General features: G+C 62.1%; 47 protein-coding genes (2 of these 47 running past the window's edge). 26 read left to right on the top strand and 21 right to left on the bottom strand.

All coding sequences use genetic code 11. The features are described 5' to 3' along the window. From nirB to ACSQ26_RS07120, 5 genes are all read left to right on the top strand, one after another. Positions 1 to 61, top strand: the end of a protein-coding gene (gene nirB / locus ACSQ26_RS07140) for a nitrite reductase large subunit NirB (RefSeq protein ID WP_436007645.1). The gene continues 2390 nt to the left of window position 1, outside the view; the window shows 61 of its 2451 coding nt (coding positions 2391-2451); its start codon lies beyond the left edge, outside the window; the stop codon is at positions 59 to 61. Between the two features lie 11 nt (positions 62 to 72). Next, on the top strand, positions 73 to 402 hold the full coding sequence (gene nirD, locus ACSQ26_RS07135; RefSeq protein WP_258157207.1) for a nitrite reductase small subunit NirD: 330 nt from the start codon (positions 73 to 75) through the stop codon (positions 400 to 402). Between the two features lie 2 nt (positions 403 to 404). Further along, positions 405 to 3059, top strand: coding sequence for a nitrate reductase (locus ACSQ26_RS07130; RefSeq protein ID WP_436007643.1), 2655 nt, complete (start codon positions 405 to 407; stop codon positions 3057 to 3059). Further along, positions 3031 to 4122 carry an NAD(P)-dependent oxidoreductase gene (locus ACSQ26_RS07125; protein ID WP_436007641.1) on the top strand — a complete coding sequence of 364 codons (1092 nt, stop codon included), beginning with the start codon at positions 3031 to 3033 and terminating at the stop codon, positions 4120 to 4122. Before ACSQ26_RS07130 ends, ACSQ26_RS07125 begins: the two co-directional genes overlap by 29 nt. A gap of 233 nt (positions 4123 to 4355) precedes the next feature. After that, positions 4356 to 5144, top strand: coding sequence for a L,D-transpeptidase (locus ACSQ26_RS07120; RefSeq protein WP_436007639.1), 789 nt, complete (start codon positions 4356 to 4358; stop codon positions 5142 to 5144). Here the strand turns inward: ACSQ26_RS07120 and ACSQ26_RS07115 are convergent. The 6 genes from ACSQ26_RS07115 to ACSQ26_RS07090 form a co-directional block, all read right to left on the bottom strand. Beyond that, the gene (locus ACSQ26_RS07115) at positions 5138 to 6874 is read right to left on the bottom strand and encodes a hydantoinase B/oxoprolinase family protein (RefSeq protein ID WP_436007637.1); all 1737 of its coding nucleotides are present in this window, start codon (positions 6872 to 6874) and stop codon (positions 5138 to 5140) included. The two genes, ACSQ26_RS07120 and ACSQ26_RS07115, sit on opposite strands and share 7 nt — an antisense overlap. After that, positions 6871 to 8943 carry a hydantoinase/oxoprolinase family protein gene (locus tag ACSQ26_RS07110; protein ID WP_436007635.1) on the bottom strand — a complete coding sequence of 691 codons (2073 nt, stop codon included), beginning with the start codon at positions 8941 to 8943 and terminating at the stop codon, positions 6871 to 6873. The genes ACSQ26_RS07115 and ACSQ26_RS07110 overlap by 4 nt, the downstream gene beginning before the upstream one ends. 66 nt (positions 8944 to 9009) lie before the next feature. Next, positions 9010 to 9594 (bottom strand): amino acid synthesis family protein, encoded by a 585-nt coding sequence (locus ACSQ26_RS07105; RefSeq protein ID WP_436007633.1) that lies wholly within the window; start codon positions 9592 to 9594, stop codon positions 9010 to 9012. Beyond that, entirely contained in the window at positions 9591 to 10175 is a 585-nt protein-coding gene (locus ACSQ26_RS07100) for an amino acid synthesis family protein (RefSeq protein WP_436007631.1), read from the bottom strand. The genes ACSQ26_RS07105 and ACSQ26_RS07100 overlap by 4 nt, the downstream gene beginning before the upstream one ends. Further along, entirely contained in the window at positions 10168 to 11079 is a 912-nt protein-coding gene (locus ACSQ26_RS07095) for a UPF0280 family protein (protein ID WP_436007629.1), read from the bottom strand. The genes ACSQ26_RS07100 and ACSQ26_RS07095 overlap by 8 nt, the downstream gene beginning before the upstream one ends. Continuing rightward, complete coding sequence (locus tag ACSQ26_RS07090; RefSeq protein WP_436007627.1) at positions 11079 to 12572, bottom strand: 6-hydroxynicotinate reductase; 1494 nt, start codon at positions 12570 to 12572, stop codon at positions 11079 to 11081. Before ACSQ26_RS07090 ends, ACSQ26_RS07095 begins: the two co-directional genes overlap by 1 nt. Before the next feature lie 188 nt (positions 12573 to 12760). On the opposite strand from ACSQ26_RS07090, the gene ACSQ26_RS07085 reads away from it, so the two are divergent. The 4 genes from ACSQ26_RS07085 (at position 12761) to ACSQ26_RS07070 (ending at position 18982) form a co-directional block, all read left to right on the top strand. Further along, positions 12761 to 13204: a MarR family winged helix-turn-helix transcriptional regulator gene (locus ACSQ26_RS07085; protein WP_436007625.1), complete on the top strand. Its 444-nt coding sequence runs from the start codon at positions 12761 to 12763 to the stop codon at positions 13202 to 13204. Between the two features lie 176 nt (positions 13205 to 13380). After that, positions 13381 to 13860, top strand: a complete 480-nt coding sequence (locus ACSQ26_RS07080) for a (2Fe-2S)-binding protein (RefSeq protein ID WP_436007622.1) — start codon at positions 13381 to 13383, stop codon at positions 13858 to 13860. Next, complete coding sequence (locus ACSQ26_RS07075) at positions 13857 to 17381, top strand: molybdopterin cofactor-binding domain-containing protein (protein WP_436007620.1); 3525 nt, start codon at positions 13857 to 13859, stop codon at positions 17379 to 17381. Before ACSQ26_RS07080 ends, ACSQ26_RS07075 begins: the two co-directional genes overlap by 4 nt. Before the next feature lie 173 nt (positions 17382 to 17554). Beyond that, the gene (locus tag ACSQ26_RS07070) at positions 17555 to 18982 is read left to right on the top strand and encodes a hypothetical protein (RefSeq protein WP_436007618.1); all 1428 of its coding nucleotides are present in this window, start codon (positions 17555 to 17557) and stop codon (positions 18980 to 18982) included. On the opposite strand, the gene ACSQ26_RS07065 is transcribed toward ACSQ26_RS07070, so the two are convergent. The 5 genes from ACSQ26_RS07065 to ACSQ26_RS07045 all read right to left on the bottom strand — a co-directional run bounded on the left by ACSQ26_RS07065 (position 18983) and on the right by ACSQ26_RS07045 (position 23639). Continuing rightward, positions 18983 to 19690: an ABC transporter ATP-binding protein gene (locus ACSQ26_RS07065; protein ID WP_436007616.1), complete on the bottom strand. Its 708-nt coding sequence runs from the start codon at positions 19688 to 19690 to the stop codon at positions 18983 to 18985. It lies immediately after the preceding gene. Next, positions 19687 to 20439, bottom strand: a complete 753-nt coding sequence (locus tag ACSQ26_RS07060; RefSeq protein ID WP_436007614.1) for an ABC transporter ATP-binding protein — start codon at positions 20437 to 20439, stop codon at positions 19687 to 19689. The genes ACSQ26_RS07065 and ACSQ26_RS07060 overlap by 4 nt, the downstream gene beginning before the upstream one ends. Beyond that, entirely contained in the window at positions 20427 to 21389 is a 963-nt protein-coding gene (locus ACSQ26_RS07055) for a branched-chain amino acid ABC transporter permease (RefSeq protein ID WP_436007612.1), read from the bottom strand. The genes ACSQ26_RS07060 and ACSQ26_RS07055 overlap by 13 nt, the downstream gene beginning before the upstream one ends. Then, entirely contained in the window at positions 21386 to 22267 is an 882-nt protein-coding gene (locus tag ACSQ26_RS07050; RefSeq protein ID WP_436007610.1) for a branched-chain amino acid ABC transporter permease, read from the bottom strand. The genes ACSQ26_RS07055 and ACSQ26_RS07050 overlap by 4 nt, the downstream gene beginning before the upstream one ends. Positions 22268 to 22352: 85 nt before the next feature. Then, a complete protein-coding gene (locus ACSQ26_RS07045; RefSeq protein ID WP_436007608.1) occupies positions 22353 to 23639 on the bottom strand; it encodes an ABC transporter substrate-binding protein in 1287 nt (428 codons plus the stop codon). 394 nt (positions 23640 to 24033) lie between these two features. On the opposite strand from ACSQ26_RS07045, the gene ACSQ26_RS07040 reads away from it, so the two are divergent. From ACSQ26_RS07040 to ACSQ26_RS07025, 4 genes are all read left to right on the top strand, one after another. Further along, positions 24034 to 25638, top strand: a complete 1605-nt coding sequence (locus ACSQ26_RS07040) for a peptide ABC transporter substrate-binding protein (RefSeq protein ID WP_436015141.1) — start codon at positions 24034 to 24036, stop codon at positions 25636 to 25638. Positions 25639 to 25742: 104 nt separating this feature from the next. Next, positions 25743 to 26666 carry an ABC transporter permease gene (locus ACSQ26_RS07035; protein WP_436007606.1) on the top strand — a complete coding sequence of 308 codons (924 nt, stop codon included), beginning with the start codon at positions 25743 to 25745 and terminating at the stop codon, positions 26664 to 26666. Continuing rightward, on the top strand, positions 26659 to 27804 hold the full coding sequence (locus ACSQ26_RS07030) for an ABC transporter permease subunit (protein WP_436007604.1): 1146 nt from the start codon (positions 26659 to 26661) through the stop codon (positions 27802 to 27804). The genes ACSQ26_RS07035 and ACSQ26_RS07030 overlap by 8 nt, the downstream gene beginning before the upstream one ends. 1 nt (position 27805) lies before the next feature. Beyond that, entirely contained in the window at positions 27806 to 29398 is a 1593-nt protein-coding gene (locus ACSQ26_RS07025; RefSeq protein WP_436007602.1) for an ABC transporter ATP-binding protein, read from the top strand. Between the two features lie 230 nt (positions 29399 to 29628). Here ACSQ26_RS07025 and ACSQ26_RS07020 read toward each other — a convergent pair whose 3' ends face one another. The 8 genes from ACSQ26_RS07020 to ACSQ26_RS06985 all read right to left on the bottom strand — a co-directional run bounded on the left by ACSQ26_RS07020 (position 29629) and on the right by ACSQ26_RS06985 (position 38677). Next, a complete protein-coding gene (locus ACSQ26_RS07020) occupies positions 29629 to 30807 on the bottom strand; it encodes an aldose 1-epimerase family protein (RefSeq protein ID WP_436007600.1) in 1179 nt (392 codons plus the stop codon). 248 nt (positions 30808 to 31055) lie between these two features. Further along, the gene (locus ACSQ26_RS07015; protein ID WP_436007598.1) at positions 31056 to 31970 is read right to left on the bottom strand and encodes a sugar phosphate isomerase/epimerase family protein; all 915 of its coding nucleotides are present in this window, start codon (positions 31968 to 31970) and stop codon (positions 31056 to 31058) included. 32 nt (positions 31971 to 32002) lie between these two features. After that, positions 32003 to 33091 carry a Gfo/Idh/MocA family protein gene (locus tag ACSQ26_RS07010; RefSeq protein WP_436007596.1) on the bottom strand — a complete coding sequence of 363 codons (1089 nt, stop codon included), beginning with the start codon at positions 33089 to 33091 and terminating at the stop codon, positions 32003 to 32005. Between the two features lie 12 nt (positions 33092 to 33103). Then, positions 33104 to 34171, bottom strand: coding sequence for an ABC transporter ATP-binding protein (locus ACSQ26_RS07005; protein WP_436007594.1), 1068 nt, complete (start codon positions 34169 to 34171; stop codon positions 33104 to 33106). Positions 34172 to 34173: 2 nt separating this feature from the next. After that, positions 34174 to 35262: an ABC transporter ATP-binding protein gene (locus tag ACSQ26_RS07000; protein ID WP_436007592.1), complete on the bottom strand. Its 1089-nt coding sequence runs from the start codon at positions 35260 to 35262 to the stop codon at positions 34174 to 34176. After that, a complete protein-coding gene (locus ACSQ26_RS06995) occupies positions 35259 to 36200 on the bottom strand; it encodes a carbohydrate ABC transporter permease (protein ID WP_436007590.1) in 942 nt (313 codons plus the stop codon). Before ACSQ26_RS06995 ends, ACSQ26_RS07000 begins: the two co-directional genes overlap by 4 nt. Continuing rightward, complete coding sequence (locus ACSQ26_RS06990; protein WP_436007588.1) at positions 36197 to 37057, bottom strand: carbohydrate ABC transporter permease; 861 nt, start codon at positions 37055 to 37057, stop codon at positions 36197 to 36199. The genes ACSQ26_RS06995 and ACSQ26_RS06990 overlap by 4 nt, the downstream gene beginning before the upstream one ends. 75 nt (positions 37058 to 37132) lie before the next feature. After that, positions 37133 to 38677 carry an extracellular solute-binding protein gene (locus ACSQ26_RS06985; protein WP_436015139.1) on the bottom strand — a complete coding sequence of 515 codons (1545 nt, stop codon included), beginning with the start codon at positions 38675 to 38677 and terminating at the stop codon, positions 37133 to 37135. Between the two features lie 344 nt (positions 38678 to 39021). On the opposite strand from ACSQ26_RS06985, the gene ACSQ26_RS06980 reads away from it, so the two are divergent. The 6 genes from ACSQ26_RS06980 to atzF all read left to right on the top strand — a co-directional run bounded on the left by ACSQ26_RS06980 (position 39022) and on the right by atzF (position 45801). After that, positions 39022 to 40026 (top strand): LacI family DNA-binding transcriptional regulator, encoded by a 1005-nt coding sequence (locus ACSQ26_RS06980; protein WP_436007586.1) that lies wholly within the window; start codon positions 39022 to 39024, stop codon positions 40024 to 40026. Positions 40027 to 40253: 227 nt separating this feature from the next. After that, positions 40254 to 41363 (top strand): fatty acid desaturase family protein, encoded by a 1110-nt coding sequence (locus tag ACSQ26_RS06975; protein WP_436007584.1) that lies wholly within the window; start codon positions 40254 to 40256, stop codon positions 41361 to 41363. 60 nt (positions 41364 to 41423) lie between these two features. Next, on the top strand, positions 41424 to 41735 hold the full coding sequence (locus tag ACSQ26_RS06970) for a MocE family 2Fe-2S type ferredoxin (RefSeq protein ID WP_436007582.1): 312 nt from the start codon (positions 41424 to 41426) through the stop codon (positions 41733 to 41735). A 19-nt stretch (positions 41736 to 41754) separates the two neighbouring features. Further along, a complete protein-coding gene (locus tag ACSQ26_RS06965) occupies positions 41755 to 42999 on the top strand; it encodes an NAD(P)/FAD-dependent oxidoreductase (protein WP_436007580.1) in 1245 nt (414 codons plus the stop codon). 24 nt (positions 43000 to 43023) lie between these two features. Further along, positions 43024 to 43824 carry a 3-methyl-2-oxobutanoate hydroxymethyltransferase gene (locus tag ACSQ26_RS06960; RefSeq protein ID WP_436007578.1) on the top strand — a complete coding sequence of 267 codons (801 nt, stop codon included), beginning with the start codon at positions 43024 to 43026 and terminating at the stop codon, positions 43822 to 43824. Positions 43825 to 43995: 171 nt separating this feature from the next. Continuing rightward, positions 43996 to 45801 (top strand): allophanate hydrolase, encoded by a 1806-nt coding sequence (gene atzF, locus ACSQ26_RS06955; RefSeq protein ID WP_436007576.1) that lies wholly within the window; start codon positions 43996 to 43998, stop codon positions 45799 to 45801. Here the strand turns inward: atzF and ACSQ26_RS06950 are convergent. Together ACSQ26_RS06950 and putA are read right to left on the bottom strand one after the other, a co-directional pair. Continuing rightward, positions 45779 to 46963: a winged helix-turn-helix domain-containing protein gene (locus tag ACSQ26_RS06950; protein ID WP_436007574.1), complete on the bottom strand. Its 1185-nt coding sequence runs from the start codon at positions 46961 to 46963 to the stop codon at positions 45779 to 45781. The genes atzF and ACSQ26_RS06950 overlap by 23 nt on opposite strands. Positions 46964 to 47095: 132 nt before the next feature. Then, positions 47096 to 50779 (bottom strand): trifunctional transcriptional regulator/proline dehydrogenase/L-glutamate gamma-semialdehyde dehydrogenase, encoded by a 3684-nt coding sequence (gene putA, locus ACSQ26_RS06945; RefSeq protein WP_436007572.1) that lies wholly within the window; start codon positions 50777 to 50779, stop codon positions 47096 to 47098. A gap of 212 nt (positions 50780 to 50991) precedes the next feature. On the opposite strand from putA, the gene ACSQ26_RS06940 reads away from it, so the two are divergent. From ACSQ26_RS06940 to ACSQ26_RS06910, 7 genes are all read left to right on the top strand, one after another. Continuing rightward, a complete protein-coding gene (locus ACSQ26_RS06940) occupies positions 50992 to 51465 on the top strand; it encodes an Lrp/AsnC family transcriptional regulator (protein ID WP_436007570.1) in 474 nt (157 codons plus the stop codon). Between the two features lie 91 nt (positions 51466 to 51556). Further along, a complete protein-coding gene (locus ACSQ26_RS06935) occupies positions 51557 to 53005 on the top strand; it encodes an MFS transporter (protein WP_436007568.1) in 1449 nt (482 codons plus the stop codon). Positions 53006 to 53487: 482 nt separating this feature from the next. Then, positions 53488 to 54651, top strand: coding sequence for an ABC transporter substrate-binding protein (locus tag ACSQ26_RS06930; RefSeq protein WP_436007566.1), 1164 nt, complete (start codon positions 53488 to 53490; stop codon positions 54649 to 54651). A 63-nt stretch (positions 54652 to 54714) separates the two neighbouring features. Continuing rightward, on the top strand, positions 54715 to 55575 hold the full coding sequence (locus ACSQ26_RS06925; RefSeq protein WP_436007564.1) for a branched-chain amino acid ABC transporter permease: 861 nt from the start codon (positions 54715 to 54717) through the stop codon (positions 55573 to 55575). Next, positions 55572 to 56618, top strand: a complete 1047-nt coding sequence (locus ACSQ26_RS06920; protein WP_436007562.1) for a branched-chain amino acid ABC transporter permease — start codon at positions 55572 to 55574, stop codon at positions 56616 to 56618. The genes ACSQ26_RS06925 and ACSQ26_RS06920 overlap by 4 nt, the downstream gene beginning before the upstream one ends. Next, positions 56615 to 57361 (top strand): ABC transporter ATP-binding protein, encoded by a 747-nt coding sequence (locus ACSQ26_RS06915; RefSeq protein WP_436007560.1) that lies wholly within the window; start codon positions 56615 to 56617, stop codon positions 57359 to 57361. The genes ACSQ26_RS06920 and ACSQ26_RS06915 overlap by 4 nt, the downstream gene beginning before the upstream one ends. Next, a protein-coding gene (locus tag ACSQ26_RS06910; RefSeq protein ID WP_436007558.1) for an ABC transporter ATP-binding protein crosses the window boundary here: on the top strand, positions 57361 to 57671 show its start. It continues 388 nt past the right edge of the window; the window shows 311 of its 699 coding nt (coding positions 1-311); its start codon is at positions 57361 to 57363; its stop codon lies beyond the right edge, outside the window. Before ACSQ26_RS06915 ends, ACSQ26_RS06910 begins: the two co-directional genes overlap by 1 nt.

Raw genomic sequence — 57671 nt, 5'->3', positions numbered from 1 at the left:
CAAGGACAAGCATGAATTCCGGCCGATGGCGACGGTCGGCTATTCCCAGGCAGCGGAGTGAAGATGATTGACATGAACTGGATTGCCATAGGCGACATCAACGAGATCCCGCTGCGCGGCGCACGCTGCGTGAAGACCCCGCAGGGCAAGATTGCGGTATTCCGCACGGCCGACAACGAGGTCTTCGCCATAGAAGACCATTGCCCGCACAAAGGCGGGCCGCTCAGCCAGGGCATCGTTCACGCTGCTTCGGTGACCTGCCCGCTGCACAATTGGGTCATCTCGCTGGAAACCGGCAAGGCGCTCGGCGCGGACGAAGGCGCGGTGCGAACCATCCCCGTCCGCAACGAGAACGGCGCCCTGTTCATCGCGCTTGAGGAACAACTGATGGCGGCGGAATAGGAATGCTGGAGGTCAAGACCACCTGCCCCTATTGCGGAGTCGGATGCGGAGTCATCGCCACGACAGACGACGCGGGCACGGTCTCGGTCCAGGGTGATCCGGATCATCCCGCCAATCTGGGCCGGCTCTGCTCCAAGGGCTCGGCGCTCGCCGAAACCATCGACATGGACGGCAGGCTGTTGCATCCTGAGATATCCGGCGAGCGGGCCGACTGGAGCGCGGCGCTTGACCTCGTCGCCTCAAAATTCTCGGACGCGATCCGCGAACACGGCCCGGACTCCGTCGCCTTCTATGTGTCGGGACAGTTGCTCACCGAGGACTATTACGTCGCCAACAAGCTGATGAAGGGCTTCATCGGCTCAGCGAACATCGACACCAATTCGCGGCTCTGCATGTCGTCCTCCGTCGCCGGCCATCGCCGTGCATTCGGTTCGGACACCGTGCCCGGCATCTACGAGGATCTGGAACTCGCCGATCTCGTGATCCTCACCGGCTCCAACTTGGCCTGGTGCCATCCGGTGCTGTACCAGCGCCTTGCCGCCGCCAAGGCCGTCCGGCCGGGCCTGAAAGTGGTCGTCATCGATCCGCGCCGGACCATGACATCAGACATTGCCGACCTGCATCTGGCGATCAGGCCGGACGGCGACGTGGCATTGTTCATGGGCCTGCTCGCCCACCTCGCCAAGACGCCGGCGATCGACGAAAACTTCGTCGCCGAACATACGACCGGCTTCGGCGAAGCGTTCGCCGCAGCGGCGAGCCTTTCCTTCGAAGAATTGATGGATCGCACCGGGCTCCCGGCCATGCATCTGCGCCGCTTCTTCCAGATGTTCGAGGCCACCGAACGCGTCGTGACTTGCTACAGCCAGGGCGTCAACCAGTCCTCGTCGGGCACCGACAAGGTCAATGCGATCATCAACTGTCATCTCGCGACGGGGCGCATCGGCCGGCCCGGCATGGGTCCGTTCTCATTGACCGGACAGCCCAACGCGATGGGAGGCCGCGAGGTCGGCGGCCTTGCCAACATGCTCGCCGCTCATATGGCAATCGAGAATCCAGACCATCGCGATCGGGTGCAGCGCTTCTGGCAGTCACCCACCATTGCTGAAAAGCCCGGCCTCAAGGCCGTGGATATGTTCCGTGCCGTTGCCGATGGCCGCATCAAGGCGCTGTGGATCATGGCGACCAATCCGGTCGTATCGATGCCGGATGCCGATGTGGTCGAGGCCGCAATCAAAGCCTGTCCGTTCGTTGTCGTCTCCGACGTCCTCAAGACCACCGACACCGCCCGGCACGCCGACGTACTGCTACCTTCGCTCGGCTGGGGCGAGAAGGACGGCACGGTTACCAATTCAGAGCGGCGGATATCCCGCCAGAGACGTTTCCTGGACTTGCCGGAGGAGGCAAGGCCGGACTGGTGGCAGATGGCCGAGGTTGGGCGCCGCATGGGGTATGCGGCAGCCTTCGACTACCGGTCATCTGCCGACATATTCGCCGAACACGCAGCGCTCTCGGCCTTCGAGAACGAGGGCAGCCGCGACTTCGACATCGGCGCCCATGCCATGATCGAAGAGGATGCCTATGACAGGCTTCCACCGTTCCAATGGCCGCAGCCGCTGGGATCACCGCCAACCGTCAGCCGTTTTTTCGCGGACGGCCGCTTTTACCACCCAGACGGCAAAGCACGCTTCATCGCGGCCGATCTGCCGGAGACCGATCGAACGAGCGCGGACTATCCGCTCACCCTCAATACCGGCCGCATCCGCGACCAGTGGCATACCATGACGCGAACCGGCCGCAGCGCTCGCCTGTCGGCCCACATCGCCGAACCTTTCGCTGAAATCCATCCACAGGATGCTGCGGAACTCGGCATCAGAAGCGCCTCGCTCGTCGAGATCAACAGCCCCCACGGCAGTGCCGTCGTGCGTGCACTCATCACGGAACGCCAGATGCGCGGCAACATCTTCGCGCCCATGCACTGGAACGACCAGTTCGCCGCCAAGGCGCGCATCGACGCTCTCGTGCCCGGCGTCACCGACCCGCTCTCCGGCCAGCCCGCCTCCAAGAACGTCGCCGTGGCCGTCAAACCCTTCACCGCCGCCTATTATGGCTTCGCGGTTTCGACCACTCGCCCCAACCCCGCCAATGCCTCCTACTGGGCACGCGCGAAAGCGGATGGCGGGTGGCGTGTCGAGCTTGCTTTCGATCAGGTCATCGAGGACTGGACGTCATGGAGCCGGACAGCGTTTGCCCTGCCTTCTCATATCGAGCCGCTCGGCTATTCTGACCAGCAGACAGGCGACATCCGGATCGCCTTCTTCGATGGAGACCGGTTGCTGGCAGCACTCTTTCTTGCTCGATCGCCGGTCGCCGTTGCACGCAACTGGGCCGTCGCACAGCTCACCGAACGGCATGCCGACCTCAGGACGCGCTTCGCCCTCGTGGCCGGGCGCCCCGGAGCCGGCAGGCCCGATCCTGGCGCGACGGTCTGTTCGTGCAATTCGATTGGCGTCAATCAGATCATCGCGGCGATCCGTGGCGGCTGCTCGACCGTCGAAGCGGTCGGCAAGCAGACCAGCGCCGGCACCAATTGCGGCTCGTGCCGCGGCGAAATCAGGGGGATCATCGATGGATGTCTTGCGGCCGCAGCGGAATAGACGGGGATCGAGCATTGGCGCACTGGCCACCCTCCCCGTCTTCCTCGACCTCAAGGACAAGCCGGTACTCATCGCCGGCGGCGGAGACGGCGCTGCCTGGAAAGCCGAGCTTCTGGCCGCTTGCGGTGCGGAAGTGCACGTGTTTGCGCCAATCGGCGAGCTGTCCCCGGCTTTCCGCGATCTTCTCGATCAACCGGCTTTCGTCCACCATGACTGCCACTGGGAGGCCGCCTATTTCAAGCATTTCGCACTGGCTGTCGGGGAATGCGAACCGCACGAGGCCAAGGCCTTCCACGATCGCGCGCGTGAGGCCGGGGTGCCGGTCAACGTTATCGATCAACCGGAATTCTGCCAGTTCAAGTTCGGCAGCATCGTCAACCGTTCGCCGCTGGTGATCGGCATCTCGACCGACGGCGCGGCCCCTATTCTGGCGCAGGCGGTTCGCCGCCGCATCGAGGCGGCGCTGCCCCGGACACTCAGCGCTTGGGCAGGCCTCGCCCGCGATATCCGCGATCACGTCTCGGCAATGCTCGAGGCGCCCGCGCAACGGCGGACGTTCTGGGAAAGGTTTGTGGATCGCGCCTTCGGAGAGCGGACGCCCGGCGCCCAGGAGGCCTCGGAACTCGCATTCGAGGCACGTCAGATCGCGACCGCCGGAACGCCTCGTGCGACGTCCGTCGCGTTCATTGATGCCGGCCACGACGATCCCGAATTGCTGACCTTGAAGGCCATGCGCGCGCTTCAGTCGGCTGATGTGATCGTATTCGACGGCAGCATCCCCGGCGCGGTCCTTGAACTTGGCCGCCGCGAAGCCAAGCGCATGGAAGCGCCGGCCGATCTCTTGCAATTCACGGGCAGGCGCGTCGTGCGGCTGCATGACGGCTCCCTGGCAGCCCATCATCAGGTCGCGCGGGAACTTGCCACACTTGCCAGAAACGGCGTCGAAGCCACCGTGCTCCACTCCGTCTCCCGGATTGACCCGGTCGCGGCCGATCGCCGGTTCCATCTCGCTGCGGCCCGGTCTCGGGATCTCAACCAATTGCAGCATCGCGGTCACGCCTGACGCCTGCGTCAAAGCGCGCCGTCCTTCCATCCACTGGAACAAACGCCTATATCAGCGATTATGCGGGTACTGGATCGATGCTATGATTCTTCCGGTCCCCGCATGTTTTCGTTGGAGTTTTCATGGTTAAGTCAGAGGTACACCGTCGGACATTTCTTTGCGGTATTGGCAGTGTGGCGGTGGCAGGTCTCGCCGGCTGTTCGTCGACGGCAAATGAAACCGTACGGGAGGACGTGCGCAGCGAAACAGTCAGCGTCAGCCAGGCCAACGGGGCGCTGCTTTATGCGGCCAAGGCCGATGAGCAGTTCCCTCTGCCCGCCATTCCCTACCAGAAGATCGATCCGCGCTTCTACCGCCAGATGGTGTCCGACCCGACCGGCGAGGCGCCCGGAACACTCGTGGTCGATGTCGGAAACCATTACCTCTATTTCACCTACCCCAACGGGCAAGCCATGCGTTACGGCGTCGGTCTGGGTCGCGCGGGCTTCGCCTGGGCCGGGCGCGGCAAGATCCAGTACAAGCGGCAATGGCCGAGATGGACGCCGCCCGACGAGATGGTTGCCCGCCAGCCGGAACTCGCCAAATTCAGTTCCGACAATGGCGGCATGCCACCGGGGATCACCAATCCGCTTGGCGCCCGCGCGCTTTATATTTTTCAGGGCAAGGAAGACACGCTCTACCGTATTCACGGCTCGCCGGAATGGTGGACGATCGGCAAATCCGTCTCGTCAGGCTGCGTGCGCATGATCAACCAGGACGTCGCGGACCTTTATGGCAGGGTGCCCGACGGAACGGCGGTCGTCGTGACCAACCTCAGCAATCCCGGCGTCGAGATTGCCGACAATGTCCGCGAGCAGGAAATCTACGAACCCGTACGCGGTTATGACGACATTTATGGTGACGAACCCCGACGGCCGGCCAATGCCGATCGGGAAGTGTATCGCCGCCGCCGGATTTACCGCGACCCCGACGTCTATGACGACCCGGTCTACGACGATCCCTATTACGTTCCCGGTTACTGACCGCGTGCGGCCTTCGTGGCCGGCATGTCAGCCGTAAAGTCTCGCGAGATCACCACGCCGAAGAGGGCGCGAGCCTCTTCTGATGTGTAGCGCCCAAGCCGCACATCCTCGGCAACAGCAGCCGGATCGCGGGTCATCGGATCGCCATAACCACCGCCCCCCGGCGTGCCCACCCGCACCCGGTCGCCCGGCTTCAAGGGAATGTCCTGCGCCTTGGAGAGATGTTCCGGCACCATTTCCCTGCCGCTCTGGGTGACCAGAACCGAGTTCGGTCTGCCATCCCTACCGCCGAGCACACCCGGCGGACCGAAACGGCCATGGTCCATCACGAAGCTCGCCGTTGCCTCGCCGCGCCGCAGTTCGATCTCGTAATCGAGGCCAAATCCACCACGGTGATGCCCAGCTCCGCCCGAGCCTTCGCGCAACGCATAGCGATGATAGAGAACCGGGAATTGCTGCTCCATGATCTCGACCGGCGGCGCCTTTGATATGCCGATCGTGGAGCATCCATTGGCGAGCCCGTCATGATCGGCATTGCCGCCATAGCCGCCGCCGGAGATCTGGTACATGACGAAGCCGCGATTGCGCTCCGGATCATGGCCGCCGAGTGCGAAATTACCAGAACTGCCAGCCGGTGCCGCCGTCACGCGATCGGGCAAAGCTTCGACCAGTGCCAGGAACACGGCTTCGGCAATGCGCTGACTGACTTCCGCCGCGCAACCCGAGACCGGGCGCGGATATTGTGCATCGAGAAACGTGCCCTCCGGCGTCTTGACCCTCAGCGGCTCGAACGCACCCGCGCTGATCGGCACGTCGGGAAATATGTGCCGCATGCCGAGATAGACCGCCGACAGCGTGGTCGCCAGCACCGAGTTCATCGGCCCGGCACAGGGCTTTGACGAGCCGGTGAAATCGAAATCGAGAATGCCGTCCTTGGCCGTGATCGCCAGCCGGATTTCCAACGGCTCGTTGACGACGCCATCGCTATCGACATAGGCGACTGACCTATAGATGCCATCGGGAATCAGCCGGCAATTGGCGCGCATCTGGTCCGACGCCCGCTTGCGCAGTTCCTCGATCGCCTCTGTCACCGTATCATCGCCGTAGCGATCGAGAATGCGTGCAAGGCGCTTTTCGCCGACCAGCAGGGCTGCGGCCTGCGCCTTCACATCGCCGATGCGCTGGTCCGCCACACGGATGTTGGAGCAGATGATGGCGTAGATCTCGGTATCGAGCACGCCTTGCTTGAAGAGCCGCACCGGCGGCAGCCGCAAGCCTTCCTGTTCGACCGAGGTCGCCGACGCCGAAAATCCGCCAGGCACGGCGCCGCCCGTATCCGGCCAATGGCCCGTGTTGGAGAGCCAGCAAAATATCTCCCCGTTGCGGTACACGGGCATCGCAAAGCGCACATCCATCAGATGCGTGCCGCCGAGATATGGATCGTTGACGATATAGATGTCGCCCGGCTTCGGGGCGATCACTTTGCCGGATGCGATCATCTCGATCAGCACGCGCGTCGAATATTGCATCGTGCCGACGAAGACCGGCAGGCCGGCCGCACCCTGGGCGATCAGCGCGCCATCGATCGCCGAATAGATGCCATCGGAACGGTCGTTGGCCTCGGCGATAACGGGCGAAAACGCTGCACGGGAGAAGCTGAGATCCATCTCGTCGCAGACCTGCTGCAGACCGGACTGGATGACAGAGAGCGTGATCGGATCGATGCTCATGCCACGGCTCCCAATGTGATGATGATGTTACCATCTCGATCTTGTACGGCGTGATCGCCGGGCTCGATGATGATGGTCGTGTCCATCTGCTCAATGATCGCAGGACCGGCTATCTCGGCGTCGGCGGGAAGGTGATCGCGCCAGTAGACCGGCGTTTCGATCCACTTGGCGAACCACACCGAACGCGATCCGGTCTTGGCATCGGCCAAAGTCGCCTTGCGTCCGGCCGGATCGATCAGCATCGACAGGTCGATCTCGGCACGACGGCCGATAACCGAGGTGTTGACGTTGACGAGGTTGGCCCGGATCTCGTTGAGCTCGACATGGAAGCGGTTGAAATAGGCTTCCTCGAAGCGCGATTGCAATTCGTCGAGCGTCGGCGTCGGTCCTGGGAGTGGCACCCGAAGCAGATGCGTCTGGCCGATGAATTGCATATCGACCGAACAGATCTCGCGGATTTCGCGGATCGCCACCGCTTCCTTGCCGATCAGCCGCCTGCCCTCGTCGGATTGTTTGGCGAACAGCGCATGCACGGCGTGGATATCGACGCTCGCCACCGGCCGGTTGACCGTATTGACGAAATCATGACGCAGGTCTGCCACGACGCAGCCGAGCGCATTGGTGATGCCCGGCCGAGAGGGCGCCAGAACCTTGGGAATGCCGAGTTCGCGCGCGATGGCCGAAGCATGCAGTGGCCCCGCGCCACCGAAAGCAAAGAGCGCGAAATCGCGCGGGTCCTCGCCGAGGCTGACCGAGACCATACGCACCGCATCCGACATCCGGGCATTGGCGATGCGAATCACAGCATCGGCGGCGGCAGTCGCATCCAGCCCCAGCTTGTCGCCGAGTTCTTTCTGGAAGATCGCCCCGATATTATCGAGCGACATGCCGCCCGGCACAGAATTCAGCCGCGCCGGGTTGAGCCGGCCGAGCAGCAGATTGGCGTCGGAAATCGTCGGCCGCATGCCGCCGCGCCCATAGCAGATCGGGCCGGGAGAGGCGCCGGCGCTCTCCGGCCCCACCTGAAGCAGACCCGCGGCCGTCACCTGCGCGATCGAGCCGCCGCCGGCGCCGACGGTGCGGACATCGACCATCGGCACATGGATGGGCATCGCATATTCGATCTCGATCTCGTTTGAGACCGCGGGTTCCGCATCGCGGATCAGCGCCACGTCCGTAGAGGTGCCGCCCATGTCATAGGTGATGAGGTTGGGGATGCCCGCCCGGCGGCCGGTATAAGCCGCCGCCATCACACCCGAGGCCGGCCCCGACATCACCGTCTTCGCCGCTTCATTGGCCACGAAGCGTGCCGAAACCATTCCACCATTGCCGTTCATCACAAGCACATCATGCTTGTAGCCACGGCTGGCGAGTTGGTCGGCCAACTGTTCGACATAGCGCCGCAGCAGCGGTTGCACAGAGGCGTTGACCGCAGCGGTCACACCGCGTTCGAATTCCCGGCTCTCGGAGAGCAGCGCATGGCCCATGGTGATATTGCCGTTCGGCCAGACCTCACGGGCGATTTCGGCGGCGCGCAGTTCATGCGCCGGATTGGCATAGGCATGCAGGAAGTGGATGACCAGCGCCTCGCAATCCACCGCGATCAGCGCATTCAGGGCCGCGCGCAAGGCGTCCTCGTCCAGCACCGTCAGCACCCTGCCCGAGGCATCCATACGTTCCGGAACTTCGAGCCGCAGATCGCGCGGAATAATCGGCCGGAACTCGCCCTTCATGCCATAGGCATTGGGCCGGGTGCGGCGGCCGAGCTCCAGCACATCGCGAAAACCCATCGTGGTGATCAGGCCGGTCTTGCAGAGATTGCGCTCCAGCACCGCATTGGTCGTCGTCGTGGTGCCGTGGACGATCAGGTCGAGCGCGGCGACATCGGCTTCGGCCGCATCGAGTGCATTGAGCACGCCGAAAGCCTGGTTCTCGATTGTCGTCGGGGTCTTGGCGAGCCTCACCGTGCCATTCGCGGAGTCGAAAAGGACCAGATCCGTGAAGGTGCCGCCGACATCGATGCCCGCGACCTGTCTCTGTGCGGCTTTTTCCCCAGGAATTTCTGACAAGATGGCTCCCCGATTTTCATTCGTATACAAATGAATTTGGCGGCTATTCCGGCGCAAGTCAAGCTATCAGCGAAGCCCGTCCCTGCCTTCGATTTCATTCGTCTTCAAACCACCGACGCGCGCCAGCGGGCGGCCGCTGTCGGTCACTGCGACGGCCACCATGATCTCACCGGGCCGTGGTGAATCGTTGAGCCAGACCTCCACCCCGTCGAAATGCGAGCGCACATAGGCCGCATCCTTGTGACCGAGCGGAATGTCGAGCACTTGGCCCGGACCACCGCGTTTCTTCGAGGATGGCACCAGCGCCGCACCCCTCTCGACCGCCTCGCGCAACGGCTTACCCATCGTCGGGTGCAGGATCGCAGCCGCATGCTCGAGTTCGCCATCCTCGCCAACCATCGCGGCCTTGCCATAGCTCTCGGCTTGCGAAGGCGAAATACCCAGCGCCTCGACGCATTTGCGTCCGAGGAGCCCGCCGAGTTCAGCGCCGATATCAAACAGTGGTTGAAGATCAGCGACATAACGCCCGGCGAATGGATTGCGGATCACCGCCACGGCGGCGGCCTTGCGCGTGGGCGGCGAAACCGCCTGCCCCATCTCGCTATGGACCTCTTCGACGAAGACCGCGAGCTTGCGGATTTCCGCGCTCACCGCAGCCCGTCCTGTGCCTTGATGTCCTCGGCCTTCAGGCCGCCGACGCGGGCATGAATGCGCGACCCGGTGGTCATGACAAGCGCCAGCACGATCTCGTTGGCACGGGGTGCGTCAGGAATCCCGACCTCCATCGCATCGAAATGGCTGCGCACATAGGAGGCGTTGATATGGGTAACGGGTACGTCGAGCCGCGTTGCCGGCCCGCCGACCTTTTTGGTCGAGGGCACGATCGCCTTGGCATCGCCCAGTGCTTCGCGCATCGCGTAACCACCCGGCACATGCCACAATGCACCATGTTCGAGTTCGCCGGCCTGGCCAACAATGGCGCCCTTGCCATAGCCCTGGATATCGGCCTTGTCGCCGCCGAGCGCCACGATCAGCCGCTTTGCCATTTCCAGCCCGAGCGGTTCGAGATCCTTCATGAAACCGGAGATTTCCTCGTGGTAGGAGCCCGCAAACGGATTTTCGATCACCGCCAGCACCGCGCCACGCTTGAGCGGCTTATCCGCAACCGGCCCGCCCTCATGCATGATCTCTTCGACAGTGGTGAAGAACTTGCGGATCTTCGGTTCAGGCATAGCGTTTGGACTCCAATGCAGGCGTATCGTTCTGGCCCGGATCGACAATCCGGCCACGGTCCTTGAGAAAGAGTGCGGCACGATGAATCAGGCCGCCTGATATGAAGCGCTCGGCCTCGGCGGCCCCAGACTCCAGCGCCTGGCCGATCTCGTGATTGCCAAGTTCGCCACAGCCGGTGACCACCAGATGCTCGCCGAGATCGCTGTCATCGACCACATCGATCGCGCGGGCACGATTCACGGCGGGATGGTCGGGCAAATCGATAGCATTGGCGACCAGCGAGGCGGCGGCATCAGCCTCAGCCGCGTTGCGGGCGAGGATCGTCACGGAATCGGCGATACCCATGGAAAGGCTGCGTCCGCCCCGGCCGCTGGTGGCAACGCCGCGTGTCGGCTGGCTGGCATCCACGGCAAAGGCGCCAAGCTCCTGGCCATCCTCGCGGGACATTCCGACATGGAATTCCGCGCCGGGATCGAGATGCAGCGCGATATCGCCGCCATTGTTGACGTAGATCCGACGCGGCCGGTTCTCGGGTGTGAAGCCGGCCAGCATCGCTGCCAGAACTTCGTCGGCCACGGAACCCGCCACGGCCGCCATAGGGGTGATGAAATGGCTCTCGGCAAAAGGCCGGACAGCGGCCATCATACGCCGGGCAGTCGATCCTTCCGGCATTGGACTGTCAGCAAATGCCTGTCGTTTCAGCAGCGGCAATTCGCTGACCAGTTCTTTAAGCACCGTCTGGAATCGCCGGTTCGCCAGCGCATAAGCGTGGTGCCGAAAGTAGGCTTCGAGCTCGAGCGACACCGCGCCATCGACACCGATGATCAGGTCGATGGGGCCATGCTGCAGATGCAGCCGGCCATTACGATCGCCGTCGATGTAGTTGGCGGTGGGTCCGCTCATCACGCGCCCCACTTGAAATTGCGCTCGGAGGTCGGCCAGGACCCTTGCGCCACCGGTGCGATCTTGCGCTCGGCAAGCTCGATCGCCTGCTCGATCGGGATGATCGCTTCCATATGGCCGCCGAGCGCTTCGTAATCAGCCAGCCGCATGGTGAACTCTATCGGCGCGACGAGCGCCGGCGTCGGCACGTAACCGAAGGAATTCGACGGCATTTCGGTGACATCAGCCATGACGGTGATGCCGCCGCCCGGCCAGACATAAGCGGGCGCGCCGCCGCAGGATACATGGGTGAGCGCTTGCTTCACCGAACGCGTCAGCCGCACGGGATTGGTGGTGACACCGGCACGCAGGCTGCCGCCCGCGCCGCCCATGAACAGCACCGTCGCCAGCGCCGGCTCGCAGTTTTCGGCGATGATCTCCACGGATTCCTGGACCGGCGCCGGCAGCAGGGTTTGCAGCTCCGGCTTCAGCTGATCGTCGAGAATGTAGTAGCCGTATTGCTCGCCGGTGGTGGAGACCATCAGCATGCGCAAGCCGGGATAGGCAGTCTTCGGATCGAAGTCGCCGAGGATAATCAACGGATCGTCGATGTTGGTACCGCCCCAGCCGGTGCCGGGCTCGGCGACCTGGAAATAGCGGCCCGGCGTCGAGCGCCTGCCCTTGATCTTGATGCCGGTGGGCGGAATGTTGAGCAGCTTGCCGGCCTGATGCTCGGAGAGTACGCCTGTAATGTGGTCGTCCACGACGACGACCTCATCGACCATGTCCTTCCACTGCTTGGCGAACATGCCGATCGTCGCCGAGCCGCAGCCGACACGCATGCGATGCTCTTCCGCGCCGTTGATGACAGGTGCCTTGCCGGCCTGGACGATGATGCTTGCCCCGCCGTCGATCACCATCTCGACGGCTTCGCTGTTACAGAGCCGCAAGAGCGCATCGCAGGTGACGCGGCCCTCCTTCTTCGAGCCGCCGGTGAGATGATGCACGCCGCCGAGCGACAGCATCTGCGAGCCATATTCACCGGTCATCACATGGCCGACCGGCTCGCCATCGACGCGCACGGCGGCCGCTTCAGGACCGAGGAAACGGTCGGTGTCGATCTTCACCTTGGCGCCGCAATAGCTGAAAATGCCCTCGGTCACGACCGTGACCATGTCAACGCCGCGCTGCTTCTGCGACACGATGAAGGGCGCTGGCTTGTAATCGGGATATGTCGTGCCGGCGCCGACTGCCGTGATGAACGGCTTGCGGGCATTGACGAGATCGCCGTTCCACTCATCCTCGGGATGATCGGGCATGAAAGGCACGATCTTGCCACCCGCCGACACCGTGCCCTCGATGATGGTCAGCGGATCGACGCGGATCAGTTCGCCGCCCTCGTTGGCATAGCGGTCGCATGCGCCGGATCGACCGTCGGCGATGAAGCACATCACCGGACAGGCGTCACAGCGGATCTTGCCATTCTCGGCGGCTTCGACGATTTGCTTGACCATATCTCGCTCCAATGTTGGAGACAGGAAAACTCATTTGTATGCAAACAAGTATCGGACTCGAATTTCCGTCTGTCAAGCAAGTGCCGCGTTTGCAGGATGCTTCGTTGACAAATGAGTCTGGCTAGTTAAACCAAATTGAAGCGATGGCGCAATCCAGAACGATTGCGAGAGCAGGCAGCGAGAACCACATGGAACCTGAGGACGAACCCCCGGAAGAACGCTCCGAATACCGCGTCGATCAGCAGATCGGCTTCTTCCTCCGCCAGGCCAACCAGCGGCATGTCGCGATTTTCACCGGCCGGATGGGCGACCGGCTGACGACGACGCAATGGGCGGCACTGAGCAAGCTCAGAGAAATCCAGCCAAGCTCCCAGAACCAGCTCGGCCGAGAAACCGCGATGGATGTCGCCACGATCAAGGGCGTTATCGACCGGCTGGTCGCGCGAGATTTCGTTGAGACCGCGCCGGACCCCAATGACGGCCGCCGACTCATCCTGTCGCTGACCCCGGAGGGCCAATCCGTGATCGACCGCAATATCGCAACGGCTGCCGCGGTCACCGACGAAACTCTCGCCCCCCTCACCTCCGGCGAGCGCATGATACTGATCGAACTGCTGCGCAAGATCTGCTGAAGCGGTGCCTCATTCCGCGTTGGACAGGCGCAATATTCATTTGCATGCCAATGATTGGTGGCTAAGATATCCGCAATGGGTACGCAAGAAAATAACCCACAGGGGAATGCAGTTTTGTCCGGCCAGTGCGTTCATTCGACGCTGGAATCCGGTGGTTTGGGCGCGGGGTGGTGCGCGTGAAGACCCGGCCCCTTAGCCTGAACGTCAATGGCGAGATGAGAATCATCGACGCCGCACCCGAGACGCCGCTGCTCTACATCCTGCGCAACGACCTGGAGCTCAACGGGCCCAAATTCGGCTGCGGGCTGGGCGAATGCGGCGCCTGCGCTGTGCTGGTCGACGGCCGCGCGGTGCGATCCTGCACGCTGAGCTGCAATGCAGTGGAGAACCGCGAGATCGTGACGCTCGAGGGCCTCGGCACGGCGGCCGATCCACACCCCGTGCAGCAAGCCTTTATCGAAATGCAGGCAGCCCAGTGCGGTTACTGTCTCAACGGCATGATCATTGCCACGACAGGTCTTCTCAAGCGCAACGCCGATCCCAGCGAGACGGAGATCAGGGCGGCTCTCGCGCGCCAACTCTGTCGTTGCGGCACCCATGTCGAAATCCTGGCGGCCGCCCGCCGGGCGGCGGAACTGACGAGGGCCGCCCCATGACCGGCCCGCGCGAAAAGCCGCTCGAACACTATCTCGATGCATCAGATATCCTGCTGGTCATCCGGCCGGGCACATCCAACCGCCCGGAGATCCACCTCGCGCTGCATGCCGATGGCACGGTCACCGCCTTTTGCGGCCATGTCGATCTCGGCACCGGCATCCGCACCGCGCTGGCCCAGATCGTCGCCGAGGAACTGGATGTCGATTTCGACAGCGTCGCGATGGTTCTCGGAACCACTTCCGCAACGTCCGACCAGGGTCCGACCATTGCAAGCGAGACGATACAAGTGACGGCGATCCCGCTCCGGCAGGCCGCCGCCACGGCCCGGCAGCATCTGCTGGTCGCGGCGTCGAAGCTGCGTGATGTCGGCATCAGCCAGTTCAAGATCGAAGGCGGCGTCATCCGCCATGACGATTGGTCGATACACTTCGGCGAACTGATCACGGGCCGGCATGAACGGATAGAACTCGACAGCACGATCGGCTTGAAGCCCGTCGAGGCCTATCGCATCGTCGGCAAGCCGCAGCGCCGCAATGATATCGCCGCCAAGGCATCCGGCGACTGGACCTATGTGCATGACGTCCGCGTGCCCGACATGCTGCACGGCCGCGTCATCCGCCCGCCCTATGCAGGCTTCGACCACGGCGAGATGGTCGGCAACAGCCTGATTTCGGTCGATGAAAGCTCGGTGTCGGACATTCCGGGTCTAGTTTCTGTCGTGACCGAAGGCGATTTCGTCGGCATCGTCGCCACCCGCGAGGAAAACGCAATCGAGGCGATGAAGCGCCTCAAGGTGCTCTGGCGCGAACAGCCCGAGCGGCCGGACCTCAACGACGTCGAAGCCTCTTTGCGCGACGGCCCCAAGGAGAAAACTCGCCTCTTGAAAGAGACCGGCGACGTCGAAGGCGCTCTCGCCGGCGCGTCGCCTGCCATGACGCGCACCTATGTCTGGCCTTATCAGATGCATGGATCGATCGGCCCTTCCTGCGCGGTGGCCGATTGGGCCGACGGCGAACTCGTCGTCTGGTCGGGCACCCAGAACCCGCACTGGATGCGACGCGATCTCGCCCAGCTCCTCGACATGCCGGAGGAGCAAATCGTGGTCGAGCGGATGGAAGCGGCCGGTTGCTACGGCCGCAATTGCGCCGACGATGTCACCGCCGACGCGGCACTGCTGTCGCGCGCTGTCGGCCGTCCCGTCCGCGTCCAGCTCACCCGCGAGCAGGAGCATGGCTGGGAACCGAAGGGCGCGGGCCAGATCATTGACGTCAGAGGCGGGCTCGATCTCGAAGGCGGCCCGGCGGGCTATGATTTCGAGACGCGTTACCCCTCGAACCTCGCCCCGACGCTGGCTCTGGTCCTCACCGGCAAGGTAACCGGCAATGCGACCGCCGAAATGGGCGACCGCACCGCAATCCCGCCCTACGCCTTCGGCAACATGCGCGTGCAGGTCCACGACATGCCGCCGATCGCCCGCGCATCGTGGTTTCGCGGCGTCTCGGCCATGCCGAACTCCTTCGCGCATGAGAGCTTCATCGACGAACTGGCCGCAGCGGCCGGCGTCGACCCCGTCGAATATCGACTGCGCTACCTGACCGACAGCCGCGCGATCGACCTCGTCCGCGCCACGACCGAGCGCGCCAAATGGACGCCACGCACCCGCTGGAGCACCGAAGGGGGCGAAGGCGACCTGCTCTATGGGCGCGGCTTCGCCTATGCGCTCTATGTCCACGGCCGCTTTCCAGGCACACCCGCGGCATGGTCGGCCTGGGTGGCGGATGTCGCGGTCAACAAACGCACCGGCGAGATCGCCGTCACCCGCGTCACCGTCGGCCAGGATACCGGCATGATGGTCAATCCGGACGGCGTGCGCCATCAGATCCATGGCAATGTCATCCAGTCGATCAGCCGGGTGCTCAAAGAGAAGGTGGACTTTTCCAAAACCCAGGTCGAGAGCGTCGAATGGGGCGGCTACCCGATCATCACCTTTCCGGAAGTGCCGGAAATCGACGTATTGATGATGGAGCGGCAGCTCGAAGAACCGCGCGGCGCCGGGGAATCCGCCTCGGTGCCGAGTGCCGCCGCCATCGTCAACGCCGTCTATGACGCGACCGGCATCCGCTTTCGCGAACTGCCGCTGACGCCTGACCGGGTTCTCGAGGCACTCGAAGGCCGCAAGCGCGACAAGGCGATATCAGGACCGGCCAAGATGAAGCGCAGATGGCGTTGGCGCCTCGGCATTACAGGTCTCGCTGGCTTCGCAGCCGGTGGACTTGCCGTCATGTCGCCCATCCGGCCCGCCATTCCTGAGATCGCCCGGCCGGACCCGGCGGCGTTCAGCGCCGCCACGATCGAGCGTGGACGATTGGCCGCCGCTGCCGGCGCCTGCAATACCTGCCATGTCGGCGATGACGGCACACCGTTCGCCGGTGGCCGTGCGTTCGAGACACCATTCGGCACCGTTTACGCCACCAACATCTCGCCTGATGTGAAGACCGGCATCGGCGCATGGTCCTATCCCGCCTTCGAGCGCGCCATGCGCCAAGGCGTCCATCGCGATGGCAGCCACCTCTACCCCGTCCATCCCTATACGAGTTTCGTCAACGCCGACGAAGCCGATATCCAGGCGCTCTATGCCTACCTGATGGCCGAGACGCCCGCCGCCAATGCGCCGCCGAAGTCGAAACTCACCTTCCCCTTCAACATCCGTGGGCTGATGGCCGGCTGGAACACGCTGTTCCTGCGCCAGACATCCATCACTGATGCGACGAAGAGCGAGGCCTGGAACCGCGGCGCCTATCTGGTCGAGAGCCTCGGCCATTGCTCGGCCTGCCATACGGAGCGCAATGTTCTAGGCGCCGAACTCACCGGCGCCGCCCATCTGGCCGGCGGCTTCGCCGAGGGCTGGGAAGCGCCGGCGATCCTCGGAGCAACCAGGGGGCCAGTCGGCTGGACGGAACAGGCGCTCTACGACTATCTCAGGGACGGCCATTCCAGCGATCACGGCAGCGCCAATGGTCCTATGATGCATGTGGTGCAATCGCTTTCAGCGCTGCCTGACGACGACATTCGTGCGATGGCGACCTATCTCTCCGGCACGGTGCCCGAGGAAATGGCAACCCTGCAGAAGGCGGCTGCCATCATGACATCGAACGAGGCCGCATCCGCCGCTGCGATCGCCAACCCTGGAGGTGCCCGCATTTTCGACGGCGCCTGCAGCGCCTGCCACACCGATAGCACACCGCTTGCCAGCCTGGCGTTGAACAGCAACCTTCATAGTGATCGGCCGGATAACATCTTGCAGGTGATCCTGAACGGGGCAAATGCACCAGCACTTCTGGCGAGGCAAGTGAAGGCCGATGATTTGGAGATCATGTCGATGCCGGCGTTCAAGGATAGTTTCAGCGACAGGCAACTGGCTGATCTCGTGGGATATTTGCGAGCTAGATTTGCGCCTGATAAGGCGCAGTGGGGCGACCTGCAGGATGCTGCGGCGCGCGTGCGGGGTGTGGAGCATTGAGCGTCGAGGCCGGGGCATCACCCCCCTCTGTCCTGCCGGACATCTCCCCCTCAAGGGGGGAGATCGGATGGAGCGGGCGCCCCGCCCTTTCCTTTGACGCTGGCTACCCAGAACTCGACGCCAATCGGAAGGCGGGCGGTTGCAACGAGTCGATCTCCCCCCTTGAGGGGGAGATGTCCGGCAGGACAGAGGGGGGTGTGCGCAGGCTTCCAACGGCGGCCATTATCCTGCTCCTTCTGACCGCACCCACTCTCGCCCAAGCCCACGGCACCGAAGGCGGCCTCGTCCTGCTCCTGCCCACCGGCTACTATCTTCTCGGGGCCGGTCTTGCTGTTGCCGCTTCGTTCCTGCTGCTCGCCTTCGTCACGGCCCAGGAGACCGATCGCATCGCCGGCATGCGACTTAAGCTCTTCACCGTTCCTGATGTGCCGCGTGAAATCACCAGCGCCATCGGATTCTTTTTCCTCGCCTTTCTGGTCTTCGCCGGCATCGTCGGCAGCCGTGATCCCGTGGTCAATCCGTTGCCGACAATGATCTGGACGGTCTGGTGGGTCTGCTTCGCGCTGCTCCAGGCCATGGTCGGTCCGCTCTGGCAACACTTCAATCCCTGGACCGCTATCCTCGCGCTGTTCGGCCGCAACAACCGAGAGGGACTGCTGAAACTACCCGAGCGCGCGGGCTATCGCGTCGCCGTAATGCAATTCGCTGTCTTCGCCTGGTTCGAACTGATCTATATCGCTCCGAGCGACCCGCTGCGGCTGGCCATCGCCGTCATCGCCTTCTGGGCGTTCAACCTCGCAGGTGCATTCATTTTCGGGGAGAAAGACTGGATGGCGCGCGCCGAGCCATTTTCCATCTTCTTTAGCCTGATCGGTCGGCTCTCGCCCTTTCACCGCGAGCCGATCGGCGAAAAGCGCACTGCCGTGGCACTCACTTGGCCGGGAATGACCCTGATCTGCTCGGCCGCTCTGCCACTGACAGGCGTGTTCTTCATCCTCCTCACGCTCTCGACCGTATCCTTCGACGGCCTTTCGCGCACCTTCCTCTGGCTCGGATCGATCCACGTCAATCCGCTCGAATTTCCCGGTCGCAGCGATGTGGAAACATCAGGCACGCTGGGGCTGATCGGCATGTTCGCCGCGATGTCCGCGCTCTATCTGGGCGCGGTGGCGCTCGGCAGCCGGCTCGCCGGCCGCAGCGACATATGGCTTGCCGCATCAGGGCGCCTGATCTACTCGCTCGTGCCGATCGCGCTCGCCTTCCAGGCCGCGCATTACCTCACCAGCGTGCTGGTCGACGGCCAGAATGCGCTGATCGCGCTCTCCGACCCCTATGCGCTGGGCTGGAACCTGTTTGGCACAGTGGACTGGCACACAACTACCTCATTCCTCAACACGATGTCCGGCGTGAGCCTGATCTTCAACACGCAGACACTCGTCATCGCGCTCGGCCACATCACCGGCATCGTCATGGCTCATCTGATCGCGCTGAGGATTTTCGAAACGCCGCGCCAGGCGGTGATCAGCCAGATTCCGCTCGCAGCGCTGATGGTGTTCTACACGGCCTTCGGACTGTGGCTACTGGCGACGCCCAGGATTTGACTATCCATGCCCGACGCCGAGATATTTCTGCACCAGCGACGAATCCGCCCGCACCTCATCGACGTCGAATTCGGCCTGCACCACGCCTTGCTCCATGAAAGCAATTCGATCGGCGACGGGGAGTACCGCATCGATGCGCTGCTCGACAAGCAGCACCGCCACGCCGTCGTTGCGGAGCTTGGTCACCACGTCGCGGATCGCCTGGATCATCGAGGGCATCAGGCCTTCCGTCGGCTCGTCAAGCATGATGATCTTCGGCTCGACGCAGAGCGCTCGGGCGATCGCCACCATGCTCTGCTCGCCGCCGGAAAGCGTACCGGACTGTTGGCCTAGGCGCTCCTTGAGGGCGGGAAAGTAGCCAAGCGCCCGCTCCATCGCGGCGCTCCCGGATTTGCGGGTCATCAGTCCGACCTCGAGATTTTCCCGCACGGTCAGCTCCTTGAACAGCCGCCGGCCCTGCGGCACGTAACCGATGCCATGGCGCGGAATCTGCTCGGCCGGCAGGCCGCTGATATCCTCGCCGTCGATCACAAGCGTGCCGCTGCGCGGCGGCACCAGGCCGAGGATTGATTTCAGCGCGGTCGTCTTGCCGGCGCCATTGCGGCCAAGCAGGCAGAGGATTTCTCCCGCCGCGACCGATACCGAAAAATCGCGCAGAACCTGAAGCTCGCCGTAGAACGTATTGTAATTCCTGACCTCCAGCATCATGCCTCTGTCCCCAGATAGGCGGCCTGAACCTCGGCATTGGCGCTGATTTCGGCGGGCGTGCCCTCCGCCAGCGTGCGGCCACGATTGAGCACGGTGATCCGGTCAGCAAGCTGCATGACTACATCCATATTGTGCTCGATGAGGAGGATCGTCGTGCTCTTCGAAATCTCTTTCACCAGTCGGCAGAAGCCGGCGATCTCGGAATCCGAGAGCCCCTGCGTCGGCTCGTCGAGGATGAGCAAGGAGGGCTGCAGCGCCAGCCCCATCGCCACTTCGAGGAGGCGTTGATGCCCGTAGGCCATCTCGCCGGCGCGTGCGTTTGCCCGGTCGGCGATGCCGACGGCTTCGAGCGCAGCGCGGGTTTCCGTCTCGATATCGAGCCTCATGCCCTTCTCGCGCTGAGCCCTTCCGAGTGCTGCGATCCGCACATTCTCGGCGACCGAAAGCTTGGGATAGATATTGGTGATCTGGAACGTGTAGGCGATGCCGAGCCGCACCCGCTTGAACGCTGGCACCGTTGTGATGTCCTCGCCACGGAAGGAGATGCGCCCATCCGTCACCGAGGTGCGGCCCGAAAGCAGGCTGACGAAGGTGGTCTTGCCCGCGCCATTCGGCCCGATGATCGCCCGGATCTCGCCTTCGTTGAGCGAGAAATCGACCCCATCGACGGCCTTCAACCCACCGAAATAGCGCTTGAGGCCTTTGGTCGCGAGAATAGGGGTTGCGAGAATGGGCGTCACATCAGCCATGGCAACCACCTTTCGCGGATCGTGCCGAGGATGCCCTTGGGAAACCAGAGCACGAGGACGATCAGCACCACGCCGATCACCAGAAGGTAGGCGGTGGTCAATTCGCTCAACCGGTCGATCAGCGTCGTCATTAACAACACGCCGAGCAGCGGACCGAGCAATGTCCCCGCCCCGCCCAGTAGCGTGAACAGCAGCACTTCAATCGAATACTGGATCGAGGCGAAGGTCGAGCCGATATAGCCGAAGAGCAGGCCATAGGCCGCCCCCGCCGCGCCCGCGATGGTGCCGGAATAGAGGAAGGCCTCGAGCTTGGACGCGAAGACATTGAAGCCGAGCATCTCGGTGCGGCCCTCGTTCTCCCGGATCGCGGCGAAGATTCTGCCCCGACGGCTGGTGAGCACGACGAAGGAAACCGCAAGCGCAATCGCCAGCAGGCCGAAGGCCAGATTGAAACGGACCTGCTCATTGGCGAGGCTGAATGTCGTGCCGAAAAGATCGAACTGCCGCGCCGCATGCGGCAGCGACAACCCGTCCTGCCCGCCGGTGTACTGGGCGAAATAGAGCGTCGTCAGGAAACCAACCTGTGCGAACATCAGCGTCACGATCATGAAGGACACCCGCATCGTCGGCAGCGCCACGACACCGATGGCGAGCGCCAGCACGAGGGCCGCCGCAATGCCGATCAGGAAGGCCACCGGCACACTGATGCCGAGATGATAGGTCGAGAGCCCGGCGAAATAGAGCCCAGCGGCGAAGAAGATCGCGTGGCCGAGGCTGAGCAGGCCGACATAGCCAAGCAGCATGTTGTAGCCCACCGCGAACACCGCCAGCACCATCATCCGGGTGATCGTCAGCACGTAATATGTCGGCAGCACGAACTGCATCGCAAAGGCGATCGCCAGCACGGCGGCGAGCAGGATGAGGTTTCGGCTTATATGGCTGGCGCTCATCGCTCTGCCTTTCCGAACAGGCCGTTCGGCCGAAAGATCAGAACGAATGCGACGAGCAGCGTCGAGACCATTTTCGCCAGCGTTGGAGAGAAGAAGACCGAGAGAATACCGTCCGAGAGACCGATGATAATGGCGGCAATGATCGTGCCCTGGATGCTGCCCAGCCCGCCGATGATGACGACGATGAAGGACAGCAGCAGCGGATCGAGCCCCATCAGGTAATGCGCCTGCTGGATCGGCACGACAAGCACGGCAGCGACCGCCGCCAGCATGGCGCCGAGCGCAAAGACATAGGCCGAGACATTGTCGACATTGATGCCGAAGGCCTGCGCAGTCTCGCGGTCGAGCTGGGTCGCCCGCATCACTAGCCCCGCCTTGGTGTGCTTCATGAGATACCAGACCACGCCCATCAGCACGATTGCCGCCGCGATTATGAAGAGCTTGTAGCCATCGTAGCCGAACCAGGGAAAGCGGATGCGCCAGTAGAACGGCGGCTCGACGGCCTGCGCATTCGGTCCGAAGAAGATCAAAGCCGATTGCTGGAAGATATAGAGCAGCCCGATCGTCGCCACGATCGTCGCCTCCGGATCGTAGTTCAACCGCTTGAGCACCACCCGCTCGCTGGCGAAGGCGATGGCGCCGACAATCAGCGGGCTGATGATCAGTGCCGCGACAAAGCCGAGCGCCGGATGCCCGGTGATGAAACTGGTGACGAACCAGGCAAAAACCGCGCCCAGCATGTAGAACTCGCCATGCGCCACATTGACCACCCGCATCACGCCGAAGACCAGCGACAGGCCGACGGCGGTGACGGTCAGCACCGAGGCCTGGACCAGGCCTTCGAGGATCGCGAGGAAGAGATAGGGGCCGAAAGCCATGGGCGGCAAACCTTGAATGGCGGACGAATTTAGAACCCTCGCCGGAACCTTATCCGGCGAGGTGTCGAGATGCTAAACAAAGAACTCAGAGTTCCATCGTCGTATAGTCGACTTCCGGCTCGTACATGCCGTCCTCGATCGAGGTCGTGTGAACCACGTTGAGCTTGCCGCCCTCGACCTTGGAGATGTTCTGCTTGCCGAAGACCTGGTGGGTCTTGCCGTTGAACACCTTGTCGCCCTGCGGATGTTCGTTGCTCGCCGCGAACTTGTCGAACGATTCCAGCGCCAGAATGAAGTCTTTCTTCTGGTCCGGCCCTTCGTATTTGGCCGCCTCCATCGCCTGCTTGATCACGAACAGGGTCTCCCAGACGGAGAACATGTGCGAATAGGTCGACACGTCCTTGGGGTCGCTGGTGCTCGCGCCATTCGCATCGACGCCGACCTTCTCGCGGAAGAACTTGTCGAATTCGGTCTGGTCTTTCTGAGCATAGCGCGGATTGGCTTCCCAGAAATAGGTACCCTCGAGATATTCGAGCTGCGGTGTCGCGAGGTCCACAGCCTCGAGCGAATCGATGAAGCCGAAGATCTGCGGCCGCGTCGAGCCGAAATGGTCGCCGAGTTCCTTGACGAAGGTCAATACGGCGGGGCCGACCATGACGTGATAGATCACTTCGGTATCGGACGGGATCTGCGGGAAATAGCGGGTGAACGAGCTCTCTGTCGGCGGGATCGGGATCAGCGCCGAAATCGATCCACCCTGCGCCTTGATCGCCTCGGAGAAATAGTCGCGATGGTTATGGCCGAAGGCATAGTCCGGGAAAAGCATCGTGACCTTCTTGCCGAGGTTCTTCGAGATCCAAGGCGCCATGGAGGCGACCTGGCTCTTCACGTCGGTGATGCCGGGCTGGAACGTGTAGCGGTTGAGCCCGCCGCCGGCCAGTTGATGGCCTTCCGAACAGACGAGATAGGGCAACTTAAGCTCGCCGGCGCGCGGCCCGGCGGCCGCCACGACGTGTGAGAACAGATGGCCGAATACCGCGTCCACCTTGTGTTCGGTCGCAAATTTTTCGATCACTTCCGTACCGCGCTTGGGATCAGTGCCGTCGTCCTCGACGATCATCTCGATCATCTTGCCATTGATGCCGCCGCCCTCATTGATCAGTTTCACCGCCGCCTGGGCGGTGCGCTCGTACCAGCGGCCATAGGAGGCGCCGATGCCGGTGCGGTGGAACGGTGCGCCGAGCTTGATCGTGCCGCCGGACTGCGCGCGAAGCACATGCGGCGAGGCGAGCAGTGTCGCGCCCGCGGCGAAGCCTTTCAACGCCGTGCGGCGCGTGATTGTCGAACCCGCGGAAAAGATGGATTTGGTCATTTGGCGTTCCCCAGTTTTGTCGTTTGGCAACTTATGCCGATGAAAAATCGGACGCAAGCGAACATGGGCCGATCTCTGGCCTGCGGCGATGCCGCGCGCCGTTGAACTGCGCTTTGGTACTTCCCCACACAGGAGCTCTGCGGCTCCTTTTCATTTGTGTACGAAAGATTATGCGCGTTTCTCAAGGCCTGTCAATCATCAGTCTTTCCACAGGCCAAAAGCGGGCCGAAGCCCGTGCGCGCCGCGCGCTTGCACATAATTGGCGACCCCGTACCGAAAAGGGTTATTTCGGGCTTGACGATTTTCAGTTGCTTTTCCGGGCGCGCGAAATAGTCTCTGCACGCACCAGCGGGGAACTGGGGAAAAACACTAAAAGAAGGAGATACCCATGAGCATCCATCCACTTTTCAAAACACTGACGGGCGCAGCGCTGACAGGCGCGCTCTTCGCATCCCTCGCCTTTCCGGCGCTCGGTGAGACGGTGATCCGACGAGGTAATGGCGGCGAACCCCAAACGCTCGACCAGGCACAGATTTCGATCGACATCGAAGGCTTCATCCAGCGCGACCTGAACGAAGGCCTTATGGTCTATGACGTCGACGGCAAGGTCGTTCCCGGCACGGCGGAGAGCCATACCGTTTCCGATGACGGCAAGGTCTATACGTTCAAGATTCGTCAGAACGCCAAGTGGTCGGACGGCTCGCCGGTGACCGCGGGCGACTTCGTTTTTTCGATCACGCGCCTGCTCGATCCGGCAACGGCTGCCGGCTATGCGAACATCCTCTACCCGATCAAGGGCGCCGAAGCCTTCAACAAGAAGACCGGACAAGCTGAAGGCCTCGGGCTGAAGGCCGTGGACGACAAGACACTCGAGATCACGCTTGAGCGCCCGACGCCCTATTTCCTGCAATTGCTGGTCCATTACACGGCCATCCCGGTCAATCAGGCCAGCATCCAGAAGCATGGCAAGGAATTCACCAAGCCGGGCAATATGGTGACCAACGGCGCCTATATGCTCACCGAGTATGTCGCCAACGACCATATCACCGCCGTCAAGAACCCGAATTACTGGGATGCGGCGAATGTGAAGATCGACAAGGTGATCTACAACCCCTCCGAGGACCAGGCCGCGACCGAGCGCATGTTCGAAGCCGGCGAACTGGATATCGTCTATAACTTCCAGGCCGACCAGCGCGAGTTCCTGACCAAGAAGCACGGCGCCGACCAGGTGTTCGCGGCACCCGCGACCTCGACCTATTACTACGTCTTCGACAATCGCAAGGAGCCGTTCAACGACGTGCGCATCCGCAAGGCGCTTTCCATGGCGCTCGATCGCGAATTCCTCGCCGGCAAGATCTATGGCGGCGCGCAGCTGCCGTCCTTCACGCTCGTACCGGATGGCATGGAAGGCTACACACTGCCCAAGGTCGACATCGCCGATATGGACCAGCTCGACCGCGAGGATGCCGCCAAGGCATTGCTGAAGGAAGCGGGCTATGGCGAGGGCGGCAAGCCGCTCAACATCGACATCCGCTACAACACCAATGAAAACCACAAGAAGGTCGCCATCGCGGTGGCCGACATGTGGAAGGCGCTGGGCTCCAACATCAACGTCACCACGCAGAATCTCGACGTGAAGGCGCATTACGCCTACCTCCAGGAAGGCGGCTCGTTCGATGTCGCGCGCGCCGGCTGGTCGGCGGACTATGCGGATCCCGAAAACTTCCTCAACCTGATGATCTCCTCCAACACGGCCTTCAACTACGGCCATTGGGAAAATGCCAAGTTCGACGAACTGATGAAGGCGTCGTATGACGAACAGGACCCGGCCAAGCGCATGAAATTGCTGTCGGACGCCGAAGCAATGATGCTTGCCGAATACCCGATCGCCCCGATGATGAACTATGCCAGCCTCTGGCTCATCAACAAGAAGGTCAAGGGCTTCAACCAGAACCTCGTCAACGAGCATCTGACCAAGTACCTCTCCATCCAAGAGTGATCCATCCGGGCGCGTCCGATCTAGAATGATTGGACGCGCCCACGCTTCCGCACGGGAACCGCCGGCGGTAGCATTCGATTACTCAGACTGAGAGGAGGCGCGTCATGCTGCGTTTCATCCTGGTGCGATTGCTGTCATCGCTGCCAACGATTTTCATCGTCCTTACGATATCCTTTTTCATGATCCGGATCGCTCCCGGCGGTCCGTTCAATCTTGAAAGGCCGCTGGATCCGGCAACGCTTGCCAACATCAAGGCGGTCTATCACCTCGATCAGCCGGTCTGGCTGCAATATCTCTATTACATCGGCAATGTGTTCCAGGGTGATTTCGGCCCGAGCTTCATCTACAAGGACTACACGGTCGCCGAACTCATCCTCCAGGCACTGCCCTATTCCATCATCCTCGGCCTCTGGGCGCTGGCGATCGCGGTGTTCGGCGGCGTTGCGATGGGCATCTATGCGGCACTGCGGCAGAATTCCTGGGCAGACTATCTCCTGATGGGCATTGCCGCCCTCGGAAATACCGTACCGAATTTCGTCATCGGCCCGATCCTGTCGCTGATCTTCGCGCTGGGCTTGGGCCTGGTGCCGACGGGATCCTGGGGCAATGGCGGCTTCCGCAATCTCGTCCTGCCTGTCATCGTGCTGGCGCTGCCGCAGCTTGCGGTCTTCGCCCGCCTGACGCGCGGCTCGATGATCGAAGCGCTCCGCGCCGACCATGTCCGCACCGCCCGCGCCTATGGCCTGCCCTTCCGGAGCGTCGTCGGCGTGCATGCCCTTCGCGCAGGCCTGATGCCCGCGGTTTCCTATCTCGGGCCGACGGCGGCTTCGGTGCTGACCGGGTCGATCATCGTCGAGACCATCTTCTCGCTGCCCGGCGTCGGACGCTATTTCGTACTCGGCGCGCTCAACCGCGATTACACGCTGGTCATGGGCACGGTCGTGCTGATCTCGGTCTTCATCGTCGTTCTCAATCTGCTCGTCGACGTCATTTACGCCTTCATCGATCCGAGGGTTCGCTATGAGTGATATCGCTCCCCCTCTGCCCGTCGATACCGGCTTTTCCGATCAACTGGTGCAAGGCCGCAGCCTGGGCTCGATCGCCTTCGCCCGCCTCAAGCGCAACAAGGCCGCCGTGGTCAGCATTTTCGTCCTGCTCCTGGTGACGGCGTTCTGCTTCCTCGGCCCCTACGTCAATCCGCATACTTACTCTGCCGTCTATCCGAGCTACGTCGCCGTGCCGCCGAGCCTGTCTCCCTATCCGCACGAAGATACGCTCGAACCCGTCATGAAAGCAGCAGTCGAGCGCGGCCGCACCAAGCTCGATAGCTTCGAGGTCGATGGCACGACCTACACAGCGACGATCAGCGCCGAAAAAACCATCGATCCGCGCGTCGTCCGCTACCTCGACCGGCCCAACGAATTTGAAGGCGCCGTGATCGGCGAGACGAGGAATGACGGCAAGACAGCCGTCATCACCGGCCAGGTCAACGGCCAGTATTTCCTGCTCGGCACCGATCGCAACGGCCGCGATATGCTGGCTCGCATCATGGTGGGCGGCCAGATTTCGCTGATGGTCGGCGTGCTGGCGACCATCGTCTCATTGGTCATCGGCGTCATCTATGGCGCGATTTCCGGCTATATCGGCGGCCGCGTCGACAATGTGATGATGCGGCTGGTGGAAATCCTCTATTCCCTGCCCTTCATCTTCTTCGTCATCATGCTGGTCGTCTTTTTCGGCCGCCATTTCGTGCTGATCTTCATCGCCATCGGCGCGGTGGAATGGTTGGACATGGCCCGTATCGTCCGCGGCCAGACGCTCGCCATCAAGCGGCGGGAATTCGTCGGCGCGGCGGTCGCGATGGGGCTCACCGATGGACAGATCATTCGCCGTCACATCATCCCCAACACGGCCGGGCCGGTGGTGGTGTTCGTCACCTTGATGGTGCCCAAGGTCATTCTGCTTGAGAGCTTCCTGTCCTTCCTGGGTCTCGGCGTACAGGAGCCGCTGACAAGCTGGGGGCTTCTGATCGCGGAAGGCGCCGGCTCCATCGAATCCAGCACATGGCTGTTGCTCTATCCCGCGCTGATCTTTGTCCTGACCTTGAGCGCGCTCAATTTCGTCGGCGACGGCTTGCGCGATGCATTTGACCCGAAGGATCGCTGACATGGCGGAAACAATCCTCGACATCAACGACCTGAATGTCCGTTTCGATGCCGATGACGGTGCGGTTCACGCGGTGAAAAATCTCAGCCTGAAGGTCGCCAAGGGTGAGACGCTCGCTATCGTCGGCGAATCCGGCTCGGGCAAGAGCCAGACCATGATGGCCGTCATGGGCCTGCTCGCCGCCAATGGCCGCGTGACGGGTTCGGCGCGCTATCGCGGCCAGGAACTGGTTGGCCTGCCGGTCAAGCAACTCAACGACATCAGGGGCGCCAAGATCACCATGATCTTCCAGGAGCCGATGACCTCGCTCGACCCGCTCTACACGATCGGCGACCAGTTGGCGGAACCGATCCGCTATCACCGCAAGATTTCCAAAGCGAAGGCGCGCGAGCGTGCGCTCGAACTCCTGAAACTGGTCCACATTCCCGACCCGGAGCGACGGCTGAAATCCTATCCGCATGAAATGTCCGGCGGCCAGCGCCAGCGCGTTATGATCGCCATGGCACTCGCCAACGACCCGGAACTGCTGATCGCAGACGAGCCGACAACGGCGCTCGACGTGACGATCCAGGCCCAGATCCTCAACCTGCTCAAGGAACTCAAGGAGCGGATCGGGCTCGGCATCGTCTTCATCAGCCATGACCTTGGCATCGTCAAACGCTTCGCAGACCGGGTGGCAGTGATGCGGCGCGGCGAAGTGGTGGAAACCGGCACGGTCGAACAGATCTTCTCGTCACCCCAGCACGACTACACCAGGATGCTGCTGGCGGCCGAACCGACGGGACGCAAATCCCCCGTCGAACTGGACGCGCCGCGCCTGATCGAAGGCCGCAATGTCTCGATCACCTTCAAGCTCGGCGGCGGGTTTCTTGCGGGCAAGCCGATGGAACTCAAGGCCGTGGACAATGTCTCGCTGACACTGCGCGAAGGCCAGACGATCGGCGTTGTCGGTGAATCCGGCTCGGGCAAATCCACCCTCGGCCGTCTGCTCCTCAGGCTCATCGATGGCGAGGGCCGTGTCATCTTCATCGGCAAGGACATCTCGACATCAGATCGACAAGCCATGCGGCCGCTCCGCCGCCAGATGCAACTGGTGTTCCAGGATCCCTACGGCTCGCTGTCGCCGCGCATGACCGCCGGGCAGATTATCACCGAGGGACTGCTGGTCCACGAGCCGCATCTGACCACCGCTGAACGCGACCGCCGCGCCGTCGAGGCGCTGAAGGAAGTCGGGCTCGATCCGGCGACCCGCAACCGCTATCCGCACGAATTCTCGGGCGGCCAGCGCCAGCGCCTCGCCATCGCGCGCGCCATCATCCTCAAGCCGCAGCTCGTCGTGCTCGACGAGCCGACCTCGGCGCTCGATCGCTCGGTGCAGAAACAGATCGTCGATCTGCTCCGCGACTTGCAGGCGCGCCACAAGCTCGCCTATCTCTTCATCAGTCACGACCTCGCGGTGGTGCGGGCGCTGTCGGATTACATCATGGTGATGAAGAGCGGCCGCGTGGTCGAGGAAGGCTCGACGGATGAGATTTTCGACCGGCCGAGAGAGGATTATACGCGGGAGTTGATGGCGGCGGCGCTGGGGCAATAAGACTGGGGGTCGACGCCTCGGAAATTACCCCTCACCAACTTCGGCCAAGGATTCGCTTCGCTCACCCGGCCTTCGTATCCTCTCCCGCAGGGGGAGAGGTAGACTCGCGGCAATGCCTCGCCTCAATCGAAGCCGGCGAGCGTGGCACCCTACCTCTCCCCCTGCGGGAGAGGATAGCAAGCCCGCATGAGACATAGTCGAATGCCTGGGCGCGCTTGGTGAGGGGTGGGCTACCGCCCCGCAATCGCCAAGTGCTTCCCCGAAGGCTCCGGATAATCATCCATTGGCTGCTCGGCGATCGCCCGGATTCGCGCCTCCTCGGCAGCAATCTCATCGCTCCCCGAAACCACGCGGAACACCGTGTCGTACTGCCGCTCGTCGCCATGTTCGAGCCAGATCAATTCGCCGCGTTCCTTGGCAAAATCCCGGCCCTGAACATGATTGGTCGATGGCTCCAGGCCGACCGTGTACTGGCCGGAATGCAGGTTCTGCCATTGGTAATTGCAGGGAAACTGGTCCTTGCGATTGATGACTTCGAAACCGATACCGAGCGCATCGTTGACCAGCATCACCGGCACGGCGCCATTCGCATCCGCCGCCATTTCATGCTGCCAGACCTGCTCGTGAAAGCCCAGCTTCGGCGACGGCATGGTCCGGTAGCCGACGCCCTGCTTGCGGTAATTCTCGCCCGCATGCCCCGCCCAGACGACGTCCCGGATCGGCGCGACATAGCGCGAACCCTCGGCCAAAACGGGGTGGCCGACATTGATGTGGTAGAGATACATATGCGGCGTGCGATAGAAGCCGCGATTGACCACAAGGTCATGAATGCGGATGTCATTGGTGCCGGCCTTGATTTCGATGCGACGAACGAGCTCGAGATGCTCGCCGAACACCGCACCCTGAGTGACCGTGCCTTCGCACCAGAGCACGAGGTCGTCGCCATCCCAGCGCTCGCCATAACCGTTGAGCTTCGCCGGGATCATGCCGATGCGGCCGTGCAGTGGATGGTTCACGGTCTTGCGTGGACCGTAGACGTAATGATCGCCAGCCTCCTCGTTCATGAACAGGATCTGGTCGAGACCGCAGGTCACCAATAGCCCAGACGCCGAACGCAGCCAGCCGAGGCCGCCCTCGCCCTCGACATCATGCAGGCCCGGATGCTTGAACCCGGCCGGGGAATGCCAGCCGATCGCCATGCCGCGATATTCGCATTCGCCGATATCGAGGCAACGGTCGACCATCACGGTGAACCGGAGTCCAGTGCCGCTACGGAATTCCAGCATCCGGACGCCGCGTTCGACACCATCACCGAGCGTCACCAGCCGCACGCCTGCAAATTGGCTCAGGGCGCCGGCGTGGGCGGAAAGATCGCGTCTCGACCTCTGGCTTCCATATAGTTCGACCATGGCGGTATTCCCAAATGAACTGCGTGAGGTGACAGACGTAGGTCCACCGCTGGATTGTGGCAACCGTCCACCCACAGCCGCGACGTCATCCTCGGCCTTGTGCCGAGGATCTGCTGCCGCCTGACATGCAATCGACCTCAATTGCTATCTCTGGCGTGGTCAGATGCTCGGCACAAGGCCGAGCATGACGAGATTGGGCCTGTCACCACTCTCATGGCGGGCTGGTCCCACCATCGCGACCTTTGCCCTCAAAGACCCTGGGCGCGCAACTTGCCGTCGAGGAACTTCTTGGCGCGCGGCACGTCCGACTCTTCCAGATGTTCGATGATCATAGGAATATTCGGATGCTTGCGGGAGAGCAGCTTGAGATAAAGATCATAATTCAGCGAGCCGAGGCCCGGTGCCGGCAGTTCGATTTCGCCGACGCCACGGAACGTATGGCTCTCGGATGCATCCTCGTCACCGATATCGGCATGCTTTTCGGTCTTGTCGCCGCCCGAACGCTTGACGTCCTTGGCGTGGCCAATCTTGATCTTGTCCTGCAGCGTATCGAAGACCTGGTTGAGGATCTTGTCCATGTCGTCGATATTGTGGGATTCGAAATAGTTGGTCGGGTCCATCAGCAGGCCGAGGCCCGGATGATCGACCTGGGCGAACATCCTCACCGTCTCTTCGACCGAGCCGACGACGTTGTTGACATAGGTTTCGAGCAGGAACATCGCGCCGTGGTCATAGGCGAACTGCGCGAGATCGGCGACGACCTTGCGGCACTCCTCGAACCCTTCCTCGGTCTTGTTCTTCGGGTGATGAACCCAATCGGACTCGGTGTTGTAGGTGCCGGTCTCGGAGATCACGTACGGCGTGCCGAGATACTGCGCGTGCCGGATGATTTCCTTGAGGTAGCCGACGCGGCGGGCGCGTTCTTCCTTGTCCGGATGAATGATATTGGTATAGCCGGAAATGCAGCAGATCGGCAGGTTGTTGTCACGGAACGTGTTGCGGATCGTCGTGCACTTGTCCTTGGTGATCTGGCCGGCACTGAGGTCGATATCCCTAAAGTGCATGTCGAGCTGCACCGTGTTGAAGTCGAGCGAACGGATCTTCTTGGCGGTTTCCGCCAGCGTATAGGGGAAATAGGCGGTGAAAATACCTGTCTGCATCATGGTCGTGTTCCTCCGTTTGGGTATCGATTGAATTAGATTGCGATTTCGCTGAGCTTGATGGCCCGGCCTTCGTCCATCGACCGGTAGCCGGCTTCCACCAGCGCCATGGTCTTGACGTTGTCGGCGACGTTGAGCACCGGCTCCTGGCCTGATTTGACGGCATATTGAAGCTGCTCCATCACGCCGATGAAGGCATGCGGGAACCACATCGTGTCCCAGGTCGGCGTGACCCACTTTCCGCCGGTGGTCTTCCTCGAGGCATAGGTGAGCGTCGAGGCTTCGCCGTTCGGCCAGCCGATCGTGCCATGCGCCACGCCATCGGTGCCCTCGACGCGCCACTTGATGTAGAACTCGCTGTCGAAGCCTTCCTCGCGCGGGCCGGCCCAGACATCTTCCATCGAGACCGCCAGCACATTGCCGGGGAACTTGATGGTGGAGACGGTGATCCCGTCCTTGTGCTTGAACTTGGTGCGCGGATCGGACCGGGTCGCGGTATAGATTTCCTCGGGGTCGCCGAACAGGAAGCGCAGCACGTCGAGATGATGCACGCTCATGTTGGAAAGCGTCAGCCGGTCGAACCCCTCGAGGAAGGTCTGCCAATGCGGGATAGCGCGCATGTCGATTGTCGCCATCACGACGGCGCCGAGTTCGCCCTTGTCGAGAATCTGTTTCAGCACCTGCATCGACTGGTCGTAGCGCATGTTCTGGTTGACGGATAGGATCTTGCCGGCGGCCTTTGCCTCATCGCGCAGCGTCTTCGCCTCGTCGAGCGAGAGCGCTAAGGGCTTCTGCGCCAGGATCGCCTTGATATGCGGTTCCTTCAGCGCCGCGCGGATCAGCGCCGGCTGCTGGTCGGGCGGAAAGGCGAGATCGACGATATCGACATTCGTATCCTTGATCAGCGCTTCCGGCGTGTCGTACACCTTGAGGATACCCCAGCGCTCGGCCACCTTCTGGGCATTGGCCCTGGTGCGCGAAGCGATGGCCACGACGTTGAAGCCCGCCTCCTTGTAGGCCGCGAGATGGCACTCGGCCATGATCATGCCGGCGCCGATCGCACCGATCCTGTATTCCTTGACCCGGACGTCTGCATCCGGCTTGAAACCTTTGGCGTCAGCCATGACTTCCTCCCATTATATCCCGGCTTGATGAGACCCGAGCGCCTGCCCGTCCGGTTTGAAAAAATGCACGCGCTTCGGATCGCAGCTCAGCGCCACCGGGGAATCGACCTCGATCCTCGGCTGGCCGCGCATCAGCACCCGGAGCTTCTCCTCGCCCGCCGAAAGCGTCACGACAGTGTAACCGCCAAGCGGCTCGACCTCGAACACCTTGGCCGGAACCCCGGGCCGTTCGCCGGTCCACGGCTCCGCCTTGAGGTCCTCGGGGCGGATACCGATCCCGGCAGCACCATCCGGCACCCCGGAAAGGCTGATCGTGCCCGCTCCCGCCGTCCAGCCATTGGATTGCGTCAGCGACAGCAGGTTGATAGCGGGAGAACCCAGCAACCGCGCGACATACTGGCTCGCCGGATGATCGTAGATGTCTGACGGCTTGCCCATCTGGCGGATCTGCCCGTTTTCCAGGATCGCCATGCGGTCGGCGATCGACATCGCCTCTTCCTGGTCATGTGTGACGTAGATCAGAGTGTGGCCAAGCTCACGCTGGATGCGCTTGAGTTCAACGCGCGTCTCTTCGCGCAACCGCGCATCGAGCGCCGATATCGGATCGTCCATCAGATAGGCCGCCGGATCGCGCACCAGTGCCCGGGCAATCGCCACGCGCTGGCGCTCGCCGCCCGAAAGCTGCGCCGGCGGCTTGTGCAGGAGGTGGCCGATATGCAGCTTCTCCGACACGGCCGCGACACGCGCCTTGATCTTTTCCTCGGACACCTTGCGTTCGACGAGCGGGAAACGGACATTCTGCTCCGCCGTCATATGCGGAAACAGCGCCAGGTTCTGGAACACCATCGCCACGTTGCGATCGGCGGGCGACAGCGCATTGACCGGCTTTCCGCCGATCAGGATCTCGCCGTGATCGGGCGTCTCGAGGCCGAGTATGAGCTTGAGGATCGTCGACTTGCCCGACAGCGGCGGGCCGAACAGACAGAAGAACTCGTTGTCTTGCACATCGAACGAGACATTGTTGACGGCGACGGTATCGCCGTAGCGCTTGGAGACGTTGCGGAGGGAAATGCTCGCCATGCTCAGATCTCCCGCATCGCAGCGCCGTTTGCGGCATCGAACAGCCGCACGGCATCGGGGTTGACGGTGAGCCTGGCCTTCATGCCTGCTTCTAGCCCGTTGTCATTGTCCAGCACCACCTTGACCGACGCCTTGTCGCGGCCGAGATGGACGATGGTCCGGGCGCCGATACGCTCGACGAAGAATACCGGCAGGCCGGTCTCGTCGGCCGTCAGAGAAGCTTGTTCGGGCCGGAAGCCATAGAACACATCGCGGCGCGCCCCGGCATTGGCCGTCGTCGCAAGCGAGTCTGACAGGCCCGCGGACTTGCCGAACTCGCCCATATCAACGATCGTAGCGCCATTCTCATGCACGAGCGTGCCCTTGATCAGGTTCATGCCCGGCGAACCGAGGAAGCCGGCGACGAATGTATTGGCTGGATTGTTATAGACCTCGACCGGCGAGCCGGTCTGCAGCAGCACGCCGTGATCCATGACCGCGATCCTGTCGGCCATGGTCATGGCTTCGAGCTGGTCGTGCGTGACATAAACCATGGTCTGTTTGAACTGGCGCTGCAAGTGCTTGAGCTCGGTGCGCATGACAGCGCGGAAGGCTGCATCGACATTCGACAACGGCTCGTCGAGCAGAAAGATCGCGGGCTCAACGATAGCCGAGCGGCCGATGGCGAGACGCTGCAGAATATTCACCGACAGCTTGGCCGAGGGCTGGTTCAGCAAAGGTCCGAGTTGAAGAAACTCGGCGATCGCCTTGACGCGCCTGTCTATTTCGGCTTGCGGCAGTTTGCGCACCCGCAGGCCATAGGCGAGATTGTCGTAGACCGACATATGCGTGAAGATCGCATAATTCTGGAACACGAAGCCGACGCCACGCTTGCCCATGGACACACCAGCCATGTCGCGGTCGTCGAACAGGATGCGCCCGGCGGATGGGCTTTCCATGCCCGCGATCATGTTCATGGTCGTGGACTTGCCGCAGCCAGAAGGCCCGAGAAGTGCGACGAACTCACCGTCTTTGATGGTGAGCTCCATCGTCTTGAGCGCGGTGAAGGCTCCGAAATTCTTGACCAGGTTTTCGAGATGGATCGCGGTCATGCTGCTGCCCTCGCACGGTTCATGCGCGCAATGGCGAAATTGGCGAAGACCGACAGAAAGATCAGGATGGCGAGCGCGATGGCCGCGACATAGCCCCAGATCAGGTCGTTCTGCGTGACCTTGTAGATATAGACGGAGATCGTCTCGGTCGCGACGCCCGGCCCGCCGCCGGTCATGATGAACAGCGTGTCGAAGATCTTGAAGTTCTCGATTACCCGGATCGCCAGCGCGATGATGATGATCGTCTTCATCTTTGGCACGATGATCGTGCGGAAGCGCTGCGGCCAGGATGCGCCGAGCAGCGTCGCCGCCCGCAACTGGTCCTCGGGCACACCAGCGAGACCCGCGAGCAGGATCAGGAACATCAGCGGCGTCCATTGCCAAATATCCGCGATCATCACCGCTATCAGCGCCCAGGTCGGGCTCGACAACCAGGCGAGTGTGAACTGGGTTCCGGTGAGCGAAGAGATGATGTCATTGACTGGCCCGCCCGACTGAAACAGCATGAAGAACATGTAGCCGGCCACCGCAGGCACCACCATCATCGGCATCAGCAGGATCGAATAGAAGAAGCGCTTGCCCCGGAAATCGTCCATGAACAGCAGCGCCAGCGCAAAGCCGAGCAGGAATTCCACCGGTACGCAGACCAGCATGATCAGCGCCGTGCGGCCGAGCGCCGACCAGAAGCGGTCGTCCACGGCGAGATCGGTATAATTGGCGAATGTGTTCCACATCTGCCACGCCGACCACCACGGCACGCCATCGAGCGGCGACCAGTCGGTCAGCGAGATATAGAGCTGCATCAGCAGCGGAAACACCGAGATGAACAGCACGAGGATCTGCGCCGGCAGCGTCAGGCGAAAGCCGAGCCTGCGGCTTTCCTGGTCAGCCACCGGGGCCGCGACAGGAAGCATCGGGTTGGAAACGGCATCGGTCATTGCTTGAGCGCCCCGAAGGTCAGGCCGCGCACCAGATGCTTCTGGATCGCGATACCCATTATCACCGGAGGCACGGCGGCGATCAGGCCGAGCGCGGCCTTGGCGCCGTAAAGCTGGCCGGTCATCGAGGACGACAGGGATGCCATGTAGACCGGGATTGTCACCCAGTCGCGCGTCGTCAGCAGCAGGCCGATCAGGTAATCCGACCAGTTGAGGATGAAGACGAACAATGCGGAACTGGCGAGCGGCGCCCGCATCATCGGCAGCGTGATCTGGGTGAACACGCGAAAGCGCGAACAGCCCTCGACGCGCGCCGCATCCTCAATCTCGCGCGGCATGTCGTCGAAGAAGGTCTTCATCAGCCAGAAGGCGAAGGGCAGCGTGACGATGCCGTAGATCAGCGCCAGCCCCCACCATGTGTCGATCATGCCGAGGAACGACCACATGATCATGACAGGGATCATCACCGCCATCGGAGGGAAGAGCCGGAGCTGGATCAGCGCCAGGGGAAGGTTTTGCCCCGAGCCGAAGCGCGACAGGCCGTAGGCCGCCGACGTGCCCGCGATCATCGCGATCAGCGTGCCGAAGATCGCAGACAGCAGCGACGAGACGATCGGCCGCATCGCGGTCTTGTCGAGCGCAACGATGAGATTGGAACTCGATTCACCGAAGATGAAGCGGAAATTATCGAGTGTCGGCTCTTTGGGCCACCACGTCAGGTCGGCGCCGGTCGCGGTCCACTCGGCGATCGGCTTGAAGGCCATGGAGGCCATCCAGGCAATCGGCACAAGCGTCACCGCGACGGCCAGGATCACCGCCAGATAACGAAACACTTCAAAAAGGGGTGACCGGTTCATCGTCTCTTCTGCACTTCACTCACACAGGAAACGGAAGGCGGGTTGCCGCCTTCCGCTGGGTTAGCCTTGGGAGGCTTAGTCGGTGATGACAGGCCAGGCTGCCTTGTTGGCCTTGATGGCCGCAACCAGCTTTTCCTCGCCGGTTCGACGGGCAATGCGCTGCCATTGCTTTTCGGTGTCTTCCATCGCCTGCTCCGGCGTCTTGGTCTTGGTCAGAGCCGCCATCAGGTTCTCGTCGAGCGCATTGTGGAATGCGGTCGCACCGGGATAGTTGATCGTCGGCACGGTGCGCGCCACGTTTTCGCGGACGACGTCCATGTGGTAGGCGTGATAGGTCTCGCGCACCAGGGGATCGGAGAAGTCCGAGAGGCGGAACGGGTCGAAATAGCCGCCTGGGTTCGCCGTCATCCAGGCATAGATGCGGGCCGAGCCAAGCCATTGCAGAAGCAGATAGGCCGCTTCCGGGTTCTTGCTCTGCGAGGAGACCGAAGCCGAAAGATTGAGCCAGAGCACCGTGCGGCGGATAAGCTTGCCATCGACCTCATTGCCCGGCGGCAACATGGAGCCGATCTTGCCGGTGACCTTCGAGCCGGTATTGCCGGCATTGTCGAGGAACTTCGGCAGGTTGGAGAAGGCACAGGTCATCGCGGCGCCGGCGCCGGCGAAGTTGCCGTACTGCTCCGGCCAGCCCCATGAAATCGCGTCTGGCGAATGGTGCGAGAGCGAGTCCACGTAATCCTTCGTCGCGGACCAGCCGGCCTCGGAATTGATCAGTGCCTTGCCATTGTCATCGAACAGGAACTGGTTTGGATTGCCGAGCGAGACATAGCGCTGATACCAGTTGGTGTAGCCCCAGCCCTGGTTGCGCAGGTCGGTCGAGCCGAACAGGCCCTTATCAGGGCGATGGAAGAAGGCGGCGATTTCGCCGTGTTGCTTCCAGGTCTTCGGCGGCGCGAGTTCGTAGCCGTGCTTGTCGGAGAAGGCCTTCTTCTCGGCCTCGTCGTTGAAGAGATCGCTGCGATAATTCCAGATCTGGAAGTCGCCGTCGAGCGACACGCCATAGGTCGAACCATTGTACTGGTTGAGCAGCGACACACCTTGCGCGCCATTGACGTAACCGGTTTCGGGCGCATCCCATTGCGGCTTGTGGGTGACGACGAACTCGTCGAGATTGACGATGCCGCCGGTCTCCGCGAGGTCACCAAGGCGGTTCCATTCGACGGCGTAGATGTCGAAGGCACCGGCCTTGGTCGAGATGTCCTGCATCGTCTTGGTGAATTCCTGGCCGTTCGGCACACCGACGATTTCAAGCGTGATGCCGGTTTCCTTCTCCCAAAGCTGCTTGATCGAAGGCGCGCCCTTGGGGAATGGCTGGGTCAACTGACCGATCGAACCATCCGAGAGCCCTAGCACGATCTTGGTAACGCCCTTTGCCTTGAAGCTCTTGGCGGCTTCCACCGCCCTGCCCTCGGGCGTATCGGCGCCATACTGGTAGCGCTCGGCGCCATCGAAGCCCGTCGGGCCGCCGATCATGCCTGATGCCAGGGCGTCTGCCGCGAATGCGCGGCTCGGACGAATGAACTGGGGTGCGATGCCGACGGCGGCCGTCAGGCCGGCCATGCGGGTAGACGCCGACAGAAATCCACGGCGCGAGACATTGAGATTGAGTGACATATTTTCCTCCCTGGCGACCAGACCTCCATCTCGTCGTATGATGTATATTGATTTGTCAATCTATTGATGTCAACATCATATTTGATCAACGTACCTCAATAATTACATCGATCACGATCAAATGCAAAAAACACAGTGGAATCAAAGCCACTATATAAGACGACGCTGATGTTTTTTGATGCAATGCGGGAGGAAATGAGTGCCATGCTGCGCCGCGCGCATTTTTTAGATTGCAAGTCACAGCCCTTGGAATACATCAGTTTCCATCATCTCATGACGAGGGAATCACATTGCGCTCGACTCTGATCGACATCGCCAAGGGGTCGGGGGTCTCGACCGCAACGGTCGACCGCGTGCTCAACAACCGCTCCGGGGTAAGTGAGCGGACGCGCACGATCGTGATGGAGACCGCCGCTCGCCTTGGATATTTCGGCAGTTCCGAGGCGAGTGTGGGCAAGATACGCCTCGATTTCGTCCTGCCAGAAGGCACCAACACCTTCATCGCCAATCTCAAGGCCCAACTCGAGCGCCAATGCGGCGCCCAGGAGGGCATCGAATTCAACGTTCACTCGGTGGAAGGCTTCAATCCGGCCTCCCTCGCGCAGAAGCTCGCCGAGATCCGGCCTATGACGCAGGGCGTCGGGCTCGTCGCGCTCGATCACCCCACGGTGCGCGAGGAAATGCGTGCGCTGGCCGACGCCGGCGTCAAGGTCGTGACGCTTGTGTCCGATATCCTGCACGTCGCCCGCACCGGCTATGTCGGCATTGACAATCGCGCCGCCGGTCGGCTGGGCGGCTATCTGCTGGGTCGTCTGCTGCCGGCAACGCGAAGCAAGATCGCGCTGTTTGCCGGGTCGCTCTCCTATCGCGGCCATGAGGAGCGGGAGATGGGCTTCCGCCACATCATCTCCGAGGAATTCCCGCATCTCGAAATCGTCCAGATGCGCGAGATCAGGGATGATCGCCAGCGCGCCTATGAGGAGGCGTCTGCGCTTCTCGAACGCCAGCCCGATCTCGCCGGCATCTACAATATCGGCGGCGGAAGCTCCGGCATAGGTCGTGCGCTCGATGAAAAAAGCCGGGGCAAATCCGTGATCTTCATCGGCCACGAACTAACCGAGAACTCCAAACCACTGCTGCTTTCAGGTACAATGGACGCCGTGATCGACCAGAATCCGCGAGTCGAGGCGCGTGAAGCGATCTCCCTGCTGGTCAATTCGATCCGCGGCAAGGCGTTCGAATATCATCCGCCCCGGCTGCAGGTGATCTTCCGGGAGAATATTCCGGAGCATTGATGCGAAATGATGTGAATTGATGCCCGCAAGCGATATTGCGTGGCTAGAAGATGAAATAACGGGCGCTTTTCCACATTTTCACCCGTTTGGCGCTAGAAGATGATGTTGACTTCCTCATTTTGAGACGTCATTATACATCAAATCGCAATGCTCGCTTGCGCGGGCCGAAGGAGCGCGCGTCCTGGTGAGACCGGATGCAGTCGCCGAATATATATTGGGAGGTCGCAATGGCAATCACGGACGTTAGCCCGGCAACCACGACAAAGCGGGACTACAGCCTCGTGGGCGAAAGCACGCGCAGGGCGATCGAGACCGGACTTGCCTCTGCGGAATGGTATCACACCGATGTGCCCCGCAAGACCATGAAGGAACTGATGCAGCGTTCCGACGGTTCGGCGATCCGCGACACGATCATCTGGATCGGCGGCCTCATTCTCATGGCGGCCGGCGGCATCTATTTCTGGGGTTCCTGGTGGTGCGTGCCTTTCTTCTTCGTCTATGGCGTCCTCTACGGTTCGGCCTGTGACTCCCGCTGGCACGAATGCGGCCACGGCACGGCCTTCAAGACCCGCTGGATGAACGATGTCGTCTACGAGATCGCCAGCTTCCAGGTCATGCGCAATCCCGTCACCTGGCGGTGGAGCCATGCGCGCCACCATACCGACACGATCATCGTCGGCCGCGATGCCGAAATCGCCGTCATGCGCCCGCCGGATCTCCTGCGTGCCGGTCTCGCCTTCATCGGCATTCTCGATGCCTGGGGTTCGCTGAAGACGATCGCGCGCAACGCGCTGGGTAATCTCAGCGCGGATGAAAAGAGCTACATCCCCGAGATGGAACAGGGCAAGGCGATCACCGCCGCCCGCTGGCATATGGCGATCTATATCGCCACGATAGCGCTTGCACTCTACATGTGGTCATGGCTGCCGCTGATGATCATCGGCCTGCCGCGCCTCTATGGATGCTGGCACATGGTGATGACCGGCCTGCTGCAGCATATCGGCCTCGCGGACAACGTCATCGACCATCGGCTCAATAGCCGCACGGTGTATATGAACCCCATCAGCCGGTTCATCTACCTGAACATGAACTATCATGTCGAACACCACATGTTCCCGATGGTGCCCTATTATGCGCTGCCAAAGCTGCATGAACTGATCAAACACGACCTGCCAGCGGCAAATCCGTCGATCTGGCATGCCTACAAGGAAGCCTGGCCCGTCGTTAAGCGCCAGCTCAGATACGAAGATTATTATCTGAAGCGTGAACTGCCGCCGACGGCGCGACCGTATAAGGCAGAATTCCATGATATGCCCGTTGGGGCTGCCGCGGAATAAGTCTTCCAAAGCAATAGTTACAGGGCGTCATGAGGGCGCCCTCCTCTCCCGGAGAATTTCATGACTGACTGGGTAGCCGCCTGCGCGGAAGGCGATATCGATGAAGAAGACGTGATGCGCTTCGACCACGCCGGCCGGACCTTCGCGATCTACCGTTCGCCCGACGACGAGTATTTCGCCACCGACGGCCTCTGCACGCATGAGAAGGTTCATCTCGCCGACGGTCTGGTGATGGACGACATCATCGAATGTCCCAAGCACAACGGGCGCTTCGACTATAGGACGGGCGCGGCCAAGGGCGCGCCGGTCTGCGTCGACCTCGCCACCTATCCGGTGAAGGTCGAGGGCGGCCAGGTCTATATTGGCCTCTAAGCAAGCCCGGGAGGAGAGAATGAGCAACGACGCGCAGGACGGCATCGTCATCATCGGCGCGGGCGAATGTGGCGCGCGCACCGCCCTCGCCCTTCGTGACGAAGGGTTCGCCGGCACGATCACGCTTCTCGGCTCGGAAGCGCATCTTCCCTACGAGCGGCCGCCCCTCTCCAAGGATGTCTTGACCGGGGCCGACAGCCCGACCCTTCGCGAGATCGCCTCTCGTGAGCAGTTCGAGACATCAGGTATCACCTTTCTGCCAGGATCCAATGCCGTGGAGGTCGACCGCGCCGGCAAGCAGGTCCGCCTGTCCGATGGGCAGGCGCTCGGTTACAGCAAGCTGCTGCTTGCCACCGGTGCATCGCCGCGCCGCCTGCCGATGGCGGAAGGTTCGCACCACTGCGTCTACCTGCGCACCCATGACGACGCCATCGCTATCCGCGAGAAACTCGGTCGGGGTGGACATGTGGCGATCATCGGCGGTGGATTCATCGGCCTCGAGATCGCGGCATCGGCGCGCAAGCTTGGCTGCGCGGTGACGATCATCGAGGGCCTGGAACGCATCCTGATGCGTGGCGTGCCGGCGGAAATTGCCCGAGTGATCCATGACGAGCATGAGCGCCAGGGCGCGCGCATCATCACTGCGAAAAGCCTGGCATCGATTGAAGACAATGACGATCAAGCAACGGTCACCCTGACCGATGGCGAGGTGATCGCAGCCGATATGGCCGTGGTCGGCATCGGCGCCATCCCCAACGTGGCGCTGGCAGAGGCGGCTGGTCTCGAGATCAGCAACGGCATCGCGGTCGACCAGCATCTGCGCACAAGCGACCCGTCGATCTACGCCGCGGGCGACTGTGCTTCATTCCCTGTCGCCGTCTATGGCGGGCGCCGCGTGCGACTCGAATCCTGGCGCAACACCCACGACCAGGCGAAGGTCGCGGCGTCCAATATGCTGGGCGGTGATGCGATCATCGATGCCGTGCCGTGGTTCTGGTCGGATCAATATGACCTCGGCCTGCAGGTCGCTGGCTTGGCGGATGAAGGGATGACCACCGTTCGTCGTGACGTCGGCGATGGCGCCTTCATCCTGTTCAGCCTCGCAGACGATGGCCGGCTTGTTGCCGCGAGCGGCATCGGCCCGGGCAACAGCGTCGCGCGCGATATCCGCATCGCCGAAATGCTGATCGCCAAGCGCGCCCATCCCGATCCGGCGCTGCTCGCCGCATCTGACACCAAACTCAAGGCGCTTCTCGCCGCATAACTGATATCTGGGAGGAACAGGAATATGAGAAAGAACAGGCCGACGGTCGCCGATCTGCGCGCCATAAAGGGCAAGAAGCAGCTGACCATGCTGCGTGTGCTGACGCTGGAAGAGGCCGAAGCTGCCGAGAAAGCCGGCATCGACATCGTCTCCGTGCCGCCGGAACTCTGCCTCGATCCGCGCTACCGCGAGGTCGCCCCCACCCTCTTCACCATGCCCGGCGAGAATTTTTTCGAGATCGGCACATCAGACGACTTCGTCCGCTGGGCCTTCAAGATGTACAAGGGCGGCGCCGATGCCGTCTACTGCTCGGCGAGCTATGCCACGGTCAAGCGCATGGCCGACGAGGCCATTCCGGTGATCGGCCATGTCGGCCTTATCCCTTCGCGCAGGACCTGGACCGGCGGCTTCAAGGCCGTCGGCAAGACCGCACAATCCGCGCTGGAAATCTGGGAAGCCGTCAAGCAACTCGAGAAAGCAGGCGCTTTCGGTGCCGAAATCGAAGTCGTGCCGGTTGAGGTCGCCGAAGCGATCTCAAAGCGGACCAGCCTCGTCATGCTCTCGATGGGCGCCGGCACCGGCTGCGATGCGCAATATCTCTTCGCCGAAGATATTCTCGGCACCAATCGCGGCCACATGCCCCGCCACTCCAAGGTCTATCGCAACTTCGCCGCCGAATATGACCGGCTGCAACAGGAACGTATCGCCGCCTTCAAGGAATATGTGGCGGATGTCGAGAGCAACGCCTATCCCGAGGAAAAGCACATCGTGCGCATGGCCCCAGATGAGCTGAAAACGTTCATGGACAAGATCGACCGCGCCTGATGCTCAGACGATAGCCTATTATTTAGGCATTCTCCGCGCCAACGGTACAAAGTGCAGCTTAGGAAAGCTGGGAAATCGTTTCTTTTCAGCATAGTATCGGTTGGCATGCCGATTGCAACATTGCATACAATGATGGAGCGCGCGATTGGCCGCCCAATCGGAGACATTGTAATGCTGCCTGCCGTGCTCGATCTGACAAGCCTTCGCGCCGCCTATGCAGGCGGCATGAGGCCGCTGGATGTCATCGAAGAGGTAATCGCGCGCAGGCGGGCATGGGACGATCCGGCAGTCTTCATCACCGCCACGCCTGACTATGATCTCAGGGCGGCGGCCAGGGAACTGATGGATCGTGCCCCCGAACCCAACAGCCTGCCGCTCTGGGGCGTGCCGTTCGCAGTCAAGGACAATATCGACGTTGCCGGCCTGCCCACCACGGCCGCCTGCCCCGCCTACACCTACCTTCCCGAGAAGGACGCTACCGTCGTCGCCCGGCTGCGGGCCGCTGGCGCCATCGTCATCGGCAAGACCAATCTCGACCAGTTCGCCACCGGCCTCAATGGCACCCGCTCGCCCTATGGCGCACCTCGCTCCGTGTTCAACGCCGATTATATCTCGGGCGGTTCAAGCTCCGGCTCCAGCGTCACGGTTGCCGCCGGCATAGCCGTCTTCGCACTCGGCACGGATACTGCTGGCTCGGGCCGTGTGCCGGCTGCATTCAACAATCTCGTCGGCATCAAGCCGACACCGGGCCTGTTGCCGAATACGGGAGCGGTACCCGCCTGCCGGAGCATCGACTGCATCACGATCTTTTCGACGACCGTCGGCGATGGCGTTGCTGTCCGCAAGGTCGCCGAGGGCTTCGATTCCGGCGATCCCTTTTCACGTCACGCGGCGCCCGCATCCCTGCCTGTGTCCGGGTTTCGCATCGGCGTGCTCGAAGGTGCGGAGCGTGAATTCTTTGGCGACGCCGAGATGGAAACGCTCTACGACCAGGCCATCGAACGCGCCAGGGCGCTCGGCGCGACCATCGTGCCCTTCGACTATGCGCCGTTCCGCGAAGCCGCGGCACTCCTCTATGACGGGCCATGGGTCGCAGAGCGGCTCGCCGCCGTCGAAAGCTTTTTCGCTTCCAACGCCAACGACTTCGACCCCACCGTGCGCAAGATCATTGCGGGTGCCAAAGGGAAGACCGCTGTCGATGCGTTCAAGGGCCGCTACCGGCTGGAAGAACTGCGCCATCTGACGGATGCCGAATGGCAAAAGGCCGATGTGCTGCTGTTGCCGACCACGCCGACGACCTATTCCGTCGCCGACATGCTGGCAGATCCGATCACACTCAACAGCCGGCTCGGTCGCTACACCAATTTCGTCAACCTTTTGGATTGCGCAGCCATCGCCGTGCCCGCCGGCTTCCGCAGCTCAGGCCTGCCGGGCGGCGTCACGCTGATCGCACCCGCATTCACCGACGACGCGCTGGCGCCGCTGGCCGATGCGCTCCATCGGGCCGCCGGCTCTGGAATGGGCAAGGCGCGAGCTGCGCGACTGCCTGAAGAAAGCCGCGTGGCGCCCGTTGATGACGGCTTCGTTCCGGTCGTGGTCGTCGGCGCGCATCTTGACGGCATGCCCCTCAATCATGAGCTTGCCGGTTCCGGCGGCCGCCTGGTCAAGTCTTGCCGCACCGTCCCGGAATACCGGCTGTTCGTACTACCAGGCGCTGTTCCGCCGAAGCCCGGCCTGATCTCGGAGCCCGGCTTCTCTGGCAAAGGCATCGCGGTCGAGGTCTGGGCATTGCCTCCTGCAGCTTTCGGGGCGTTTGTCCAGAAAATCCCCGCCCCGCTCGGCATCGGCAAGATCAGGCTCGAGGATGGAACGAGCGTTTCCGGATTTCTCTGCGAGGCGCATGCCGTGAAAGGCGCCGAGGAAATCACCCATCTCGGCGGCTGGCGGAATTACATCAATCTGAAGAAGGCGAGTTGAGCGACGCCAGCTGGAACGCTTCGAACCGGGTCAGGGCACTGTCGATCAGCGACTTGTATTCCGCGGGATCGGCATCGTTGAGCCATGTCCATTTCTGGATCAGCAGCTTGCCGGCCTTACGATCGGCCTTGAGATCGATCGCGGCGACGATCCTGTCACCCACCAGCACCGGCAGCGCGAAATAGCCGAGCACCCGTTTGTCGGCCGGCACATAGGCCTCGAAGCGATGGTCATGGCCGAACAGCATCGCCAGCCGCTTGCGTTGGATCACCAGCGGATCGAAGGGCGAAAGAATGTGCACCAATTGCGGCGCATGGTTCTCTTTCGCTGTCTCCAGAACCCCAGGCGCCACCCAATGCGCGACCGCGCCCGCACCTTCAATTTGGACTGGCAGAAGGTCCTTCTTGCGGACTGCCGTGCCGAGCAACGCAGCAACCCGCTTCTTCCATTTCAGGTCGCCATAGCAAATCGAATCCAGACTGACGATCCCCTGCGCCCTGAGCGCCCGCTCGAGCAGATACGCCGCATACTGGCCTTCCGTCGCGGGCTTCGGTCGCTCCCAGCCGAAATGGCGGTCGGACAGTTCATAAGTCTTGAGCATGCCGGCGCGCTTGGCGACAACGAGGTCGCCGCAATAGAAGGCGAGCTGCAGCGCGCGTTTCGAGGGCTTTTTGCTCGCCCAGGGATGATCCTTCTCGACCAGTTCGTCGTCGTCTATATCGCGTATGGAGAGAGGCCCTTCATTGCGGATGCGCCTGATGATGGCGAGATAATCCTTGTGGCTGACACTCGCAAACCAGGATGCAGGCGCGGTCTTGTCTGGTATCTTCTTTTGCTGCTTCATACTGGGTAGGAAGTACCGGAAATCGCGGGTCGGGACGTAAGACAGAGCATGCGTCCAATATTCGAAGACCGACTTGTCGATCGATTGCGCCTGGTCGAGATCGGCAGTCGAATAGCCGGGAATGCGCGTGAACAGGATGTGGTGATGACTGCGTTCGATCACATTGATCGTGTCGATCTGCACATAGCCGAGATGCTCGACCGCCGCACGCGTGGCGTCCGGCCCGGAGCCAAACGGAGCGTCCTCATCAAGCTTCTGCGCACGGAGCCAGATCGACCGCGCCCGGCCGGATGAAACTGAAATCGGCTTCTTGCTCAATGCGGCTCCATCCGGTTGAGAGACTCAACATATCAACAAAAGAATAGCGGACTGCCGAAGCAATCCGCTAGCTCAGATGCAGGAACATGCTGACAACGCATGGCAGCAGCCGTTCAATTCTGGACTGAAATGTCAGCCGATGCTCATCAGGCTGGCATTGCCGCCGGCCGCCGCCGTGTTGATCGAGGTCGAAACCTCCTCGAGTAGCCAGTTCAAGCTGTACGGCTCGCCGGCCTGGATATCCGCTGTCGAAGCGGACTGGACGAGCACCAGCGGGCCGGGGAGTGCCGCGATCGCCTGGTTGATGGTCCGGACGCGCTCGCCGTCACCCTCAACCAATGCACCGGCAAACGGGCTTGCCGCGGCCCAATCCGAGGCCCAGGTCACGCGCGACGCGACGGATTGCGGCACACCGGCGAGTGAAGCATCCAGACCGGATGACTTGTCGATCGTCACGCGGTTGCCGGTCGAAAGCGCCAGCGCCAATTGGCGGTACAGTCCCTCCTCGGACTGCGGCGCGAGCAGGATGTGGCCGCGCGGATGCAGCGCGTAGATGTTTCGCTCACCGACAGGGCCGGGAAGCTCCGAGGCCAAGCCCAGCGCCGAGATGCTGCCATAGTCGCGCGCCGCATTTGCCGCATCTTTCGCACCCCTGCCATCGAGCCAGAGCGCGAAATCGAGCAATGCCACGTCGGTATGGACGGAACTGTGGTGCGGCGGCACCGGCGGAACCTGCACCAGCCGCCCGAGATAGAGCGGCCCACCGGCCTTCGGACCCGTACCGGACAGCCCGCGCCCGCCGAACGGCTGCACGCCAACCACCGCGCCAATGACGTTGCGATTGACGTAGAGATTGCCTGCCTTGATGCGGCCGGTCACGTGCGCGATCGTCTCGTCCAGCCGCGTATGCAGGCCGAAGGTCAGGCCGTAGCCGGTGGCGTTGATATCGTCGATCAGCCGGTCGATATCCTCGCGCTTGTAGCGGATCACGTGCAGGACGGGACCGAACACCTCGCGCTTGAGGTCGGAGAGCCTGTCGAGTTCGATGATCGTCGGCGGCACGAACGTGCCTTCCTCCGTCTCACCCCTGAGTTCGACCTGTTCGACCGGACGACCGAGGCCACGCATGGCGTCGACATGTTTTTCGATAATGCCTTTGGCTTCGTCGGTGATAACAGGACCGACATCGACCGACAGCCGGTCGGTACGGCCGATGCTGAGTTCCTTGAGCGCACCCTTGAGCATGGCGAGCGTGCGATCGGCGACATCCTCCTGCAGGCAAAGAATACGCAGTGCCGAGCAGCGCTGGCCGGCGCTGTCGAAGGCCGAGGCGATGACATCTGCGACGACTTGTTCGGCCAAGGCTGACGAGTCAACGATCATGGCGTTCTGCCCGCCGGTCTCGGCGATCAGCGGGATCGGCCGACCGGATGCCGACAGCCGCGCGGCTAATTGGGCCTGGATCAACCGGGCAACTTCCGTCGAACCGGTGAACATCACGGCCGCCGTCTCGGCCGCGCCGACAAGGGCGGCACCCACCCGTCCATCGCCGGGCACGAATTGCAGAGCGCTGACCGGCACGCCGGCCTCATGCAGGATTCGAACAGATTCAGCCGCGATCAGCGGCGTTTCCTCGGCGGGCTTCGCCAGAACCGGGTTGCCTGCGACGAGCGCTGCGGCAACCTGGCCGGTGAAGATCGCCAACGGGAAATTCCACGGGCTGATGCAAACGACGGGGCCGACCGGCTTGTGACCGGGACCAAGCGTCCGGCGTGCCTGATCGGCATAGTAGCGCAGGAAATCCACCGCCTCACGCACTTCGGCAATGGCATTCGGCGCGGATTTGCCGGCCTCGCGCATGATCAGGCCGAGCAATTGCTGGGTCCGCGATTCCATCAGGTCGGCGGCGCGATCGAGGCAGGCGGCACGTTCGGTGGGCGAGACGGCGGCCCATTGCGCCGCATTACCCGATGCCAGTGCGACAGCCGTGCGCGCGTCCTCATCCGACGCTTCGGTCACCGTGCCGACCACATCATTGCGGTCGCCGGGATTGCGAACCGGCCGTGCCTCGCCGGGCATCGCGTCGGATGCCAACAGTGGACGCGCATCCCAATTCAACTCGGTCGAAGCCTGGAGCGCTGTGGAAAGGTCCGAAAGCAGATCTTCGTTCGAGAGATCGAGGCCTGCGGAATTACTCCTCGAGGCGCCGAAAATCCGACGTGGCAAGGCGATCTGGTCATGCCCGGCGCCGGGCACCGGGAGCGCGCAGGCGACATCGACCGGATCGGTTATCAGTTCGTCGATCGAGACCTTGGGATCGGCGATGCGGTTGACGAAGGAGGAGTTCGCGCCGTTTTCGAGCAGGCGCCGCACCAGATAGGCGAGCAGCGTCTCATGCGTGCCGACCGGCGCGTAGATGCGGCACGGTCGATCGAGATTGTCCTTGCCGACCACCTCGTCGTAGAGCGGCTCGCCCATGCCATGCAGGCATTGGAACTCGTAATTGCCGACCCGGAAATCGCCGCCGGCGAGATGATAGATCGTCGCCAGCGTCTGGGCATTGTGGCTGGCGAATTGCGGGAACACATAATCGGTGGCCGCCAGCAATTTCTTCGCGCAGGCGATATAGGAAATGTCGGTATGGATCTTGCGGGTGAAGACCGGGAAGCTTTCGAGCCCATCGAGCTGCGCGCGCTTGATCTCGGCGTCCCAATAAGCGCCCTTGACCAACCGCACCATGATGCGGCGATTGGCGCGGCGCGCGAGATCGATGATGAAATCAAGCACGTAGGGGCAGCGCTTGCCGTAGGCCTGCACCACGAAGCCCATGCCGTTCCAGCCTGCGAGCGACCGGTCAAGGCAAAGCTCTTCGAGAATATCGAGTGACAACTCCAGCCGATCGGCTTCCTCGGCATCGATATTGAGGCCGATGTCATAGCTCTTGGCGATCCGCGCGAGCGCCTTCACCTTGGGCACCAGTTCGCTCATCACGCGGGCCGATTGCGACCGCGAATAGCGCGGATGCAGCGCCGAGAGCTTGATCGAAATGCCGGGACCTTCATAGATGCCCCGCCCGGCCGAGGCCTTGCCGATGGCGTGGATCGCGTTCTCATAGTCCTTGTAGTATCGCTCGGCATCGGCGCCGGTCGTCGCGGCCTCGCCCAGCATGTCGTAGGAATAGCGGAAGCCCCTCTGTTCCAGCGCCTTGGAACGCTTGAGCGCTTCCTCGATCGTCTCGCCGGTGACGAACTGCTCGCCCATCATCCGCATCGCCATGTCGACGCCACGGCGGATCACGGGTTCGCCCGCACGCGCGATCAGCCGGGTCAGCGCCGCCGACAGGCTGCGGTCGTTGACCGTGGAGGTCAGCTTGCCGGTCACGACGAGGCCCCAGGTCGCGGCGTTGACGAACAGCGACTTGCCGCCGCCGATATGCGATTTCCAGTCGCCTTCCGAAATCTTGTCGCGGATCAGCGCGTCGCGCGTATCGGTGTCGGGAATGCGAAGCAGCGCTTCGGCCAGGCACATCAGCGCCACGCCTTCCTGGCTGGAGAGCGAATATTCGTGCACCAGCCCCTCGACGCCGGAACCGGAATGCTTGGCGCGGAGCGCGGTGATCAGCTTGCGGGCCGTTCCGCGTGATGCTTCCTTGAGGCGTGGTGAAAGCGTCGCGGCCTCGATCAGCGGCAGCACGCATTCGGCCTCGTCGCGCCGGTAGGCCGCGGTGATCGCCTGCCGGAGCGGGCTCTGCGGCCGGATGGGCGGTGCGAACTCGGCAAACAGGTTCTTGTTCTTATCGATCGTCTGAAGGTTCATTTCGGCAGTTCTCCACCAAGCCATCCCAACCGCATATCGGCATGCCGGCGGGCGGAGCTTAGCAGAATCAATTCTGCCGCGCTTTCGCGAATTTCGCCGGTCCTTGCCTTGCGGGATTGCCGGAAACCTACCAGTTTAGGCGAAGGATTTCAGACTTGAATTGCTCAGTATCCAGCGCTATTTCTCCATAAATCGAGGAGATATTGGGCGTTATGGCTACACAAGAGCAGCACGAAAGTGAATTGGACCAATTCGATCATCGCATCCTCGATGCACTGGCGAGTGACGGCAGAATGTCAATCACCGATCTCTCGTCGGTGGTCGGCCTGTCCAAGACACCATGCCAGGTGCGGCTCAGGAAACTCATCGACGAGGGCTATATCGAAGGCTTCCATGCCCGCATCAACCAGCGCAAGCTCGGCATGGATCATATCGCTTTTGCCGAGGTCAAGCTGTCGGACACCAAGGAACAGGCGCTCAGCGAGTTCAACGCCGCCGTGCGCAAGATCAAGGAGGTCGAGGAATGCCACATGATCGCGGGCCGCATCGACTATCTGCTCAAGGTCCGGACATCGGATATCAGGAAATACCGGCAGGTGCTGGGCGAGAAAATCTCCAGCCTTCCGCATGTCGCCAGCACCTCCACATCAGTCGCAATGGAATCCGTCAAGGAAGGCGGCATTTGACATAAGTCAATTGACGGCAAAGTGTCGCGACCGGGCTCAATTGGCTGATCGGGCATTCCCCCGCCGCGAGTTTTGAGATTAGTGTCGCTGAATGACGACTCTCAGCAACGACACAGATAGCAACAGCGGAGAAGCTTCCACCGCCGCGAATCGCTCACGGATCGTGGCGCTCGTAGTGGCTGTCTCCTTCTTCATGCAGATGCTGGATGGCACGATCGTCATTACGTCGCTCCCCCAGATGGGTCTGGATTTCGGCGTTCCGGCGGTGTCGATGAGCATCGGCCTGACGGTTTATATGCTCACCATGGCGGCCTTCATCCCGCTATCGGGCTGGCTGGGCGATCGCTTCGGCGCGCGCAACATCTTCATGGCGGCGATCGCCATCTTCACGCTCGCCTCGCTGTTCTGTGGCCTGGCGGAAAGTCTCGGCCAGTTCATCGCCGCCCGTGCCGTGCAAGGGTTTGGCGCCGCCCTGATGAACCCGATCGGCCGGGTCATCGTGCTCAAGAACGCGCCGAAATCGGAACTGGTCAACGCGGTGGCGTTGATAACCTGGCCCGCGCTGATCGCACCGGTCATCGGCCCAGTGCTCGGCAGCTTCATCACCACTTACTTCTCCTGGCAGTGGAATTTCCTCGTCAATATTCCGATCGGAATCCTGGGCCTCGTCCTTGTCTGGATGTTCGTGCCCGACCAGCGCGACGATGGCGCCGGCAAGCTCGACATACCCGGATTCCTGTTATCGGCGCTAGGGCTGACCCTGCTGCTAGCCGGGCTTGAAGCCTTCACCCATGGCAGCGCCGCACTCCCGTTGATCGGCCTTCTGCTGGCGGGTGGGGTCGTGTTCGGCGTTGTCGCGACCTGGCACTTCCAGCGGGTCGCCAATCCTCTGCTCGACCTTTCACCGTTCAAGATCCAGACCTTCGCGCTCTCGACGCTTTCCGCCGGAACCGCAGTCAGGCTTTCGATCAACGCCATGCCGTTCTTGATCCCACTCTCGCTTCAGGTGGGTTTCGGTCTCGATGCGATCGCCACTGGAACCTATCTTCTCGTCTATTTCGCAGGCAACCTGGCCATGAAATCCGTCACCACGCGGCTCCTGCGGCGCTACGGGTTCCGCACGGTGCTGGTGGTCAATGGCGTCCTCGCCTGCGGATCGATCGCAGCTTGTGCTGCGCTGTCACGCGAAACGCCGGAAGCGATCACGCTCGTCCTCTTCTTCTTCGCCGGCCTGACGCGCTCCATGCAGTTCACGGCGCTGAACACGATCGGCTTTGCCGACATCACGCCGGCGCAGCGCAGCTCGGCCTCGACGCTTTCGAGCATGCTGCAACAGATCTCCATGCTGCTCGGCGTCGCCGTTGCCGCTGCCGTGCTCAATATTTCGGAAACGGCCCGTGGCGCCCAAGGCATGTCGATTACCGATTTCCGCTGGGCTTTCCTCGTCATCGGCCTGCTCGGCGTGGCCGCATCGCTGCGCTTCCTGAGCCTGTCCCGAGATGCCGGTTCCGAAGTCTCCGGCCATCGGCTTGGCAACTGATTGGTCAGGGGTTGGTTCGTCTCTTCGTCCAATTTTTGATGGCATCCAGTACAAGACGGATAGCGTCCGGAACGAGAAAAAAGGCAAGCCTCATTCCGGCATGCATACATTTTCCGAGATAATTCGGGGCTGAATTCGCGCAGGCAAGCCATTTCCATGCGTTTTGGTAATATTTCGACAAAATCAGGAATACATTTCTTGACATAGCGTCGACAGACGCCGAAATTCGCAATGGCCGATGCTTGTCGAATGTCACACCGGATAACACGCATCTATAACTTGCGCTTATGGCCCATGAGAAGAACGAAATTGCCGGGATGACGGCTTTGCCATAGCCTCGATGGGATCGCGGATCAGCTTGCGTCATTCGGGAGGAATTGGCGACAAACAGACTGGATACGGCATGGGTGGAGTTCCACGCCGATAGAGACCGCACCGGAACAGAGTGACGGCAGGATTTCAATCAATCGGGAGGAATGCATATGATTACCAGAAGACTTTTTGTCGCCGGCACGATGACCGCGGCCCTTATCCGCTCCCCGGCCTTCGCCGCTGAAACGGTCAAGATCGGCCTGATCCTGCCGATGACCGGACCCTTCGCCTCAACCGGACGTCAAGTGCAGGCCGGTGTGAACGCCTATATGGCTCTCCACGGCAACACCGTTGCCGGCAAGACGATCGAGGTCGTGCTGCGTGACGATGCCGGCACGGCCGACCAGACCCGCCGTATCGCCCAGGAACTGATCACCGGCGAAGGCGCCAACATACTCGTGGGCTTCGGCCTGACGCCCCTCGCCCTGTCGGTCGCCCCCCTCCTCGCCCAGGCAAAGATTCCGGCCATCATCACCTCGGCCACGACGTCGATCATCACCAGCAAGTCCGAATATTATGCCCGCACCAGCATGGCCGGACCGCAATCCGCAGTGCCCGTGGCAACATGGGCCGTGGAAAACGGCATCAAGCGCGTCGTCACCCTGGTCACCGATTACGGCCCCGGCCACGACATCGAGAAGGGCTTCACCGACGAGTACAAGGCAAAGGGCGGTGAAATCGTCGAGGCCATTCGCGTGCCCTTGCAGAACCCGGATTTCGCACCGTTCCTGCAACGCGTCCGCGATGCGAAACCGGATGCGCTCTTCGTCTTCGTACCCTCGGGCGTCGGCGCGCTGTTCATGAAGCAGTTCATCGATCGCGGTCTCGCCGAAGCAGGTATCAAACTGATCGCCACCGGCGACGTCACCGACGACGACCTGCTGCAGAATATCGGCCCGGCCGCGAAGGGCGTCATCACCGGTCACTTCTACTCGGCCAATCACGACAGCCCGGAGAACAAGGCTTTCGTCGCCGAGGTCCGCAAGGCCAACAACAACATGCGGCCGAACTTCATGTGCGTCGGCGGCTACGACGCCATGCATCTGGCCTATGCCGCGCTTGAAAAGACCGGCGGTGATACCGATGGCACCAAGCTCATCGAGGCGATGAAGGGTCAATCCTGGGTCAGCCCGCGCGGCCCGATGTCGATCGATCCCGCCACCCGCGATCCCATCCAGGACATCTATATCCGCGAGGTCAAGGAAGTCGACGGCGAACTTTACAATGTCGAGTTCGCCAAATACGAAAAGATCAAGGATCCTTTCGTCAAGTAGCCCGATCAAAGGCAGGCGGCGGTAAATCCCGCTGCCTCAGGCGCCTCTGAAGGCCGAGGAAACATGCTGACAATCCTGTTCGACGGCATTGCTTATGGCATGCTTCTTTTCGTTCTCGCCTGCGGTCTCTCCATCACGCTTGGCCTGATGAATTTCATCAATCTCGCCCATGGTGCCTTCGCCATGGCGGGTGGCTATGTCACCGTTCTTCTCATGAACCGCTATGGCATCTCCTTCTACTTGTGCCTGCCGGCGGCCTTCATCGTCACCGCCCTCGCCGGCGCCATTCTCGAGCGCCTGCTCTACCGGCGGCTCTATTCGGCATCGCATCTCGATCAGGTTCTGTTCTCGATCGGCCTCGTCTTCATGGCGATCGCTGCGGTGGACTATTTCATGGGCGGCCAGCAGCAGATGATCAACCTGCCGCCATCACTCCAGGGCCGGTTCGACTTCCTGGGCGTGGGCATCGGCCGCTACAGGCTATTCATCATCGCCATCTGCGCGGTACTCGCGGTCGGCCTGCAGCTAGCGCTCACGAAGACCCGCTTCGGCAGCCAGTTGCGTGCAGCCGTGGATGACGGACGCGTGGCACGCGGGCTCGGCATCAACGTCTCGCTGATCTTCGCGCTGACCTTCGCGCTCGGCTCTGGTCTCGCCGGCCTGGGCGGTGCGCTGGGCACCGAGCTGCTCGGACTGGACCCGAATTTCCCGCTTAAATTCCTGATCTATTTCATGATCGTGGTGACCGTCGGCGGCACATCCTCGATCACCGGGCCCTTCATCGCAGCTTTGTTACTCGGCATCGCCGATGTCGCCGGCAAATATTACCTGCCGCAGTTCGGCGCTTTCATCATCTATGCAGTGATGATCCTCGTCCTGATCGTGCGTCCGCACGGCCTCTTCTCGCGGGAAGGCGGCCGATGAAGGAGAACGTGAGCAACGCCGCGCATCAGGCACTATCGCAGCTTCGAAGTGCAAGCCGCTGGCGGATCTGGGAAATCGCCATCTGGCTCATCGCGCTCGCGGCGATCTTCGTGCTGCCGTCGAAATCCCTCATCCTCACCGAAATCGCCATACTGGCGCTGTTCGCCATCTCGCTCGACCTGATCCTCGGCTATGCCGGCATCGTCTCGCTCGGACATACCGCCTTCTTCGGCCTCGGCGCCTATGCGGCCGGGTTGTTCTCGATCCATGTCGCCACCGAGCCGGTCACCGGGCTGATCGCAGCCGGCCTGATCAGCGGCGCCTTCGGTTTCGTGACGAGTTTTCTCGTGTTGCGCGGCTCCGATCTCACCCGGCTGATGACGACCTTCGGCGTCGCCATGCTGCTCGCCGAACTCGCCAATCAGGCCGCCTGGCTGACCGGCGGAGCGGACGGCCTGAACGGCATCACGATCACGCCCATCCTCGGCCTGTTCGAGTTCGATCTCTGGGGCCGCGCCGGCTATATCTATGCGCTTGTCGTGCTGATGTTGCTGATGTTCGTCGCCCGCCGCATCGTCAACTCACCTTTCGGCCTGTCGCTGAAGGCGATCAAACGCAACACGCGGCGCGCCGAGATGCTCGGCATCTCACCGACACGGCGGATCGTGGCTGTCTATACGATCTCCGCGATCTATGCCGGCATGTCAGGCGCGCTTCTCGCCCAGACAACCAGCTTCGTTTCGCTCGATGTGCTGGCCTTCAGCCGTTCCGCCGATGTGCTGCTGGTCTTGGTGATAGGCGGCGCCGGTTATCTCTATGGCGGGCTGATCGGAGCGGTGATCTTCTCGATCCTCCGTGACTGGCTCTCCATCATCACTCCGCAATACTGGATGTTCTGGATCGGCCTGATCTTGATCGTCATCGTGCTGATCGGCCGCGAGCGCATCACGCGCTGGCAGAATTTCCTGCCGGGCTCGGAAAGCCGTCGGCTGGCCAAGGCGAAGGCGGCGGCTGCGGCTGCGGCTGCGGAGGATCATCCATGACTTTCGCGCTCGAAACCCGCAATCTGACAAAACGCTTCGGCGGCTTCGTCGTGACCAGTGATGTGTCGCTCAAGATCGCCCAGGGCGCGCGCCATGCGCTGATCGGCCCGAACGGTGCCGGCAAGACGACGATCATAAACCTCCTGACCGGCGTGCTGACCGCAGACAGCGGACAGGTGCTTCTTGGCGGCGAGGAGATCACCACCCTGCCCGCCCATAAGCGTGTCGGTCGTGGATTGACCCGCACGTTCCAGATCAACCAGTTGTTCGGCGATTTTACGCCGCTCGAATCGGTGATGCTGGCCATATCCGAACGCGAAGGCCGCGGGCGTCTGGCATGGCAGGCACTGCCATCGGAACGCAAGATCATCGACGAGGCCGCCGCGATCATCGAGCGGTTCCGGCTCGCCGACGTCATGGGCTCGCCCACTACGCTCCTGCCCTATGGCAAGCAGCGCCTACTGGAGATCGCACTCGCGATAGCAGCCAAGCCGCGCGTGCTGCTGCTAGACGAGCCAGCCGCCGGCGTGCCCGAGGAGGAGCGGCACGAAGTGCTGGCGCTGGTCCGCGAACTTCCCGCCGATGTGACCGTCGTGCTGATCGAGCACGACATGGACCTCGTCTTCTCCTTCGCCGATCGTATCTCCGTGCTCGCTGCAGGCGCGCTCTTCGCCGAAGGCACGGTCGCTGAGATATCTAAGAACCCGCAAGTCAAGGCCATCTACCTCGGGGAGGATGCGTGATGGCCGAACTGCTCCGCGTGGATAAGCTCGTCGCCGGCTATGGCGATGCTAAGGTGCTGGCACAGGTCGAATTCTCGCTCGAAGAAGGCCGGTCGCTGGCACTCCTGGGTCGCAACGGCGCCGGCAAGACCACGCTCCTCAATTCGATCGTCGGCGTCACCACCCGGCATTCCGGCACGATCCACTTCGCCAGCCGCGACATCAGCCGGCTGCGCGCCGAAAACCGCGCGGCACTCGGCATCGGATGGGTGCCGCAGGAGCGCAATATTTTTCGATCGCTGACCGTTGAGGAAAACCTCACGGCCATCGC

The sequence above is a fragment of the Rhizobium sp. LjRoot254 genome (assembly GCF_964254105.1).
Classification (GTDB): domain Bacteria; phylum Pseudomonadota; class Alphaproteobacteria; order Rhizobiales; family Rhizobiaceae; genus Rhizobium_E.
This window is presented reverse-complemented; position numbering and strand designations above follow the sequence as displayed.

Bases quoted from the DNA above. Each gene is read 5' to 3' on its own strand.
- nirD (WP_258157207.1), top strand. From the start codon at position 73: ATGAACTGGATTGCCATAGGCGACATCAACGAGATCCCGCTGCGCGGC.
- ACSQ26_RS07130 (WP_436007643.1), top strand. From the start codon at position 405: ATGCTGGAGGTCAAGACCACCTGCCCCTATTGCGGAGTCGGATGCGGA.
- ACSQ26_RS07125 (WP_436007641.1), top strand. From the start codon at position 3,031: ATGGATGTCTTGCGGCCGCAGCGGAATAGACGGGGATCGAGCATTGGC.
- ACSQ26_RS07115 (WP_436007637.1), bottom strand. From the start codon at position 6,874: ATGAGCATCGATCCGATCACGCTCTCTGTCATCCAGTCCGGTCTGCAG.
- ACSQ26_RS07100 (WP_436007631.1), bottom strand. From the start codon at position 10,175: ATGCCTGAACCGAAGATCCGCAAGTTCTTCACCACTGTCGAAGAGATC.
- ACSQ26_RS07095 (WP_436007629.1), bottom strand. From the start codon at position 11,079: ATGAGCGGACCCACCGCCAACTACATCGACGGCGATCGTAATGGCCGG.
- ACSQ26_RS07090 (WP_436007627.1), bottom strand. From the start codon at position 12,572: ATGGTCAAGCAAATCGTCGAAGCCGCCGAGAATGGCAAGATCCGCTGT.
- ACSQ26_RS07085 (WP_436007625.1), top strand. From the start codon at position 12,761: ATGGAACCTGAGGACGAACCCCCGGAAGAACGCTCCGAATACCGCGTC.
- ACSQ26_RS07075 (WP_436007620.1), top strand. From the start codon at position 13,857: ATGACCGGCCCGCGCGAAAAGCCGCTCGAACACTATCTCGATGCATCA.
- ACSQ26_RS07070 (WP_436007618.1), top strand. From the start codon at position 17,555: ATGTCCGGCAGGACAGAGGGGGGTGTGCGCAGGCTTCCAACGGCGGCC.
- ACSQ26_RS07065 (WP_436007616.1), bottom strand. From the start codon at position 19,690: ATGATGCTGGAGGTCAGGAATTACAATACGTTCTACGGCGAGCTTCAG.
- ACSQ26_RS07060 (WP_436007614.1), bottom strand. From the start codon at position 20,439: ATGGCTGATGTGACGCCCATTCTCGCAACCCCTATTCTCGCGACCAAA.
- ACSQ26_RS07055 (WP_436007612.1), bottom strand. From the start codon at position 21,389: ATGAGCGCCAGCCATATAAGCCGAAACCTCATCCTGCTCGCCGCCGTG.
- ACSQ26_RS07050 (WP_436007610.1), bottom strand. From the start codon at position 22,267: ATGGCTTTCGGCCCCTATCTCTTCCTCGCGATCCTCGAAGGCCTGGTC.
- ACSQ26_RS07045 (WP_436007608.1), bottom strand. From the start codon at position 23,639: ATGACCAAATCCATCTTTTCCGCGGGTTCGACAATCACGCGCCGCACG.
- ACSQ26_RS07035 (WP_436007606.1), top strand. From the start codon at position 25,743: ATGCTGCGTTTCATCCTGGTGCGATTGCTGTCATCGCTGCCAACGATT.
- ACSQ26_RS07030 (WP_436007604.1), top strand. From the start codon at position 26,659: ATGAGTGATATCGCTCCCCCTCTGCCCGTCGATACCGGCTTTTCCGAT.
- ACSQ26_RS07025 (WP_436007602.1), top strand. From the start codon at position 27,806: ATGGCGGAAACAATCCTCGACATCAACGACCTGAATGTCCGTTTCGAT.
- ACSQ26_RS07020 (WP_436007600.1), bottom strand. From the start codon at position 30,807: ATGGTCGAACTATATGGAAGCCAGAGGTCGAGACGCGATCTTTCCGCC.
- ACSQ26_RS07015 (WP_436007598.1), bottom strand. From the start codon at position 31,970: ATGATGCAGACAGGTATTTTCACCGCCTATTTCCCCTATACGCTGGCG.
- ACSQ26_RS07010 (WP_436007596.1), bottom strand. From the start codon at position 33,091: ATGGCTGACGCCAAAGGTTTCAAGCCGGATGCAGACGTCCGGGTCAAG.
- ACSQ26_RS07005 (WP_436007594.1), bottom strand. From the start codon at position 34,171: ATGGCGAGCATTTCCCTCCGCAACGTCTCCAAGCGCTACGGCGATACC.
- ACSQ26_RS07000 (WP_436007592.1), bottom strand. From the start codon at position 35,262: ATGACCGCGATCCATCTCGAAAACCTGGTCAAGAATTTCGGAGCCTTC.
- ACSQ26_RS06995 (WP_436007590.1), bottom strand. From the start codon at position 36,200: ATGACCGATGCCGTTTCCAACCCGATGCTTCCTGTCGCGGCCCCGGTG.
- ACSQ26_RS06990 (WP_436007588.1), bottom strand. From the start codon at position 37,057: ATGAACCGGTCACCCCTTTTTGAAGTGTTTCGTTATCTGGCGGTGATC.
- ACSQ26_RS06985 (WP_436015139.1), bottom strand. From the start codon at position 38,677: ATGGCCGGCCTGACGGCCGCCGTCGGCATCGCACCCCAGTTCATTCGT.
- ACSQ26_RS06975 (WP_436007584.1), top strand. From the start codon at position 40,254: ATGGCAATCACGGACGTTAGCCCGGCAACCACGACAAAGCGGGACTAC.
- ACSQ26_RS06970 (WP_436007582.1), top strand. From the start codon at position 41,424: ATGACTGACTGGGTAGCCGCCTGCGCGGAAGGCGATATCGATGAAGAA.
- ACSQ26_RS06965 (WP_436007580.1), top strand. From the start codon at position 41,755: ATGAGCAACGACGCGCAGGACGGCATCGTCATCATCGGCGCGGGCGAA.
- ACSQ26_RS06960 (WP_436007578.1), top strand. From the start codon at position 43,024: ATGAGAAAGAACAGGCCGACGGTCGCCGATCTGCGCGCCATAAAGGGC.
- atzF (WP_436007576.1), top strand. From the start codon at position 43,996: ATGCTGCCTGCCGTGCTCGATCTGACAAGCCTTCGCGCCGCCTATGCA.
- putA (WP_436007572.1), bottom strand. From the start codon at position 50,779: ATGAACCTTCAGACGATCGATAAGAACAAGAACCTGTTTGCCGAGTTC.
- ACSQ26_RS06940 (WP_436007570.1), top strand. From the start codon at position 50,992: ATGGCTACACAAGAGCAGCACGAAAGTGAATTGGACCAATTCGATCAT.
- ACSQ26_RS06935 (WP_436007568.1), top strand. From the start codon at position 51,557: ATGACGACTCTCAGCAACGACACAGATAGCAACAGCGGAGAAGCTTCC.
- ACSQ26_RS06930 (WP_436007566.1), top strand. From the start codon at position 53,488: ATGATTACCAGAAGACTTTTTGTCGCCGGCACGATGACCGCGGCCCTT.
- ACSQ26_RS06925 (WP_436007564.1), top strand. From the start codon at position 54,715: ATGCTGACAATCCTGTTCGACGGCATTGCTTATGGCATGCTTCTTTTC.
- ACSQ26_RS06920 (WP_436007562.1), top strand. From the start codon at position 55,572: ATGAAGGAGAACGTGAGCAACGCCGCGCATCAGGCACTATCGCAGCTT.
- ACSQ26_RS06915 (WP_436007560.1), top strand. From the start codon at position 56,615: ATGACTTTCGCGCTCGAAACCCGCAATCTGACAAAACGCTTCGGCGGC.